Origin of the sequence: Sphingomonas caseinilytica, from assembly GCF_023516455.1 — a bacterium.
In the GTDB taxonomy this organism is placed as follows: domain Bacteria; phylum Pseudomonadota; class Alphaproteobacteria; order Sphingomonadales; family Sphingomonadaceae; genus Sphingomicrobium; species Sphingomicrobium caseinilyticum.
On record NZ_JAMGBA010000001.1, the window covers coordinates 55,461 to 110,795 of the forward strand.

Sequence of the window (55,335 nt, forward strand, 5' to 3'; positions counted from 1 at the left end):
GGATCGCCGCTGATCCGCATCTCCGGCGTCTGCACCATGCTGATCGAATCCTGGCCGCCGGCGGCGACGATATCCATGCGGTCGACGATAACCTGCTTTGCCGCCGTGGCGATGGCCATCAGGCCCGATGCGCACTGGCGGTCGATCGTCTGCGCGCTGATCGTAACCGGGCAGCCGGCGCGGAGCGCGACCTGGCGGCCGATGTTGCCGGCCTGGGTGCCCTGGGTGAGGACGCAGCCCCAGACCACGTCGTCGATCTCGCCCGCGTCAATCCCCGCGCGTTCGATGGCGGGAGCGAGCGATAATGCGCCAAGCGTGGCGCCGGGCGTGGCGTTGAACGCGCCCTTGTAGGCGCGGCCGATCGGTGTGCGGGCGGTTGAGACGATGACGGCGTCGCGGACGGACATGGATATTCTCCTAGGTGAAGATGAGGCCAAGCCATTGGGCGGTGAGGGCGGGCTTGTCCTCGCCCTCGATCTCGACCGTGACCTGGTGTTTGAGAAGGAGCTGGCCGGGCGCCTTTTCGTCGGCGCTTTCCAGCGTGAAATGGCCGCGCACACGCTTGCCGGCCTTGACCGGTGCCAGGAAACGCACGCGATCGAGCCCGTAGTTGACGGCCATCCGGGTGGTGTCGGGGATCAGCATGGCGTCGGCGGCCATCCGGCTCAGCAGCGACAGGGTCAGGAAACCATGGGCGATCGTCCCGCCGAATCCGGCGGCCGCGGCGGCCACGGGATCGACGTGGATGAACTGATGGTCGTCGGTCGCGTCGGCGAATGCGCTGATGCGGTCCTGCGGCACTTCGATCCAATCGGAAACGCCGATGGCCGAGCCAACTTTTGCGCGGATTTCGTCAAGAGGAGCGACTGGCATCGCGCTCTCCTAGGCCTGCCGGATCGCGGCTGGCAAGAGCGCCGGAAATGACGCTACGGCAAGCTTATTTCGTGGGTTGCGGCGGTGCCCACGGCATCACCAGCGTGCCGTCCGGAGCGGCGGTGTAGGTCGTCTGCGTCGGGTAGGCGAACTCGATCTTCTCGGCCGCGAAAGCCCGGGCGATGCCGATAATGATGTCCGACTTGTGCTGCGCCAGCGTATCCGGGCTGATGGTGCGGTCGTCATAGACCAGTTCGCAATCGATCGAACTTGGCGCGAAGGCGGTGGCAACGCAGCGGACCAGTTTCGCGGTCTTCACGCCCTTCAGCACTTCTTCGGCAATCGCCGGCAGCCGCTCGAGCGTTTCCGGCGATGTCTTGTAGGTGAGGTTGAAGGGGAGGGTGACGCGCCGGACCTTGGCCTCGGCGAGGTTGCGCACCTCCTGCTCCAGCAGCTTTGTATTGGCCATGATGACCTGTTCGCCGGTGACACTTCTGAGGCGGGTGGTCTTGAGGCCGATCCGCTCGACCGTGCCTACCGTCGTGTCGGTGCCGGTCCCGTAGCGGACGGTGTCGCCGCGGCGGAACGGCTTGTCGAACACGATTGAAAGGGCGGCGAACAGGTCCGAGAAAATGCCCTGTGCGGCAAGGCCGATGGCGATGCCGCCGATACCGAGGCCGGCGACCAGCGCGGTGACGTTGACGCCCAGATTGTCGAGGATGACGACCAGCGCGATGGCGAACACCACGACGTTCACCAGCACGCGGATCAGCGCCATGGCGTTACCGAGGGTCGAAGCGCCCGGGTCCTCGCCGACGCGGCTACGGATCACGCCGACAATGATTTCCCGCGCCCAGATCGCGACCTGCAGCGAGGCGGCGATGATGAAGAAAATATCGGCTAGGTGCGCCAGCTTTGCCGGGACGGCGGCGTAGCTGACGACGATGTCGATGGCCGCGGCGACCATGAAGAAGATGCTGGTCTTGGCGAGGACCCGGCCAATGATGCCGCGCCAGCCCCATGATTCCGGCTCATTGGCCAGCAGGCGATGGCCGATCCACCGCAAGCCCAGCATGATGGCGACAATCGCCGCCGCAACCATCCCGCCGATCAGCAGCCGGTCCAGATTGGCGAGAATCCAGTCGAAGACGCCGTCGATCTCACGCGTTGCGGGGACGTTGAGCTGTTTCATGAACGCGCTTGTGGCGGCGGACAGGGCAAGGTTCAAGTCGAGGACTTCCGCCTGCCGACCCGACGGCCCTTGCGGAGATAGGCCAGGAAGCCGGTTTCCGCGACCGAGAGGCGTCGGCGGGCGCGGGGCCGGTCCATGCCGTTCAGCGGGTCGCGGGGATTGTCCTGCAAGGCTTCGATCAACCTGGGATGGACATAGCTTTTGCGGCTGATGGCCGGGGTGTTGCCGAGCGCTTCCGCGACAGGCTCCAGCGCTGTCTTGAGGCTCAGGCGGCGTTCTTCCTCCGCCTCCAGCATCTGTTCGAAGAAGATGACGCTCGCGCCCCAGGTCCGGAAATGCTTGGCGGTGCAGTCCGAACCACTTGCTTCACGGATGTAGTCGTTCACGTCGGCGGAGGTGACCGGCTGGGGCACGCCGTCGCCATTCACATATTGGAACAGCATCTGGCCCGGCAGTTCCTGGCACTTGCCGACGATCCGTTTCAGGTTGCGGTCCGTGATCGTCACTTCCCGGACGATCCCGTGCTTGGCCTTGAAGCGCATCTGAAGCTTGTTGCCGTGATGGCGGAGGTGGTGGGCGCGAAGTGTCGTGGCGCCGAAGCTCTTGTTGCTCCGCGCATATTCCTCATTGCCGACGCGCATATATTCGGTGTCGAGAAGGCGGACGACCGCGGCGAGGACTGTGTCGCGATCGAGCTTGCGCTTCCTCAAATCCTTTTCGACGCGGGCGCGGAGTTTGGGCAATGCCTCTCCGAACGCGATGCAGTCCGCATATTTGGACTTGTCACGGCGCTTCCGAAAGTCCGGATGGTAGCGATATTGCTTGCGCCCCCGGGCATCGCGGCCCGTGGCCTGCAGATGTCCTTCGGGATCCTTGCAGAACCAGGCATCGGTGTAGGCGGGTGGAAGCGCGACCGTGTTAAGCCGGTCGATCTCACGGCGATCGGTGATGCGATCGCCATCCTCGTCGTAATAGGCCCATGCGCGTCCAATTTTTTTGCGGCTATAGCCCGGCTCCTCATCGGAGCTATGACGCAGCATCCTTTTGCGGGCCTCCATCGTTGGTCGAGGCATAAAGGATGGAAGGCGCCGCAGTTCCACGGCCCCGGACAAGGAGAGCGGAATGCCGCCGATCAATGAAGCTCATGTCCTGATCATGGCGACGAACCGGTTCGAGGAGAGCGAGTTGTTCGGGCCGCGCGAGATATTGCTCGGAAAGGGCGCGAAAGTGACCATCGCGTCGCTCAGTCTCGATGAGATTTTGGGAACGGTGCACGACGAGCCGGGCAAGTCGATCAAGCCTGACGTGCTGATCAAGGATACGACCGCGGCCGATTATGACGCGCTGTTGCTCCCCGGCGGGGTTGGCAATCCCGACCAGCTTCGGATGCACGACGATGCGATCGGCCTGATCCGCGAGTTCGCCAATACCGAAAAGCCGGTCGCTGCGATCTGCCACGGTCCCTGGCTGCTGGTGGAAGCGGACCTGCTCAGGGGAAAACAGGCGACGAGTTGGCCGTCGATCCGCACCGATCTCAAGAATGCAGGCGCCAATGTGGTGGACGAGGCAGCGGTCACGGACGGCAACATCATTACGAGCCGCAAGCCCGATGATGTGCCGCAATTCACCGAGGCATTGATCGAGGCGATCGAAGCGAGGGCCTGAACCCCTTAAACCGGTTGGCAAGCAATTTAGCCTATGACGCGGCTGATGAAGACCGCGCAAAAGCAGCATGTCCTTGAAACAGCTGTCGAATGGGTTGCGCCCATATTGCTGGCTGCTGCCCTAGGCTGGGCCGGATTTCGGCTAGGTGCGCCGCTGGCGGGTATCGTCGCGGCGGCTATCGTCGCTTTTGCCGGCGGCCTCGGGATCATGCGAAGGACGGATCATGCCGCACCGGCGGCCATCGCGCCGTTCGAGGCGGCGGCGATAGAGCCTGTCGAACCGGATGAGCTTCTGCTGACGGCCGAGGACGAGGTACTGATCCTGGACGATCCGCTGGTCGAGCCGCCGTCGGACTCCCGGGTCGTGCGGCTATTCGAGCGGCAGGAGCCTACTCCCGGCGAACTGGTCGATCGGATCACGGATTTTCTTGGAGGCACCCGCCAACCGGTGCTCGTCCCGCAGCGCCCGGTTGAGGATCAGTTCAGCGCCGACGCGAGCGCCGCGCTCCATGCAGCGCTGGCCAATATCAAGGCATCGCTGCGCTAAGAAGGCATACGGCGCGGTTCACTCCGCAATGGTAAGCGCTTCAAGGTGAAGGGTTGTCGACCCGTCCGCATTGGCTGTCGCCGGTTTTTGCATCGAAATGTCGGCGACGATCTGCCCGGGAATGGAAAATTCCGCTTCCGTCAGGCCCTCGGTCAGCCGGGCCGCGAGGGATGAGGAGTCGGGTCCGGGAATCCTGAACTCGATTTCGTGTCGTTCGCCGACGAAGGTCAGCGATTGCCAGTCAAACGATTGGTAGGCGCTAAGCAAAATCCTATCGCGGTCGACGCCCGCACGGGCGAGCAGTGCTCTTAGCAATCCTGCGGCAGCAGGAGAAAGCCCAAGTTTCATCATTGTTTTGCCTCCAGAAAGGCGCGGATTCTTTCGACGGTTCGGGCCCGTGGCTCGCGCCCTTTGCGAAGATCGAAAACAAAACGCGGATCCTTCACTGCCTCCCGTCCAAACTTGGCGGCAGGCATGCTGCTGTTCTTCAGAAATTTTTCCACGTCACGAAGTATATGCACGATAAATGTCCCCATTTGATTGGCGACTCGGCCTTCGCTTCATTTCCAATGCATTTCCTACTTGTCTAGGAAAAATCCTAGGGTTAATTTGGCGATCATGGATTCCACACCACGGCAGGTGCTCGAGCGGCTTTGTTCGGAAAGGGGCGAGAACTTCGCTTCGCTTTCGCGGCTGGTCGGCCGCAACGAAGCCTATATCCAGCAGTATCTGCGCAAAGGCACGCCGCGACAGCTGCGGGAGCAGGAGAGGCGGACGCTTGCCCGCTATTTCCAGATTCCTGAGTCGATGCTTGGCGGGATGCCAGAGGACGAGCGCGCTCAGCTTGGGGATCTGATCCCGATTATGCGTGCGCCCGTCAGCGCATCCGCGGGCCCGGGCGCGATTCCGGGTGACGAGGCGACGCGGCCTTATCTCGCGTTCGATCCTCGCTGGCTGAAAGGCCTGACTCCAACGTCCGCCGCAAAGCTTTCGGTCATTCGGGTGGAAGGGGATTCCATGGCGCCCACGCTTTGCGCCGGTGACGATATTTTGGTCGACCGTGGCGACGCATCCAAGCGGCTGCGGGACGGCATCTACGTGCTTCGGGTCGATGGAACGCTTCTGGTGAAGCGCCTTCTTATCCACCCGATCGGACGGCGGGTCACGATCCAGTCGGACAATCCCGCTTACGCCGATCTGCCGGACTGCGCGCTGGACGAAATCGACTGCGTCGGAAGGGTTATCTGGACGGGACGAAGAGTCGCATGACGATCATCCGCCGCCTGGGCCGCGCGGACGTCGCGTTAATGCAGGCTGCCAACCGGCTGTTCGCAGAAGTGTTCGGCGAGGAGGGCTATCATGGCCCGCCCGCCGGTCCGGCCCATCTGGAAAAGCTGCTCAGCGACGACAAGTTCATTGCCCTTGCCGCCTATGTGGATGGCGAGATGGTGGGTGCGCTTGCGGCTTATGAGCTGGTGAAGTTCGAAGCCGAACGGAGCGAGATCTACATCTACGACCTCGCGGTGATCGAACGGTTTCGGCGTCAGGGAGTGGCGACGGCGTTGATCGAGGCATTGAAACCGATTGCCCTTGGTCGCGGTGCCTGGGTCATCTTCGTCCAGGCGGACCCGCCGGATGAGCCGGCCGTCGCGCTTTACGACAAGTTGGGCACCCGCGAAGAGGTGCTCCATTTCGACTTCAGCGTTTCCGGCGATCGATAAGCCAAATGACGAGTGCGAGCGCTGCCCCGACACCAAAGCCGAGCAGCATGCCCAGGATCGGCTCGCCTCGATTGATCCCGATCAGGGCGCCGACGACGGGGCCAAGGAACAGGAAAATTCCGCCTGAGGCGCTGAAACGGCGTTCGTTCATGCCGCCGACTTGGCAGATCGGATCGCAGGGCGCCACTTAAACATGGTTGATGCGCCGTTCACCTTGTCTGTGTCCGGAACGGAAAGGTGGTGTGGATTACAGGGCAGGCATGGACACGCCCTACATTAACGGCCGAGCGGCCCTTGCCGATGCTGCATTGCTTCTGGAGACCTATGGCGACGACGCCGGGTTCGAAGCGGCGGCGCGCGCAGAGGCCAGCCGCGACAACGGCAATGTCCTGAAATTCTGTCATTGGCGGCAGATCGAGCGGGTGATCGTCACCCTGTCCAACAAGGAAGTGCGCGGCACGGTGCACTGATCGCGCGGCGGTACGCGTGATTCCCGCGCCAGCCCGCGTGCGCGCGGGAGGTGGCGTCTCACCGCTCTCATGCTAGGCTCCTACCGATGGGTGAGCGTGGGGCCATTCGGGCGATCGCACTTCAATGGCTATTGGGCGGTGTTGGGCTAGCGCTTGCCGCAGCGCCGCTGTGCGCGCAGGAGCCTTCACCCAATCCCGGTGAGCTTGATCCATCGGCGCCGCTCGATCCGATGCCGGATCTCGGAGTCGAATGGCCGGACATGAACCAGCCAGAGCCTGCCCCACCGCCCGAGGTCGAAGGAGTCACGCCCGAAGCCGCGCAGCAGTCGACAGAGGAAACCGCGGAGCGGGTCGAGGATATCGCGGCCACGCGGCCTTACCGTTGGACGATCACCGGCATTGAGAGCCTGCCTGATGCAGAGGCTATCCAGGCAGGTTTCGACGCCCGGTCAGCGCTGGAAGGGGACAATGACAAGGCTGCCAACGCGGCGCAGATCGATCGCCGCGCCCGGGCCGACGCCGAACTGCTGGCCGAGTTGTTGCGGGCGCAGGGATATTATGATGCGCTGGTCGAGCCGACCATCGAGGTGGCGGGCACGGCGCTAACCGTCCAGCTTACCGCCACCCCTGGACCCATCTATCGGTTCGAAAGCGTCGAGCTTCCGGGACTGGAGGAAGCGGCAGGTGGTGAAGCGGGCGCTTTGCGCGAGGCCTTCGCGGTCAAGGCGGGCGATCCGGTCGTTGCGCAGAATGTGATCGGCGCGGGCGTTGGCCTGCAGGTCGCGCTTGGCGAGCGGGGATTTGCGACCGCCAAGGTCGGCGAGCAGGATATCGTCATAGACCATGAAGCGCAGACCGCGCGGCTGGTCCTGCCCGTCACGCCCGGGCCGATCGCCGTGTTCGGCCAGATCAGCGTCAGCGGCGAACCGGCCTTTTCATCAAAGCATGTTCAGCTCATCGCGCGCTTCAAACCGGGGGACAGGTACGAAGCCGATGAAGTAATGGACCTGAAGAGGGCCCTCATCGCGACCGGGCTGGTCGCGTTCGGTGAGGTCCGGCAGGTTCCCCGCGACGGGGGCAAGGTGATCGACCTTGCCGTGAAGCTGGAACCGGCGCCGATGCGTACGATCGCCGGAGAGCTGGGTTACGGCACGGGTGAGGGCATAAGGGCAGAGGCCAGTTGGCAGCATCGCAACCTGTTCAATCCTGAAGGCGCTCTGACGGTTCGCGGCGTATTGGGTACCCAGGAGCAGCTCGGCGCGGTGACATTCCGGCGCAACAACTGGCTTCGCCGCGACCAGGTGCTGAACGCACAGGCCTTGGCTGCCCACATCGACCGCGATGCCTATGAGGCCAAGACGCTGTCCTTGTCGGCCGGGTTCGAGCGGCAGAGCAATTTCATCTGGCAGAAGCGCTGGACCTGGAGCCTTGGGGCGGAGCTGGTCGCGACCGACGAAGAAGATACGATCGAGGCGACGGGCGAGCCGCGCCGGCGTACCTTCTTCATCGCCGCCATTCCCGGAAGCCTTGGCCTCGACGAGACGGACGACCTGCTCGATCCGACGAAAGGGTTCCGGCTGCTGGGCCGGTTGAGCCCGGAAATCAGCTTCCAGGGCGGTACCTTCCCCTATGCGCGCACCCAGATCGACGCGAGCACCTATCACCGGGTGTCACAGTCGGTCGTGGCAGCGGGGCGGGTGCGGGTCGGGAGCATCCTTGGCGCGAACCGCGACGATATCGCGCCATCGCGGCGCTTCTATTCCGGCGGCGGGGGATCGGTTCGCGGCTACGGTTATCAGCGGATCGGCCCACGCGACGTCGACAATGATCCGATCGGCGGCCGCAGCCTCGCGGAATTCAGCCTGGAGGCGCGGGTAAGGCTGAAGGCGTTCGGCGGCAATTTCGGGGTAGTGCCGTTCATCGACGGAGGCACCTTGTCGACCGAAGCGCTGCCGGACTTCAAGGACTGGCAGATCGGCGTCGGCATCGGAGCGCGATACTATTCGAGCTTCGGCCCGATCCGCCTCGACATCGGCACGCCGCTCAACCGCCAGAAGGGTGATGGCCGGATCGCCGTGGTCGTCGGCCTTGGGCAGGCCTTCTGATGGTCGAGACCGCCGTCACCGCGCCCGGAGGCGGCGAAGAGCTGATCATCCTTTCTCGCCGCAAGCATTGGGGCAAGCGGCTGGCGACCGAACTGGCGGTACTGCTGCTCGTCCTGCTTTCGCTAGCGGTCGGCGGGCTCATCCTGCTCGATACGGCGCCGGGCCACCGGTTCATCGTCGACCGCCTGGCCAAGGTGGAAACCGCGACGGGCCTCAAGATCCGTGTCGGACGGATCGAGGGATCGATCTACGGCAAGGCGCGGCTGAGGGGCGTTGCGGTCAGCGATCCTCAAGGCGTGTTCCTGACCAGCCCGTTGATCGTCATCGACTGGGCGCCCGGAGCATGGCTCTACAACGACCTCCACATCGACGAGCTGGAATCGCCCTTGGTGCGGCTGGAGCGGTTGCCGAAGCTACGCAAGACGGGGCGCAAGGGACCGATCCTTCCTAATTTCGACATTCATATCGGACGGCTGAAGATCGACCGGCTGGAGGTTGCGCGAGGTGTCGCCGGAGCGGCCCGGACGGGTAGCCTGTTGGGCGAAGCGGATATTCGCGCCGGGCGGGCGATGGTTGGGCTGAAGCTGGCGATGCTGGACGGCGACAAGCTGGCGGCCCGGCTCGATGCGGAGCCGGACCGCGACCGTTTCGACCTGGATGTCAGGGCGATAGCTCCGCGTGACGGGTTAATTCCGGCCATCGTCGGTATTCGCCGGCCGATCGACCTGACCATAAATGGCGATGGAAGCTGGACCCGCTGGAGAGGGTCGGCTCGCCTGTTGGTCGAGAACCGGGAGTCCGCGAATCTCGCACTGGCGGTGGATAGCGGTCGATACCGGCTAAACGGAATGGTCGCGCCCGCGCCGTTCCTGAAGGGGCGATTGCAACGGCTGACCGCTCCGCAAATCCGGGTCTCGGGCAACGGAACATTCGTTGACCGGGTGCTTGACGGGCAGCTCGCCATGATTTCCCCGGCGCTGCGGGCGGTCGTCAAGGGCGGCCTCGATCTCGCCGATGGCCGCTACGACAAGCTCAGCCTCGGCGTAGACCTGCTTCGGCCGCCCGCGCTGTTCGACAATATGACCGGACAGAATGTGCGGTTGTTGTGGACGCTCGACGGTCCACGCGAAAGCGCGAATTTCGCCTATCGCCTGACCAGCCCGCGCGTCGCTTTCGACAAGACCGGCTTCGTCGATGTGAAGGCCGAGGGACGCGGCAAGATTACGCCCTGGCCGATGCGAGTACCGCTGCTGCTGAAAGCGCGATCGATCACGGGAGTGGGCGATATCGCGGGCGGAATCCTCGCCAATCTCAGTCTTGAAGGCATGTTGTCGGTAACCCCGCAGCATATTCGAGGGGACAAGCTCAAACTCAGCAGCGCGAAGGTGAATGGGACCCTGTCCCTGCTGATCGACCTCAAGACCGGCAGGTTCGACATCGCCATTTCCGGCGGGATGAAGCGCTACCTGATCCCTGGCATCGGCATCGTCGATATCGAAACGCAGCTCCAGGTCGTGCCAGGTCCAAACGGCAAAGGATCGCGCGTCGTCGGCAAGGCGCAGGCCTGGGTCCGAAGGCTCGACAACAGCTTCTTCGCATCGCTGACGGGAGGACTGCCGCGTCTTACTACGGACCTTGAGCGGGGGCAGGATGGCATCCTGCATCTTCGCAACCTCCAGCTTTATTCGCCCAAGCTGAGGCTGTCGGGGAACGGGATAAGGCGAAAGGATGGCACCTTCCTCATCGAGGCGCGGGGCCGGCAGGAGCAATATGGAACGCTTCGGCTGCGCCTGGATGGGCCGATCGAGCGGCCGAAAGTGGAGTTGTTCTTCGACAGTCCGAACGAAGCGCTTGGGATCCATGACATGCGGCTGTTCCTCGATCCCAATGCGCAAGGATTCGCCTATCGGGCCAACGGCCAGTCGCGGCTTGGGCCGTTCACTTCGAACGGTCAGATATTGCTGCCGAAGGGCCGGCCGACGGTTATCGATATTGCCGCGCTCGAAGTGGCGGGTTCGACGGCGCGCGGGCAGCTTCGGGCCGACCCGGGTGGCTTTACCGGCCAGCTTCGTCTTGCCGGCGGGCCGATCGAAGGGACGCTCGATTTTGCTCCGGTCAGCGGCAACCAGAAGATCGAGGCGCATCTGGCCGCGACCAACCTGACGGTTGCGGGGCCGCCGGAACTGAGCCTGCGGTCCGGCCGCGTTGATGGAACGATCATTCTGGCTGAGGGCCAGACAACGCTCGACGGGGTCCTGACAGCTCGAGGTCTGACGACCAGCGGTATTACGCTGGCGCGGCTCACGGCCAATGCCCGGCTAGTCAACGGGAGCGGCGAAGTCCGGGCGGCGCTGGCCGGAACGCGCGGAACCGCCTTCCAGATGGTGACGGTAGCGCAGGTCAGCCCCGATCGGATCAGCATCAGCGGGCGCGGTGAACTGGCCAAGCGGCCGCTCACCCTCGACAGCCCGGCAGTGTTCACCCGGGTGGCGGGCGGTTGGGAGATCGCGCCAACGCGGATCCGGTTCGGTGGCGGGCGTGGCACCTTGTCCGGGCGAACCGGTGACGAGCCGGAAATCCACGCCAACATCGAAGCGATGCCGCTGCAACTGCTCGACATCGTCTGGCCGAAGGCCGGGCTTGGCGGCACTGCCAGCGGCCGCCTTGACTATCGCTGGGCAGGGCAGCCGTCCGGAAGTGCAAATCTGCGCGTGCGGGGCCTAAGCCGGGCAGGGCTTGTCCTGGCATCCAAACCCATCGACGTCGGGCTGAACGCGGTGTTGAACGGCGGCAATGCGGCAATGCGAGCTGTGGCGGTCAGCGACGGCAAGACCATTGGCCGGGCCCAGGCGCGATTTTCGCCGCTCGGGCGTGGGCCGATCGTCGCCGAGCTGATGAATGCGCCGATGCTGTTCCAGCTGCGCTACGCCGGGCCGGCGGATACGCTATGGCGGCTTTCCGGTGTCGAGGTGTTCGACCTGTCCGGCCCGATCGCGGTGGGCGCAGACGTCAGCGGCCGGCTCGTCGATCCGCAGATACGCGGCTCGTTGAAAGCCGACGGCGCACGGCTGGAAAGCGCGGTGACGGGCACGGTTATCGAGCAACTGAAAGCGCAAGGTCGCTTCGCGGGTCCAAGGCTGGTGCTGGGCGGGATTAGCGGGTCCACGCCGGGCGGCGGTTCGATCGCGGGTAGCGGGACGGTCGACTTCTCCGGCGGCAAGGCGGCGTTGGACCTGAAGTTCGACGCAACTCGAGCGCGCCTGCTTGCCCGCGATGACATCGCCGCGACGGTGACCGGACCGCTAGCAATACGTTCGAGCGGCGAGGGAGGTACGATCAGCGGCAATTTGAGGCTCAATAGCGGGCGATTCACGCTGGGCCGGGCAAGCGCGGCCGCATCTGTCCCGCAATTGCAGGTCCGCAATGTCGGGCAGGACGCCGACTTGGCAATCGAGATCGAGCAGCTTCAGCCCTGGAAACTCGACATCGACTTGGCCGGCGATGATCTGACGGTGCGTGGACTGGGCATCGACAGCCTTTGGCGGACGGACGTCAAAATTGGCGGTTCCGTCGACGCGCCGCGCTTTACGGGCAGGGCCGATCTTGATCGCGGCGAGTATGAATTCGCAGGCCGGAGTTTCCGGCTTGCCCATGGCGTCATTCGTTTCCGTGGCGAGAGCCCGCCCGATCCGCTCCTCGACATTCGTGCCGAAGCGCAGGTGCAGGGGCTGGATGCCAGCATCCTTGTCACCGGAACTGGGTTAAAACCGGAAATCCGCTTCGCTTCCGTGCCGCAGCTTCCGCAGGATGAATTGCTGTCGCGCCTGCTGTTCGGAACCTCGATCACCAACCTGTCGGCGCCCGAAGCGCTTCAGCTCGCTTCGGCGGTCGCCGCGCTCCAGTCGGGATCGGGCAATCTCGATCCGATCAACGCGGTCCGCCGCGCCGTCGGGCTCGATCGATTGCGGATTATTCCAGCGGACATCGCTACGGGACAGAAGACCGCGATATCGGCCGGCAAATATCTCGGCCGGAAGCTTTTTGTGGAAGTCATCACCGACGGGCAGGGCTATTCCGCCACGCGGGTGGAATATCAGGTCACGCGCTGGCTTTCGATCCTGTCCTCGGTTTCGACAATCGGGCGGACCAGCGCCAACGTTCGGGTGTCGAAGGATTATTGAGGGTCGAGTAGGACCGTGCCACACAGGCGTCGCCCCAGCGGAGGCTGGGGCCCATGTCGTCGGGCATGGCGAGTTCGCAAAGACATGGATGCCAGCCTTCGCTGGCACGACAGGGGGAGGAAAGCCGGGTGAAGAACTGGAACGTCCGCAAGGCGATTGTCGCGCGCGAGGATATGCCGGAGCATCACCGGCTGGCCCAATCGCTTAGCTGGCCGCACCTCATTGCCCTTGGCGTCGGCGCCATCGTTGGAACGGGCATCCTCACCCTGATCGGCGTCGGAGCAGGCAAAGCCGGGCCCGCCGTCATCCTCTCCTTCGCAATCGCCGGCGTCATCTGCGCCTGCGCATCGCTGGCCTATGCCGAAGTCGCGACGATGATCCCCGCTTCGGGCAGCGCTTATACCTATTCCTACACCGTATTTGGCGAGCTGATCGCCTGGATGGTCGGGGTGGCGTTGATCCTGGAATATACGCTGGTGGTCAGCGCCGTCGCGGTGGGCTGGTCAGGCTATGCTGCAGGCTTCCTGAATTCCATCGGAATGGGGTTGCCATTGGCACTGGTCAACGGACCCGAACTTGGCGGGATCATCAACCTGCCGGCGATCTTCATCATCGTCGTCGTTGCCGGCCTGCTCATTGCAGGGACGCGGGAGAGCGCCACGCTCAACGCGTTCCTGGTGATCGTGAAGCTGCTGGCACTGGCATTGTTCATCGCCGTCGCCCTGCCGGTGTTCGATGCGTCGCACTTCCAGCCGTTCATGCCCTACGGGTTCGGTAAGTCGGGAGAGTCCGGCGCCGAAGTCGGAGTCATGGCGGCTGCCGCGATCATCTTCTTCGCTTTCTATGGATTCGACGCGATCGCCACCGCTGCCGAGGAAGCCAAGAACCCGAGCCGCGACCTTGCGATCGGAATCGTCGGATCGATGCTGCTGTGCGTGCTGATCTACATGGCTGTTGCGGCGGCGGCGATCGGCGCCCTTGCAACAACCCACTTCGCCAACAGCCCTGAACCGCTGGCGTTGATCCTGCGTGAAATCGGTCAGGGCTGGGCGGCCAAGATCCTCGGCGCGTCGGCGGTGATCGCTCTGCCCACGGTCATCCTTGCCTTCTTCTACGGACAGAGCCGCATCTTCTTCACCGTCGCTCGTGACGGCCTTCTTCCGGCGTTTTTGGCCCGGGTGTCCAGCCGGGGCACGCCGGTGCGGATCACCATTTTCACGGCGATCGTCACGTCCGTCTTTGCAGGACTGATCCCGCTCGACGCGATCGCGGCCCTTGCGAACGCCGGCACGCTGGCGGCGTTCGTGGCGGTTTGCGCTGCGATGCTCGTCTTGCGAGTCCGTGAGCCGAACCGTGAGCGCAAATTCCGTGCTCCGGCGGCCTGGCTGGTCGGGATCGTCGGTATCCTCGGCTGCCTGTACTTGTTCATAAGCTTACCGCAGCGGACGCAGATCTTCTTCGTCGCCGCGCAGGTTATCGGACTGGTGCTTTACGCAATCTACGGCCATCGCGCGGCGGAGAAGGCGAGGGCGGCGTCCTGACCACGCCCCACACCGCGAGGCAGCGTCTAACGAACATTGTCGGGGGCTCGGCGGGCAATCTCGTCGAGTGGTTCGACTGGTATGTGTACGCTGCCTTCGCGCTCTACTTCGCGCCGAGCTTCTTCCCAAAGGGCGACCAGACCGCACAGTTGATGTCGACCGCCGCGGTGTTCGCGGTTGGCTTCGTCATGCGGCCGATCGGCGCCTGGATCATGGGCATTTACGCCGATAATCGCGGGCGGAAGGCGGGCCTGACGCTGTCGGTCAGCCTGATGTGCCTTGGATCGCTCGCGATCGCGGCGGCGCCAACCTATGCGCAGGTCGGTCTCCTGTCGCCGGCGGTCCTGGTCATTGCGCGAATGGTCCAGGGGCTCAGCCTTGGCGGCGAATATGGGTCCAGTGCGACCTATCTCAGTGAGATGGCCGGGTCGGAGCGGCGCGGATTCTGGTCCAGCTTTCAATACGTCACCCTGATCGCCGGACAGTTGCTGGCGTTGGCGCTGTTGCTGCTGTTGCAGGGGATTATGGGCGAGGCGGAGCTCGAAAGCTGGGGCTGGCGCATCGCATTCGCGCTGGGCGCGGTGCTGGCGATCGTGGTGTTCGTCATCCGCCGGCGGCTGACGGAAACATCGCATTTTCAACAGGTTGCGGCGCAGGGCGCTGAACGTCAGAAATCGAGTGGTTTGAACCTCATCAAGCACCATCCGCGCGAAGCGTTGCTGGTGGTAGCGCTGACGGCGGGCGGCACGCTCGCCTTCTATGCCTACACGACCTACATGCAGAAATATCTTGCGAATACAGTAGGTTTCGACCGGGAAATGGCATCGCGCATCATGACTGCTGCGCTTGCGCTGTTCATGCTGCTTCAGCCTTTGGCGGGGTTGCTCAGCGACCGGATCGGGAGAAAGCCGGTGATGATCTTCTTCGGCGTTGCCGGGATGGTGCTGACCTGGCCCATTTTCACGACCCTGGAGACCACCCGCGATCCGCTGACCGCGTTCGGACTGGTGATGGCCGCGCTGGTCATCGTCACGGGCTACACATCGATCAACGCGGTGGTGAAGGCAGAGCTCTTCCCCGGCCACATTCGGGCATTAGGCGTGGCGTTGCCCTATGCCATCGCCAACACGCTGTTCGGCGGAACGGCCGAATATGTCGCGCTGGCGCTCAAGGACGCCGGGCATGAGCGGTGGTTCTATATCTATGTGAGTGTGGTGATCGGCTTCAGCCTGATCACTTATGCGACAATGCGGGATACCAAGCGAACAAGTCTTATCGAGGACTAGCGGGCGCAGCTCGTGCTGGTTAGCGCTTGAGATAGCCTTCAAGGTCGTCGCGGAGCTCTTCCAGCGACTGTCGCTTCCATTCTTCGGCCCATGGATTGTCCTGATCGACCGAAACCCTGCCGGAAGGGCCGGGCCGGGTCATCAGTTGAGGCGCCAGCTCGGGCTTGGAACCGACCAACACCCTCAGGTTGAAAAGATTGTTGAACTTGAGGCCGAATTTGTCGCCACAAGCCCAACTTACCGTCGCGAAATGCTGGCCGGCGTCACCAAGGTCGAGCAGGAGCTCGACGCCAAGCGGATATTGGACCGGGCTTTCGATCAGCGCGCCATGCTCGGATATGTTGCGTAGGCGCACCTTCTCATTGTTGTGCGCGAAATAGACTTCGCCCATCCACACCAGCGGATGGCGCCGTTCGGTGCGGCGGCTATTGGCGATCGCGTCGTCGCCATCGTCGTGCGGTTCCGCTGCATTGATGGGCCGCGAAGCTGCATCTTCGTCGCGCTTCTGCAGGGCGACGTCCGGGAAGCTGCGATGAATGACGTCGAGAAGTAGCGCATCCCGCGCCTCCGGGGCGCAATCGATACGCGTCTCATGCGCAAATTCCAGCCCGACGCGATCCTCGCGAATCCACCGGACGGCGCATTCGATTTCCGCGCCTTCCGCGAAAATCAGGTCGACACGTTCCCAGAGGCGAGGCGTGAAGTCGCAGCGGATCATCGCGCCGCCGCCTGACAGGTTGATCACATCGACTTCGTGGACTTCGCCATCGAAGCGGGCAGAGGCATGTTCGTGCTCCAGCCGGTGGCGGTCGTCGTCGCGTTGGTTGCGGGTCCGGATCTCGCTTCGTGGGACATTGACGGTCGAAAGATCGTCTTCGGCAGCGCCGCGCTTCTTTTTCTGGCGAACCAACGGGTCGCCCGAGTGCAGGCCCTTCCCCGAAAGGATAGCCGAACGGAAGCTGTTCATTGAAACGACCTCGCATGCCATGGCACGATGACCTTGGCATGCGAAGTGTTACGATCTGGTAACTTTCGTCGGAAAATTAAGACGAATAATACATGTCGAATTCGACCGGGGACGGGGTCATTTCCCAGCGGAGGACCTCTTCCCACTTAAGGTCGATGTAGGCGTCGATCTGGTCGTCGCTGAACACGTCGCCCTTGGTCAGGAACGCCCGGTCGTTGGCCAGCGCGACCAGTGCTTCGCGGAGCGAACCGCAGACGGTGGGCACGTTGACGAGTTCGGCCGGGGGCAGGTCGTATAGGTTCTTGTCCATCGCCTCGCCCGGGTGGATGCGGTTCTGGATGCCGTCGAGGCCAGCCATCAGCAGCGCCGCATAGGCAAGGTAGGGGTTGGCCATCGCGTCAGGGAAGCGGAACTCGACCCGCTTCGCCTTCTCGCCGGCGCCGTAGGGGATACGGCACGATGCCGAGCGGTTGCGGCTCGAATAAGCGAGCAGCACCGGCGCCTCGAAGCCCGGAACCAGCCGCTTGTAGCTGTTGGTCGCCGGGTTGGTGAAGGCGTTGAGGGCGCGGGCGTGCTTGATGACGCCGCCGATGAAGTAGAGCGCCATCTCGCTGAGGCCGGCATAGCCGTTACCGGCGAACAGCGGCTTGCCGTCCTTCCAGATCGACATGTGGGTGTGCATGCCGCTGCCATTATCCTTGGCGATGGGCTTCGGCATGAAGGTCGCGGTCTTGCCGTAGGCATGGGCGACCATGTGCACGACATATTTGTAGACCTGCATGCGGTCGGCGGTTTCGACCAGCTTGCCGTAGGTGAGGCCTAGTTCATGCTGGGCGGCCGCCACCTCATGGTGATGCTTGTCGCACGGAAGGCCCATTTCGAGCATGGTCGAGACCATCTCGCCGCGGATGTCGCCGGCGCTGTCGACCGGGGCGACCGGGAAATAACCGCCCTTGGCGCGCGGCCGGTGGGCGAGATTGCCGCCTTCATATTCGCGGCCGGTGTTGGTCGGCAGCTCGATGTCGTCGAGCTTGTAATAGCTGACGTTATAGCCGTCCTCGAAGCGGACGTCGTCGAACATGAAGAATTCGGCTTCCGGACCGACATAGACTGTGTCGCCGATGCCGGTCGCCTTGAGATAGGCCTCTGCCCGGGTCGCGGTCGAACGCGGGTCGCGGGCGTAGAGCTCGCCGGTCGACGGTTCGACGATGTTGCAGACCAGGATCAGCGTGGGCGTGGCCGAGAAGGGGTCGACGTAGGTTGCGTCGAGGTCCGGCATCAGGATCATGTCGCTTTCGTTGATCGCCTTCCAGCCGGCGATGGACGAGCCGTCGAACATGAAGCCGTCGGTCAGCATATCCTCGTCGATGACCGAGGCGACCATGGTCAGGTGCTGCCACTTGCCCTTGGGATCGGTGAATCGAAGGTCGACATATTCGACCTCGTTTTCCTCGATCATTTTCAACACTTTTGCCGCGGCGTTCGCCATGATGGACCTCTTGTCGATGGTTAGAATCGCGCCCGGTGGATTGATCCGGGCCTTGATTCACGGATTCCAGTACCGCGCGACGGAGTCACGGGGCCCGTGAACTTTTCACCCGTTGGAAGCTAAAAGGCGCGCCGCTGTGCCTGAAGCAGCATCCGGAGGAGCATTGCGACCGGGCGGGGCACGCCGACCTTGCCTTCCAGCCACAGGCTGACGGCCGAGCGGCTGACGCCGATCGCGTTGGCGAGGTCGTTTTGGGTCCGATAGCCCAGCGCCCGCATATGGCTTTGCAGCTCGTCCGGGGACATGGAGGCGAGGCGAGGGTCCTGGGTCATGACGGCAAGGCGAGCCTAGATGGCGTCCGCACCCCTGTCACCGGTGCGAATCCGGATTGCCTGGTCGACCGGGAGGACGAAAATCTTCCCGTCACCGATGCGGCCCGTGCGGGCGGCGTTCTCGATGGCTTCGACGGTCCGATCGGCCAGATCGTCCTCGACGACCACTTCGACCTTCACCTTGGGGAGGAAGTCGACCACATATTCGGCGCCACGATAAAGCTCCGTGTGGCCCTTTTGCCGGCCAAAACCCTTTACCTCGGTAACGGTGATGCCGGATACCCCCACTTCATGAAGGGCATCCTTCACATCGTCGAGCTTGAATGGCTTGATGATGGCTTCGATCTTCTTCACGGCCCGGTCCTTGTCGTCGCGTCCGTTACCTTATGCATGAGACGCCGAAAAGCGCCATGGCCTGATGCTGCGCTGCGGTGAATGTAAAATTTTCGCCAAACCTATGCCGCATTTTGCAGGCAAATCGTCTGACAATATGAAGAAAGCCATCATTCTTTCGGCCGGACAGGGCTCTCGATTGGGTCATCTGACGGACGACAGGCCCAAGTGCCTGATCGAGTTCAACGGCCGCACGCTGCTGGACCGGCAGCTGGACGCGCTCGCCGCCAATGGCGTCGAGGAGGCGGTCGTCGTGACCGGTTTCCGCGACGACCAGATCGAAGCGGCGCTGAAGCGGCGCGGCGATATCGGGCCGCGCGTGCGCACGGTCTACAATCCCTTCTACAAGGTGGCGGACAACCTCGGTTCGCTGTTCGTGGCGCGCGACGAGATCGCGGGTGACGTACTTGTCTGGAACGGCGACACGCTGGTCAGCGAAGATCTGATGGCGCGCGTTGTCGGCAATCAGGCCCAGGAGGGTATTTGCGTCACCATCGACCGCAAGGAAGGCTATGACGAGGACGACATGAAGGTCGTCGTCGACGATGCCGGCCGGCTCCGCGCCATCGGCAAGCGGCTGAACCTTGCCGACGTCAACGCGGAATCGATCGGCCTTCTCGCCTTCCGCGGTGCGGGTGCGCAAACCTTCCGCCATGCGATCGAGCGTGCCATCAGGAGCAGCGAAGGGACCACCATCTGGTACCTGCGCGTCATCCACCAGATCGCCCAGGAAGCGCCGGTCTGGACGCTCGATATCAAGGGTCATGAGTGGGGCGAGGTTGACTTCCCGGAAGACGTCGAAAGCGCCCAGGCGCTCACCGAGCGCTGGGACGCCAAGCGGGAAGCTCAGGCGGCGTAACCGGCGCGAAGTAAATTCGCGCCGTCGGTCCTGTCGCCCAAGGGGCGCAGGCCGTCCGAATTTCACCGGCTCTACGCGCTGCTAACGATTGCTCCGCAATCGCTTCGCTGCGCTCGGCGGCTCAATATGGCGGGTTGTCCAAGCCCGTCGGGCTTTTGGTGAAGATCTCGCAGCCGGTTTCGGTAATCCCGATCGAATGTTCGAACTGGGCCGATAGCGAGCGGTCGCGGGTGACGGCCGTCCAGCCATCGTCGAGCAGCTTCACGTCGGCGCGGCCGATGTTGATCATCGGCTCCACGGTGAAGAACATGCCGGGCTTCAGCTCCGGACCAGTGCCGGGCCGGCCGGCGTGGATCACCTCCGGGCTGTCGTGGAACAGCCGGCCCAAGCCATGGCCGCAGAAATCACGAACCACGCCGTAGCGGTGCTTTTCCGCATGGCTCTGGATCGCATGGCTGATGTCGCCAAGGCGATTGCCCGGCTTGGCCTGATCAAGGCCGAGCATCAGGCATTCATAGGTGACGTCGACCAGCTTCTTGGCTTTCAACGCCACATCGCCGACCAGGAACATGCGGCTCGTGTCACCGTGCCAGCCGTCGAGGATCGGCGTCACGTCGATGTTGACGATGTCGCCGTCCTTCAGCGCCTTGTCGCCCGGAATTCCGTGGCAGACGACATGGTTGATCGAGGTGCAGCAGCTCTTGGTGTAGCCGCGATAGCCGAGCGTCGCGGGGACGCCTCCGGCCTCCAGCGTCATGCGGCGTACAATCTCGTCGATCTCCCCGGTTGTCACGCCGGGAACCACATGCGGTACCAGCGCGTCGAGGATCGAAGCCGCTAGCCGGCCCGCGCGCCGCATCCCCTCGAACCCTTCCGGTCCGTGGAGCTTGATCACATGGCTGCGCGGTTCGGCCCGATCTTCGGGGCCGACGTGGATATATTCCGTCATATGCCTAAGATAGGGAGGCACGGTCGGAATGTCGAATGGAGAGCGTGACTTGCAGCGAATCTGGACGGCGGGGCTAATCGTAATCGGGGACGAGATCCTTTCCGGACGAACCCAGGATCGGAACATCGCTCAGATCGCGACCTGGCTGAACGTCCAGGGAATCCGCCTCGCCGAGGTCCGCGTCGTGCCCGACATCGAGGAGCGGATCATCGAAGCAATCGGCGCGCTCCGTTCGGCCAACGATTATTGCTTCACGACCGGCGGGATCGGGCCGACCCACGACGACATTACGGTCGATGCGGTCGCCAAGGCGCTGGGAGTGCCTGTCGCCGTCCATCCCGCCGCGCGAGCGATCCTTGAACGCTATTATGCCGACAAGGGGGGGCTCAACGAAGGCCGTTTGCGGATGGCGCGGGTGCCCGAGGGCGCCGAACTGATCGAAAACAAGATGTCGGGAGCACCGGGAATCCGGATCGGCAATCTGTTCCTGATGGCCGGAGTGCCGCACATCACGGCGGGAATGCTCGATGCGCTGAGCGGGACGCTGCAGGGCGGACGGCCACTGGTTTCGGTGACTGTCGGCGCTTTTGCGCCGGAGAGCGAGGTGGCGGAAATCCTCCGCGAAGCCGAGCAAGCGGTCGATGGCATTTCGATCGGTAGCTATCCCTTCTTCAAGGAAGGCCGGGTCGGATCCAATTTCGTCATTCGTTCGGAGGACAGCGCAAAGGCGAACGCAGTCGCCGAGGAGCTTGCCGGCAAGCTGGCTGAAGTCGGCTACGCTACGGTGGCCGGAGGTATCTAGCGGTCGCCGGTGTCGATCCGCGCGACGACCGACATGCCCGGCCTGATGCGGTCCGCGAGCGGCTGGTCCGGGTCGATCCGAATACGCACCGCGATCCGCTGGGCGACCTTGACGAAATTGCCGGTCGCATTGTCCGGTCGAAGCACCGCAAATTCCGACCCGGCGGCTGGCGCCAGGCTTTCGACATGGCCCTTCAAACGGGTTTTGCCGAGTGCATCGACGGTGAAGGATGCCGGCTGGCCAACCCGCATGTTGCGCGTCTGAGCTTCCTTGAAGTTGGCGGTGACCCAGAGCTTTCTGGGGACCAGGAACATGAGCTGCGTGCCGGAGGTCACATATTGGCCGCGACGGACGCCGACTTCACTCAGCTGGCCGTCCTGCGGAGCCCGGATCACGGTATGATCTAGGTCGACTTCGGCCAAGCGGACCTGGGCCTTTGCCGATTCGACATTGGCGTTGAGGCCGGCGCGACCGACGATCACCGTGCGAACATCCTGCCGCCCGATCTCGCGAGCAGCGCGCGCCTGCCTTAGCTGGGCTTCGGCGGCACGAAGTGCGGCTATTTGCTGGTCGTGATCGCGGGTGGTTACCCAGCCGTTGCCGACCAGGGCGTCAATTCGACGCATGTCGGCCTGGGCCTTGATTAGCTGAGCCTGAGCATTTGCGATGGCCGCATCCTCCGCCAGCTCATTGGCCTCCCGCGAACGCTGCGCCTGTGTCGAATTGTCGAGGCTTGCCGCTTGCGACAGGACATTCGCCCGGGCCTGTGCGACCTTGGCGCTGTAAATGCGGTCTTCGATACGGACCAGGACGTCGCCTGCCTTGACCTGTTGAAAGTCCTGCACGGGCACTTCGGAAACATAGCCCGATACCTGCGGGCTGATGATCGTCGTCTGGCCTCGCACATAGGCATTATCGGTCTGCTCGTAGCGGCCGCCGAAGGGAGGGAGTTGCCATGCGTATAGAATGAATATGACCGCAGCGACGACCAACAGAATGGCCGTCACCGTGGTGAGGTTCGACCGGGCCTGGGGGTTCCATCGCGATGGCGGGGGAGGGTCGATGGCTGCACCTTCGGAAGGGGCCGCAGCAGGCGCCGGACCATCGGTTGTGGACGATGCGCCACTGGAGTCAGTCTGCAATCGGGTTTCCACGTCAGCCGATCTCATGACTTTTGTCCTTCAACGGGCCGGGCAGGCGCCATGGCTGCCATACGCTGTGCCAGTAGCACGATTGGGGAAATTTCGCCTCGCCGTCGCATCCGAAGCTCGATCGACACGCCCCAAAGGAAAAGCAGGCACGCCAATATTCCGATCACCAGGAACACATCGTTGTAGGCGAGGATATTGGCTTCGCGCGTGACCTGCCGGCCGAGCAGGATAGCGCCTTCCGCCGAACGAAGCGTCGGATCGGCGACCACGCCGTTCACCTGCTGCGCGCTGCCAGACAGGCGGGATGCCACATTGGGGTTGGTGAGCAGCACCTGTTCAACCAGATTGTGGGAGTGGAATTTCTCTCGCACCGTCTGGAACGTCCCGAACAACGCCGGCCCGATCAAACCGCCCAGGTTTTGCGTGGCGCTGAACAGGACGATCCAGCTGATGAAGTTCTGTGGGCCCGCCAGCAACGTACGTGAAATGCCGATCGCCATCGCCGGCCCCACGAACAGCAGTGCGCCGAAGCCGATCAGCGCCTGGCTGAAGTAGATATTCTCCGGGCGCGTCAGGTTGGTTGCACCGGCATCAAGGAAGGCGCCGGCGGCAATCATCAGGCAGGCTATCTGGATCAGGCGGGCGGGTGATTGCGGCTGGAATGCCCAGATCGCCGCGACAAGGCCCGCTAGCGAAGCCAGGGTGACAAAGATGTATAATGTCTGGAACTGGTCGACCCCCATGCCGAGCGTGGTCAACAGTCCGACGGACCCGAATGTCTGCTCCGACAATAGGATGCGGATGAACATCGCTACCAGGGCGATGCGGATGATGACCCATTGGCTGAGCCACCGCGTCGTCAGAAGCGGCTTGGCCCGCCGATGTTCGATCATGATCCCCGCGGTGATCAGGATGACCGCCCCGATCAGCGCCCAGCCGATCCACGGTTCCTCCGTCCACCAAAGGGTGCGGCCGAGGCCGAGGGCGGCGCAGAGCAAGCCGATGCCCGGAAAGAGCAGTCCGATCGTAAGGAAATCCGTCTTCTCAAACACCTTCTCCCGCTCGCTCGGCGGCAAGGGCAGGATCAGCACCGCAGCCAGAGTCAGCAGCGCCAGTCCCAGTTCGAAGAAATAGGTCATTCGCCAGTCGCCCCATTCGAGCAGTGCCGGCGCGAGCGCCCGCGCCAATGGCGTTGAGACCTGCGGAATGCTGATGCCGATGAGGATGGCGTAGAGGCGCTTGGGCCCCGGCATCGCCTGGAACATCGCCAGGATGCACAATGTGACCAGGCCGGATGCGGCGATGCCGCTCGCGGCGCGGATCAATAGCGCCGACCAGAAGCCGTGCACGAATAAATGTATCAGCGCCGTCAATGCATAGCCGACCAGGACCAGCCGGATGAAGAGCGCCAGTCCGAACTGCTGGCGGAATTTCACCAGGACCAGGTTCGCGCAGACATTGGTCATGACATAGGCCGGCGGGATCCATGCTGCTTCTTCGGCGGTCAGGCCCAAGGTGCCCTGGAAGAAGGCAAGGTTGGCCGTCACCAGCGCGTTGCCAAGGCCGCCGGTGATGCCGGCAAGGACGCCGATCGCGCCATAGGCGCACATTCGATATGACGGATGATCGGGATTGAAGGGCGACCCGGGGATGATCGGGCGCTCATGCGGCTTGAACTGGTAAGGCTGTGTCATGGCCAGCCGCCTGCTCTTGAACAATGGGAGCCCTAGTCCAGTTAGTGTCGAATACAAGGCGATTGATAAGTTGCACTTTGCAACGTTCAAGGCCGGTTGACCTTCGACATCGGCACGTGGCAATCGCGCCAGGCTTACCCAGAGCGGGTATGATGTAATGGCAGCCTGTCAGCTTCCCAAGCTGAACGCGCGGGTTCGATTCCCGCTACCCGCTCCACAATTCAACCATGCGGGGCATGGCTGAATTCTGGAGCGCGCAGAGCGCTAGCGAAGCGGCGACAAAGCTAAATGCGGCATGGCTGAATTCTGGAGCGCGCAGAGCGCTAGCGAAGCGGCGACAAAGCTAAATGCGGCATGGCTCTATTTTGGAGCGCCCTGAGCATTGCGAAGGGGCGTAGCGCGCAGAGTGTCGGGGCGACAATCTTCGAGACTCAAGAAGAGAGCGGGCGCAAATGCCTGACGCCTGCGCCCGCTCTTCCACCGGCAGCATGAGTGCGGACACTAGAGGCACTCAGACCATGTGCGAAAAGGAGGCCAATCGCACAGCCTTCAAACGCATTGCTCTCCGCGAAGTTTCGCGGAAATCCGCCAATCTATGTTAGCATCTAGCTGAAAACAGAAAGGCCGCCACCCCAACGAAGGGGCGACGGCCGAATCCGTCAGTCGATCAATCGGCTTGGACTTACCAGCCGATGTTGAACGTAACGCTGAGCGTGCGCGGAGCGCCAATCTGCACGAACGGCGGGTTGTTGTACTGCGTGCTGGCCGTGTTCAACGACTGAGCAAGTCCGCCGCCGAAGCCGCCGACGTAGAAGGTGTCGAACAGGTTGTAGACGTTCAGCTGGATGTAGGTCTTGTCCAGTTCCTGCGAGAAGTAGCCAAGGTTGAACCGCGCATCGAGGTTCACCAGCCAGTAGGCATCCGCCACCTTGTCATAGATCACCGCCGGATCGTTGGCCGGGTTGGCATCGTTCAGGTTGGTGAGGTTGATGCCGTTGTTGAACATCTGGGCGTTGTTGTCGAAGACATAGCGCTCGCCGGTCCGCTTGGCGGTAATGCCAAGATCGACCGGTCCGAGCGTGCCCGTGGCCGAGAGGCCATAGGTGTACTTCGGCTGGCCGGACTCGCGGTTGCCCGCGGTCAGTGCGCAGCTCCGGATGATGTCCGACGGCAGCGCCGCGGCTGGGATGTTGTCGCAATCCTCGACGAGGCCGAACTGGCCGAGCTGAATGTTGTCCTTGATCTCGGACTGCATCCACGAACCGAACGCATAAACGGTCAGTTCCTTCATCGGCGAATAAGCTACCGAGCCGTCGATGCCCCACTTGGTTACCTTGCCGAGGTTCCGATAAACGGTGGCGTCCAGCTCGGGATCATAGGCCGAAGCCAGGCGGTTATTGAACTTGGTGTACCAAGTCGCAACCTGAGCCTGGATCTTCGAGCTGCGATAACGCACGCCGAGATCGAAGGAGTCAGTGGTTTCCGGATCCGGCTTCGCCTCGTCGGTGCCCTCCGGGAAGAAGAAGGCGTTGTAGAGGTTATCGGTGCTGGGGACGGAGATATTCTTCGTATAGCTGCCGAAAGCCGAGATCTGCGGGGTGAAATCGTAGATCGCGCCGAGAGTCGGCAAGAACTTCGAATACTTGAGCACGCGGTGATCGGGCTGCGAATACGTCGGGTTGAATTCTCCGATGTCCTCATTGACGGCGTCATCGCCACCAGCGCACTCAACGAAACCGCCAGCCGATGAGGTGTAGCAGAAGTTTTCAAGGTCGCGCTTGAAGAAGGGCATACGGGCGCCGACGTTGACGGTCAGGTCGCCGAATTCGCCACGATATTCCGCAGCAACTTGGTTCAGGATGGCGTAGGATTGGCGATCACGCTTCTGCAGATCGAATCCGGCTGCGGTCTGGATCGGATCGTTGACCGGGAAGACATCCTCGGGCTCACCATCATTTTCGAGTAGGCCGACCTGGCCGGTCTGCCGATGGTTCGAATAGTCATGAGTGAAGGTCGCGCGGACAGAATTGCTGTCGTCGATGTCATAGCGCAGACCGGCAATGACGGCGTAGCGACGCGTGCGGGTCTGGCTGGGTGCGAGAACAGTAACCTGGTCCAGAACATCGCCATCTCCGTTGAGGTCGACGCCGTTCAGATAGGGGCTGCCACCGAAATAGCCGCCCACGCAGGTGATGTTGACGTTCGGCGCGGCGGTCGAGCAGTTCGAACGCGCGGTCCCGCTGACAGGAGCCGGGTTGATGTCGTAGCCGAATTCGCGAGCTGTCGCAGTGCCGCCGCCGTTGGCCTTGGTGTACTGGTAGCTCGGGTCGACCGTCAGCACGAGGCCGTCGGCCAGCGTGAAGCGCGAATTGCCGCGAACGTTGACACTGTTCGATGGGTTGTAGCGGCGATCGAATTCGGTGCCGCAAGTGTTCGCCGTATCAGGAGCGCCTGCCTGCGGCGCGTCGAGCGTGCAGGGGATGGCGATGTCATACTCGCGCTCGTCATTGTTGTCCGGGAAGCGGTTGCCCGTGCCCGAGCCGACGGTGCGGTTCGGATCGAGGCGCAGCGGAAGCGAGCCGAAGAAATTGTTGCGGTCCTGGTTATAGCGGCCGGCAACCGAGACGAAGTCGCCGTTGTTGCCGATCGGCTGATAGATGCGACCGTTATACTGCTGCCGCTTCAGCTTACCGTAGTTGTTGTAGGGATTGTCGTACTTGGAGGTGCTGGCCGACAGGAACGCGCGGGTGCCATACGAAGTGAACTCGCCGGTATCGATCATGCCGAAGTAGCGGCGATAATCGAACTCGCCGAACGAAGCGCTGACGCGCCCACCGAAGTCGTTACCGGGAATCCGCGTGCGCTGGTTGATCGTGCCGCCAACTGCCGATGCCGTCGGCGAGTCGACATCGGTTGAACCGAGGTTGACGTTGACCTGTTCGATCAGTTCCGGGTCGATCGAGAAGTTCGAATAGATATTGTAGTTGCCGCTGTCGTTCAGCTGAATGCCGTCGAGCGTGTAGCTGACGCGCGTTGAATCGAAGCCGCGAACGGTAAGCGTGCCGCCGGCGTTGCCGTAAGCGTCATTGTTCTGAAAGCTGACGCCGGGAACGATATTGATCGTATCAAGGACCGTCTGTCCCGGGCCACTGCGCGAGATCATTTCCTGCGTGACAACTGCCTTTGCCTTCGGCGCGTCTGGCGTCTGAATGCCGCCTACGTCTTGCGTACGGGCGCCGGTGACCACGATGGTTTCTTTTTCGAAGTCGACCGATCCGGTCGATTGAGCAAAGGCGGCAGTCGGCGCGAAAATTGCGGCCGCCGAGCAAAGCAGCGTGAACTTTTTCATGTTACTAGACACCCCAATAATGAGAAATTTTGTACCCAGACTTCTGGCACGCAGGGCTGCTAGTTTTGCATTGAGACAATCGGGTGACTGGCCCGCTCGGCCGTCACTTTCATCGTCATGCGTTGCAGAAAAATCCCACCCCGGCGTACGCCCCGCCCGCGTGACTAGAGCTTAGAAATGCCAATTTCTACAGTTTTGTGACAGCGCCGCAATCACGTTGGGAAGTGATGCGATTCCGCAACTCTTTGCGTTAAGTTTACGCGTCGAGGCGGCGGCCGAGGCCGACCATGAGGTAGATGAGCGGCGGCACCAGCACGACCGAAAGCACGACCTTTGCCAGCATCTGGCCGAGCAGCAGTTCGCCAATCGGAAAGACACCGTAGAAGGCGACGGAAATGAAGATCAGCGTATCGACAATCTGGCTTAGCCCGCTTGCGACGGCGGAACGGAACCAGAGCAGCCTGGAGCCTTCGCGGCCCTTCAACCTGCTGAAGATCGACACGTTCAATAGGGTCGAGATGCCGTAGGCAAGAATGCCGCCCAGCCAGATCCTTGGTGTCCCGCTCATCATCGTTTCGAACGAGGTGAGGCGAGCGGGGTCCATGTCATGCGCTGCGGGCAGGCCGAGCACGGCGAGGGTCAGAAGCAGTGATGCGATCAGCGGTACGAAGCCGATCAGTATCAGCCGGTTGGCCATCTCGCGGCTGTGCAGTTCCGCAATCGCGCTCGAGGTGACCACCAGCAGCAAAAAGGCGAAGATGCCTGCCTCGACCGCGAGCGGGCCAAGCGCGACCTGCTTGTTGCCGAGCACACCTGCGATGCACACCATGCCGCCATAGAAAATGGCGAATGCAAACAGTGATGGGGAGATTGCGGGCTTGGCGGCTGCTTGATCGGTCATGCGCGATGGGTAGCGGCTGCGGCGCGGCCCGCAAGCCATTTCCGTTTGACGCTTTTTGAACGGATGGGCTAGGCGGCGCCCGATTTCCTTCAGACTATAAGGACCTTGCGACCAAGCCATGGCCGACGCCGCTCTCGACATCGTTGCCATGGGAGACGCCATCGTCGACGTCATCGCCGATTGCGACGACGAATTCATTCGGCGGCACAATCTTCCCAAGGGCTCGATGCAGCTGCTGAGCGCCGAAGAAGCCGACACGCTTTACGCGGCGATGGGCATGGCGCGCGAGATGTCCGGCGGATCAGCGGCCAACAGCATGGCCGGAGTCGCGGCGATGGGCGGGAAGGCGGCCTTCGTCGGCCAGATCGCCGAAGACCAGCTCGGCCTCATCTTCGAACATGACATGCATGCGCTGGGCGTCAGGTTCGACACGCCGGCACTGATCGGAGGGCCGCCGACGGGACGCTGCCTCATCCTGGTCACGCCGGATGCGCAGCGGACGATGAACACCTGCCCGGGGGCCAGCCATGAACTGTCGGCCGACACGATCAGCCCGGCTCTCATCGCGTCGGCGTCGATCCTCTATCTCGAAGGCTATTTGTTCGGACCGGAAAAGCCCCGTGCGGCAATGATGAAGGCGGTCGACATCGCCCATGCGGCGGGGCGGAAAGTCGCCTTCACGCTCAGCGAAAGCGTATGCATCGCTGGGCGCAAGGAAGGCTTCGGCAAGATGATCGACAGCGGCGGCGTCGACCTTCTGTTCGCCAATGAGGATGAAGCCCTGCAGCTTACCGGGCGGACGGACCTTGAGTCCGCGCTCGACGAGCTGAAGGCCAAGGTACCGACATTGGTCATCACGCGGGGCCCGGAAGGCGCCATCGCCATCGAAAAGGATGAGCGGATTTCGATCCCTGCCGCCCCGGTCAGCGCCGTAGTCGATACGACCGGCGCAGGCGACCTGTTCGCGGCCGGGTTCCTCACCGCTCGCTGCAAGGGAGCAAGTCTTGAGCGTTGCCTTTGGACAGGGGCCATTGCGGCGGGCGAAGTGATCCAGCATTACGGCGCGCGGCCAATGACCGACCTGAAGAAGCTCGTGCAACTATGACCATCAAGCGGCTTGCGGTTTACTGCGGTTCTGCGCCGGGAACGGATCCGGCGTTTGCCGACATGGCTCGGGCGCTGGTCAGGGAGATGGCCGGTCGCGGAATCGATATGGTCTACGGCGGCGGCCGGCTGGGCCTCATGGGCATTATCGCGGACGAGATGCTGGAGGCGGGCGGCAAGGTTTACGGCGTCATTCCCCAGGCACTGGTCGATCATGAAGTGGCGCACCGCGGCTGCACCGAACTTCATACGGTCGCCAACATGCATGAGCGCAAAGCCAAGATGACCGAGCTGTGCGACGGCTTCGTCGCGCTGCCGGGCGGAATCGGCACGCTGGACGAACTGTTCGAGGCATGGACCTGGAACGCGCTCGGCTATCACGCCAAGCCCTTCTGCCTGCTCAATGTCCATGGGTTCTGGAACGATCTGGCCGATTTCATGGACCATGTCCGCGACAGCGGTTTCCTGAGCCAGGCGCGCCGTCTGCAGATGCTGAAGGCCGAAACTCCGGCCGAGGCGCTGGACCTACTGGACGAAGCGGCCAAAAACGCGGAACAAGGCGTCACCTGGTAAGCGGTTGGAATGACCCGGGGAGGGGTCGCGTTTCATGAATCAATATTTGCTCGGGTTGGCAGGAATTGCCGCCATCATCCTGATTGCGGTCGCTTTCTCGTCCAACCGCAAGGCGATCAACTTGCGGGTCGTGGGGGCTGCCTTCGCGCTCCAGGCCGCGCTCGCCTTCCTCGTCATCAAGACGCCGTGGGGCCGCGCAGTCATCCAGGGCATGTCCGATGGCGTCGCCGAGCTGCTCAGCTACGCGACCAAGGGCACCGAATTCCTCTTTGGCCCGAGCGCTTCCAATCCACTGGCGCACACATTCGCGATCGCTGCCCTACCGGTGATCGTCTTCTTCGCGTCGCTGGTTGCGATCCTCTACCATCTCGGGATCATGCAAAAGGTCGTGAAGTGGGTTGGCGGCGCGATCGGATGGGTGACCGGCGTCAGCCGGGTCGAATCGCTCGGCGCGGCCGCAAACATCTTCGTCGGCCAGTCGGAAAGCCCGCTTGTCGTGAGGCCCTACCTCCAGGCTTTGCCACCCAGCCACCTGTTCACCCTGATGAGCGTCGGCATGGCGGGCGTCGCGGGAACGATCCTCGCTGCCTATGCCGGCCTGCTGGGCGAGCGCTATCTGCCCTACCTCCTCGCGGCGGCGTTCATGTCGGCGCCGGGCGGTATCCTGATGGCCAAGCTTATCATGCCGGACGAACCGGCCGGCTCGGACGAGCTTGAACTGAAGGGCGGAGCCGCGAGCAGTGCGCCGGAGGATGACATCGACATCCACACCTTCGAGGACGGCGAGCGTCCGGCCAACATCATCATGGCGGCCGCGCAAGGCGCGCAGACCGGCGTCAAGCTGGCGGTCGCGGTCGGCGCGATGGTGCTGGCCTTCGTCGCCCTGGTGGCGCTTGCGAACGGCATTTTGGGCGGCATCGGCGGTTGGTTCGGCCGGCCCGACCTGTCGTTCCAGGCGATCGTCGGCACGCTGTTTTCGCCGGTCATGTTCCTGATCGGCGTTCCGTGGAACGAGGCGGGCGTTGCCGGCGGCCTGTTCGGCACCAAGATCGTCCTCAATGAGTTCGTTGCCTTCATCGATCTCGGCAATGCGGCCGGACCCGCGGCGGCGCTGACCGAGCGTAGCCGGGCGATCGTTACCTTTGCGCTGTGCGGCTTCGCCAACTTCTCGTCGATCGCGATCCAGATGGCGGTGACGGGCAATCTGGCGCCTAACCAACGGCCAATGATTGCCAAGCTGGGCCTCCGCGCCCTTCTGGCGGGTTCGCTCGCCAACCTGATGAGCGCGGCGCTGGCAGGATTAATGATTGGATAGGTGTCATTGCGAGGAGCACAGCGACGCGGCAATCCAGTCTGGATTGCTTCGCTTCGCTCGCAATGACGAGTATAGGCGCACCGTATGACCGACGTAATTACCAGCGATAATGTTGCCTCTGTTTCCTTGAAGGACGCGGACAAGGATCCGCAAGGCTTCGCCCAGGAACTGGGCACCAGCTTCGTCGAATATGGCTTCGCCATCATTCGCGACCATGGCATCCCCGACGACCTGATCCACCGTGCCGAGGAAAAGGCGAAGCAATTCTTCGCTTTGTCCGAGGACGTTAAGAATGGATATTTTATCGAGGGGCAGGGCGGTGCGCGCGGCTACACGCCGTTCGGCATTGAAACCGCCAAAGGCTTCAAAGCGCACGATCTCAAGGAATTCTGGCACGTCGGCCGTGAGTTGCCGGAGGGACATAAGTTTCGGGACGTGATGGCCGACAATATCTGGCCCGCCGAAGTCCAGGATTTCCGCAACACCTTCACCGAGCTTTACGCCGCGTTCGACGAGGCTGGGGTCAAGGTGCTGCGCGCCATCGCCCGCTTCCTCAAGGTCGACGAGGATTATTTCACCGACACGGTGCGCGACGGCAATTCGGTGATGCGCTTGCTCCACTATCCGGCGCAGTCCGAGCCGACGGGAGAGCACATCCGCGCGGCGGCCCATGAGGACATCAACACCATCACCTTGCTGCTCGGCGCCGAAGAAGCCGGGCTGGAGCTGAAGACGAAGGATGGCCGCTGGATCCCGGTGTCACCCAAGCCGGGTGAGCTGGTCATCAATATCGGCGACATGCTGCAGCGGCTGACCAATGGCGTGTTGCGCTCGACGTCGCACAGGGTGGTCAATCCGGCGCCGGACCGCGCCAGCCATGCGCGCTATTCGATGCCGTTCTTCCTGCATTTCCGTCCGGATTTCGTGATCGAAGCGCTGCCTGGGACGGTTCCGGCAGGCGAGCAACCGAAGTGGCCGCCGATCAGCAGCCATGAATATCTGCTAGAGCGGCTTCGGGAAATTAAGCTGACCTAGTACGGGCGGCGTCAGACGGTCGGCACGATCGCCATGATGATGTCGCCCTGCTCAAGATTCTGCACCTGCGGACGCCAGAAGCCGTAGGGCGTCCCGTCGCGGATAATCCGTAACCCGAGACCGTCTGTAATATCCTTGAGCGGAGTACCGATCTCTTCCGGCGCAACGCCGCGTTCGACGAGCTGGACACGTCCGCCCTTGGTCGCCAGGTCGGCGAGATAGTCGGCGATGTGATGGCCTGAATGCGTTGTCGCCAGTAGCAGCCCGGCGAAATCGAGCGGATTGACGACCACATCCGCGCCGGCCCGGCGTGCCGGGATCTCATTGTCCTGCTGGTTGACCGCAAGGCTGATATGGACATTTGGCGCGAGGTGCCTGGTCGTCAGGCAAATCAGGATCGACGTGTCGTCGCGGCCCGCCGAGATGATCACGAGCTTGGCGCGATCGACATGCACTGCCCTGAGCGTCGCATCGCGGGTGGCATCGGCCTTTAGAACGGTGCAGCCAACGGCCTTCGCGACTTGCAACCGGTCCTCATTATTGTCGATCACGACGATCGTATCCGGCTCGGCGCCCAACTCGATCATTTCCTGGACGGCCCGGCTGTTTTTGGTGCCGTAACCGACAACCACGATATGATCGCGCAAGCTGCGCTGGATGCGTCGCATGATGAACTTCTCCCAGGTGCGCCTGGCAACGAACAAATAGGCGGACCCGATAAAGACCAACAGGAAGAGGATTCGGATTGGCGTAACGACCAGCGCGTCGAACATTCGCGTCTTTTCCGTGACGGGAACGATGTCGCCGTAGCCGGTCGTCGTGGCGCTGATCATGGTGAAATAGATGACGTCCAGAAAGCTGACGTGGCCGTCATGAGTATCCTTGAGCCCGCCACGTTCCAGCCAGTGGAACAGGATCAATATGCCGATCAGCGCAATGACTGCCGCAATGCGCCAGCCAAGTCCGAACCAACCGGTTATTCGGGATTTGCGCCGAAGCGTGAGCAGTTCTTCATACTCGGGCGCCATGGTCGATTTGTAACTTCAGAATTGCCTATGCGCCAGCACGCGCGAATTAGACCGCATCTTCAAGGTTTGCAGGCCCAAAGCCGTGTGGGATTAGGGTCGAGATACTGTGCCTTTCGACAGTCGCGCCATCGCCTGACGAACATATGATTTCGATGTCACGGGCGGAGAGGCAATATGCTTCGTAGATCGCCTGACGGCAGCCACCACAGGGCGTGCACACAATTGCGCCAGCCAAGCTGTCCGCCGAGCCGTCGCCGCCGGCAACCGCGATCCGCGCAACTTTGGCGAGCCCAAAGGCGAGATGGGCAGCGGAAAGCGCACTTTGCTCCGCGCAGACGCCTAGGCGGTAGCAGGCGTTCTCGACATTGACGCCGGTGGCCACTTCCCCGTCGACACTCTCGATCGCGCAGCCGACCGAAAATCCCGAGTAAGGCGCATAGGCCTTCAATGCGGCTTGGCGGGCGGCGGCGATCAACTGTTCCTCGTTCATGGATTTGACTTTAAGCGACAGCAAAGGCTCGAAACAAGGAATTGAGGAGTTCGGTGTTGCTTAAACTTCGTCATTCCCGCGAAAGCGGGAACCTAGGCCGGCATTTCTGGGTCCCCGCTTTCGCGGGGATGACGATATTGGCGGGGTGCGCGACCACATCGCGCCAATCTGCTGAGCCGCAAGGGCCGGTCGAAGTGCAGATCCTCGCCATCAACGACTTCCACGGCAATCTGGAGCCGCCGAAACTGACGGTTCCTGCCGCGGACGGCGCGGTGCCGGCCGGTGGTGTCGCCTATCTCGCGAGCGCTTTGAAGCAGCTTCGGACCGCCAACAGCGTGACGGTAGCCGCCGGCGACCTGATCGGCGCCACGCCGATCAGCTCGGCGCTGTTCCTGGACGAGCCCTCGATCAAGGCGCTGAGCATGGCCGGGCTGGAGCTGGCGTCCGTCGGCAACCATGAGTTCGACAAGGGTGCGGCCGAGCTGTTGAGGATGCAGAAGGGCGGCTGCGAGAAATTTACCAACCGCAAGCCATGTGCGGTCGAACCATTTGCAGGGGCAGGCTTCGGCTACCTCGCGGCCAATGTGCAGCGCGCTGACGGCACGACGCTTTTGCCAGGGACGGCCATCAAGGAAGTGGGCGGCCTCAAGATCGGCTTCATCGGCATGACCTTGAAGGAAACGTCGACGCTGGTGAGCCCGTCGGGCGTTGCTGGCCTCACCTTTGCCGACGAAGTCGCCACCGCCAATTCGCTGATTCCGGGGCTGAAGGCCGCGGGCGCAAACTCGATTGTGCTGCTGATCCACCAGGGCGCGTCCATCACCGGGCGCTATGACGATCCGGCTTGCCCGGGTCTTGCCGGCGACATCATGCCGATCATGGCCAGGCTGGATCCGGCGATCCAGCTCGTAGTCTCAGGCCACACGCACAATGCCTACATCTGCCGCGTGCCAGTGCCAGGGGGCGGGAGCCGCCTGCTTACCAGCGCCGGTCGCTATGGTACGCTGGTCACCGATATCCGGCTGACATTCGACCGGCCGGGCGGCTCGCTAACCGGTGACAAGGGCGAGTTCGTGATCGTTCAAGGCGAAGCGATCCAGAGTGCGCGGCTTACAGCGCCGCTCGTGCAATCCCACAAGGTTTACCCGGCTGATCCCGAGGTTGCTTCGCTGGTAGCCCGCTATCGCGAAGCCGCAGCCGGCGCTGCCAACCGGCCGATCGGGCGCCTCGGGGGCAGTTTGCTTAAAGGGCTCGACAATACGGAGAGCCAGGCAGCCGGCTTCATTGCGGACGGCCAGCTCTTCGTCGCTAGCGATCCGGCGCGCGGCAATGCCGACTTCGGGCTAATGAACAATGGCGGCGCGCGGACCGACCTGATGCCGGAAGCGGACGGTACGGTTCGCTTCGGCCAGATCTTCGCGATGCAGCCCTTCGCCAACAATGTCGTGACGAAGAGCTATACGGGAGCGGAGATCAAGGCGGTTCTCGAACAGCAATTCTCGAGCGGCACGAACAGCGCCGCACGACCCAATTTGCTGACACCGTCGAACAATTTCCATTTCAGCTACGACCGGTCACGGCACGCTGGCCAGCGGATCGTCGCGATGACACTGAATGGAAAGCCGGTCGACCCGGCCAAGACATATCGGGTGACGATCAACAATTTCCTGGCGTCCGGCGGCGACAATTTCACGTTGCTTGCGGTAGGGCGTGACCCGGTCGATGGCGGCCTCGATCTCGATGCGACGGAAGCCTATCTCGCGACCAACCCGGCGGCGCCGGCCTTGGGCCGGCTTACCGATTTGACGCCGAAGGATTGGGTGCCGCCCGCTTCCTAACGAAGCGGCGGCTCGTCGAAACTGCGCAGCTTGCGGCTGTGCAGGCCGTCGCCCTCATTGCGCAGGATATCGAGTGTTTCGATGCCAATCCGCAAATGCTGGCTGATCGCCCGCTCGTAAAAGGCATTGGCCTGGCCGGGCAGCTTCAGTTCGCCGTGCAAGGGCTTGTCCGACACACATAGCAGCGTTCCATAGGGCACGCGGAAGCGGTAGCCCTGCGCCGCGACAGTCGCCGATTCCATGTCGATCGCCACCGCCCGGCTCTGGTTGAACCGAAGCGCGGACAATGTGTAGCGAAGCTCCCAGTTACGGTCGTCGGTGGTGACGACCGTGCCGGTGCGAAGCCGCTTCTTGACGCTGTCCTCATCCTCGCCGGTAACCGTCAGCGCCGCATTGTAGAGCGCAGTCTGAACCTCCGCGATCGCGGGGATCGGCACCTCGACCGGAAGGACATCGTCCAGCACATGGTCGTCGCGCAGATAAGCGTGGGCGAGCACATAATCGCCGATCGTCTGGCTAGGGCGGAGTCCGCCGCAATGGCCGATCATCAGCCAGGCCTCGGGGCGGATGACCGCGATGTGGTCGCAGATGGTCTTGGCGTTCGAAGGCCCGACACCGATGTTGACCAATGTGATGCCGTCGCCATCCGGCGTGATCAGGTGATAGGCGGGCATCTGGTGCCGCCGCCACACGCCCGCTGCGATCTGTTCTTCGGCATCGGCGAGGTCGCCATGTTCGAATGTGCCGCCCGGAACCGACAATGAGGTGAAGCGGCTGTTCGGATCGCGCAGTGCGCCGACCGCGAAGCGCACGAACTCATCGACGTAGCGGACATAGTTGGTGAACAGGACGTAGCGCTGGAAATGCTCGGCCGGGGTGCCGGTATAGTGCTTGAGGCGCGCAAGGCTGAAGTCCGTGCGGAGGGCATCGAACAGCGCCAGTGGCCGTGTCGGATCGAGCGTGACGTCCCAGGCGCCATCCGCGACTTCGTCTCCGATGTGAACGAGGTCGGTGGAGGGAAACCAGCGGCTTAGCTCGGCCGTCCCGATGCCCTGAAGGTCGAGCTCTCCACCGTCCAGCACATAAGGATAGGGGATCTCGCTGGCCGATGTGCCGACGGTCACCTTGACCGGATAGTCGCGCACCAGATGCTCCAATTGCTCGCGCAGATATTCGCGGAACAGGGCAGGGCGAGCGATCGATGTCGTGTAAATGCCGGGCTGGTTCAGCCGGGCGAAGGCGCGGTCCGGCGTCGGCGGCGGAATTTCGGGATCATATTCGATCCGCAGTTCGGGATAGGCGAAGGCGCCGTCATCACGCTCGTCCGGATCGGGGCGGACCCCATTCTCGGCATATTGGGCCAAGGCTTTTCGAAGGCGGGCTACCGAGGCTTCGTAGCGGGTTTCAAGTTCGTCGAGGATATCTTCGATATTGTTCTTTTTTGTCATGAGGCACCGGATTGGCCGCAGATTGTGGCGCTGGCAAGACAGTTGAATTACTAAGCATGCTTATTATATGCAGGCTCTATGAAAGAGCTTGCCTGGGAATTGGCCGAAACGAGTCGGACGTTGCGGCGCCATTTCGACCGCCGCGCTTCGGCGCTTGGCGTGACGACGGCACAATGGCGCGCATTGGCATGGTTAGGCCATGAGCCGGGCTTGAAGCAGGTGGAGCTCGCCGAAAGACTGGACGTCGAACCGATTACCGCCGGGCGCATTGTCGACCGGTTGGAAGAGGCCAAGCTCGTACTTCGCCAACCCGATCCGGTCGATCGACGCGTGTGGCGCCTGTTCCTGACCGATGAGGCCAAACCGATCCACATGCGACTGGCAGCGCTCGCCGAAGAAATGGCCGAACAGGTGTTCGACGGGCTGGGCAATGATGAAATTGAAGCGATGAGGGCGAAACTTGCGCTCATCCGGGAAAATGTCGGTCGCGTTGAGGCCGAGCAGAGGAAGTCCGCGTGAACAAGATGACAGCAGTTGCAGCCGTCGCCCAAGATGTGAACGAGAGCGTTGCCGAGCCGAAAGGTAAGCGTCGGCTCGTCGTCATGCTGTCCGTCCCGCTGATGATCGCGGCTGTCGGCCTTTATTTCTGGCTGGTGAGCGGCGCCACCGTTTCGACCGACAATGCCTATGTGAAGCAGGACGTCACCGCCATTTCGACGCAGGTAAACGGCCCGGTTTCTGCCGTCTATGTCCGCGAGAACCAGCATGTGAACCGGGGCGATATCCTTTATCGTATCGACCCGGCGCCCTTCGAGGCCGCGCTTCACGCCGCGCAGGCACAGCTGGCGGCGGCTCGTCTCCAGACCAACCAGCTTGAAGTTCAGGCGGCCGGTACAACCGCCGATATTCGCGGTTCAGAGGCCAATCTGGCGATCATGCGCCGCGCCTATGAGCGCCAGGCGGCACTGATGAAGGACGGCTTCACTACCAAGGCTGCCTATGACGATGCGCTCAACGATATGACCGAAGCGCAGACGGACCTGGCAAATGCGCGCGCCAAGTCGAACAATGCGTCGGCGGCGATCGCGCCTGCCGGCAATCAGCCACAGATCGCCGCTGCCCTGGCGGCCGTCGAGAAGGCGCGGCTGGACCTGCAGCATACCGTGGTTCGGGCGCCGACCAGCGGAATCGTCGCGCAGTCGGATCGCCTGCTGGTAGGACAGGCCGCGCTTGTCGGCGTGTCGATGTTGTCGATCGTCGGGGACCAGCAGGCCTGGATCGAGGCGAATTTCAAGGAAGGCGACCTCGCCAGGATGACTCGGGGCCAGTCGGCCGAGATCGAATTCGACGCTTATCCTGATCTGAAGATCAAGGGCCACGTTGCATCGATCGGTTCCGGAACCGGGAGCGAATTCTCGGTTCTTCCGGCACAGAATGCCAACGGCAATTGGGTCAAGGTAACCCAGCGGGTTCCGGTCCGGATCGCCTTCGACAAGACTCCGCCGCGCGAAATGATCGCAGGATTGAGCTCGACCGTTACCGTCCGCGTCCGCGGCGGAAACTAGGTTCGCATTATGACCATCGAGCATTCGCTCGATCCCGGAAAGCGCCTGCTCGTCACCATTGCGGTGATGCTGGCAGTGCTGATCCAGGTGCTGGATACGACCATCGCCAACGTCGCGCTGCCGCATATGCAGGCAAGCCTTGGGGCGACACAGGAAAGCATCAACTGGGTCCTGACCAGCTACATCGTCGCGTCGGCAATCGCTCTCCCAATCTCCGGCTGGCTCGCGGACAAGGTAGGGCGGAAACGACTGCTCTTCTGGTCTGTCGTGGGTTTCACGGCGGCGTCATTCCTCTGCGCCATCGCCCAATCGCTTCCCGAGATGGTGGCGTTTCGCGTGTTGCAGGGGGTAACCGGCGCATTTCTCGTGCCGCTTTCCCAGGCCACCCTATTCGACATCAACCCGCGCGAGCGCCACGCCCGGGCAATGGCTCTGTTCGGCGGCGGCATCATGATCGGGCCGATCCTGGGGCCGGTTCTCGGCGGCTGGCTGACCGACAGTTTCAACTGGCGCTGGGTGTTCCTGGTGAACATCCCGATCGGGACGCTGGCGGCGTTGATGCTGCTTCGTTTCATGCCGAAGAGCCCGAAATCATCTCATCGTTTCGATCTCATGGGTTTTGCCCTGCTCGGCCTGGCGCTCGGCGCTCTGCAGTTGATGCTCGACCGTGGCCAGCACGAAGACTGGTTCCAGAGCATGGAAATCTGGATCGAGGCCGGCGTGTTCGCCGCCGCCGGATGGATGTTCGTCGTGCATACGGTGACAGCGAAGAAGCCGCTGTTCGATCGATCGCTCTTCGCTGACCGTAACTTCGCGATCGGCCTCATGTTCATGATGGTGACCGGCGTGCTGTTGCTTGCGGGGCTGGCGCTGCTGCCGCCATTGCTCCAGCAGCTTTATGGCTACTCCGTTCTGCAATCAGGCATGATGACGGCGCCACGAGGCGTTGGCACGCTGATTTCTATGTTGGTCGCTGGACGGCTGGTCGACAGGGTCGACTTGCGCATCCTTGTCGCGGCCGGACTGGGCCTAATGGGTTGGTCGCTTCACATGATGACGGGTTTCGCCATCGAAATGGGCTCCGGTCCTGTCGTCTGGTCCGGCCTGGTCCAGGGGCTCGGGCTCGGCCTGGTGTTCGTGACGATGCAAAGCCTGGCCTTCGCAACATTGGCGCCGGCAATGCGGACGCACGCCGCTAGCCTCCTCAACCTGTCGCGCAACATCGGCGGTTCCATCGGGATCAGCCTTGTGACCAGCCTGCTGGCCCGCAACATGCAATCAGCCCACGCCGACATGGCCGGCCATGTGACGGAGCAGGTGCTACCCGGCATCAGTCAAGGCCTCGCCACCCAGTTCGGATTGCCGGTCCAGAGCGCGCTGGCGATCGCCAATGCCGAGATTACCCGGCAGGCGGCGTTCATCGCCTATATCGACGACTTCTGGATCATGATGTGGCTGACCTTCGCCGCCATTCCGCTGGTCTTGCTGCTACGCCCGGCAAAGCCCCCGGCGCCCGGCGAGCCGCAGGTAGCGATGGCGGACTAATCAGGCCGCGATGAAGCCGCCGTCGGCCATGTAAATCGAACCGTTGCAATAGGAGGACGCGTCGCTCGCCAGGAAGGCGATCAATTGCGCAACCTCCTCGTTGGTGCCGTAGCGGCCCATCGCAATGCTTGCCTCCAGCTGGCTTCGTACGGCTGCCGGATCGTCAGGCGACAGCTGATGTTCCAGGGATGCCATCATCTGGTTGTCGATCGGCCCGGGTCCGACGGCGTTTACCCGGATACCATATGGACCAAGTTCCAGCGCGGCGGTCTTAACGAGGCCGTAGACGGCATGCTTGCTGGCCGCATAGGCCGAGATTGCGGGAAATCCGATGCATCCCGCAACTGACGACAAGGCAATGATCGAACCGGCGCCTCGTGCTTTCATCGGTTCGACGCAATGCTTCATCGACAGCCAGATGCCGATGACGTTTGTCCGGATCGTCGCTTCAAATTCGGCGACACTCAGCAATTCAACCGGCTTCGCCGTGCCCACGGTGCCGGCGTTGGCGACCATGATGTCCAGGCCGCCGAACTGCTCGATTGTTGTTGCAGCCGCCGCCGCAATGCTCTGCTCGTCGGCGGCCTCCGCGATGCTTCCGCCGACTTCGCCAAGGGGTGTCAGTCGTTCGAGTGTCGCTGTGAGTTTTTCGCCTTCGATATCCACCAGCATCACTTTGGCGCCGAGCTGCAGGAAGAGTTTGGCCGTTGCCTCTCCAATGCCGCCGGTTGCACCGGTCACAATGGCGACTTTACCGTCGAGCCTTTGCCTGTTGATCTCGTCGGTCACATCGTCTCTCCAACCGAGAGGTGTTTGACGGCGCATACAGCGGGGTCCGCATAGCACAGGAGGCGGGAAAGGACGCGATGAATTCGGAACGCAACCGTAACATCATCGGAATTCGAGTGACTCCACGCTCTGCCAAGCCGGGGATCGGAGACTGGAAGATCGATCCAGGCGGTCGGCCATACCTGGAAGTGCGCGTTGCTGCCGCGCCGACCGATGGCGCAGCCAATGACGAAGTCATCAAGCTGCTTGCGAAGGCGCTCGACCTGCCCAAGTCCAGCCTGGCCATCGTCAGCGGACATTCTGCCCGGCTGAAACGGATCGAATTGCCGCTTGGTGAGGACGAAGTCCGCGCCCGGATCAGTCGCTGAGCAGGCTCATGCAGGTGCCGCCGGCTTCGGCCTTCTGAAGCTCCGACAAGTCGATCACATCGACCTTGAAATTGCAGTGGCGCAGCAGCGCTGTTGTGCGGGGATTGCCCGCTGCCATGATGATCCGCTCGCCCGCGCGCACGACATTGGCCGCGAACGGCTCCTCGTCGGGGACGTAGAGAAACTCGACGCCGCTGAAATAGCCGGGATCTACCCAGTCGTCGTTGATGACCACGGTGGGGACGCCCTCATCGTCCAGTCCGGCGAAGGTCGCCGCCGTCTTGAGGTGGAGGCAGCGTTCCATCTCGACCGGGACGACCCAATAGCCGAGCGGGTTGACGATCGATTCCAGGGCCTGCGTTCCAGCGGCGTCCGTCCGGCTGGATTGCCCGACATAAAGGGTGTTCTCGATCCGCAGGACGTCGCCGCCGTCCAATGTGCCGGTCGGCAGGTAATGGACCTTGAAATGCGGCGTCAGGCCAACGGCGGTCGAGTAGATTTCATTGGCGCGCGATGCTGTGCCCGGCTTTGTAATGATGGCGTTGTCGCCGAGGATCAGCGCCGTGTCCTCGACGAAAACCGCATCCGGGTCGTCGGCGAGTTCCGGCAATCGTATGATATCGTACCCGGCCTTCTTGAGCGCTTTTTCATAGGCCGCATGTTGAGAAGCAGCGAGATCGGGATCGATCTTCTGGCGATCGAGATGGGTCAGCGCGCATTCGACAATGCGCGGGCTGACGGCGCGGGTGAAAGCAATCGGCATTGCGCGGTGGTAGCTGACGTTATGCAAAAGAAAAGGGCGGCTGGGATTGTCCCTGCCGCCCGATCCATTTCGTCATTGCGAGCAAAGCGAATCAATCCATTTGGATCGCCACGGCGCTGCGCGCCTCGCGATGACGACTAACGCTTGCTGAACTGGAAGCTGCGGCGAGCCTTGGCCCGGCCGTACTTCTTACGCTCGACCACGCGGCTGTCGCGGGTCAGGAAGCCTTCGCGCTTCACCGCGGTACGGAGCGTCGGCTCGTAGCGCGACAGCGCCTGGGCGATGCCGTGCTTGACCGCACCGGCCTGGCCCGAAAGACCGCCGCCCTTGACGGTCGCGACAACGTCGTACTGGCCGACGCGATCGGTGACGTCGAACGGCTGGTTGATCACCAGGCGCAAGGTCGGACGAGCGAAATAGATCGACTGATCGCGGCCATTGACCTCGATCTTGCCGGTGCCCGGCTTCAGCCAGACGCGCGCAACGGCGTCCTTGCGGCGGCCGGTCGCATAAGCGCGGCCATATTTGTCGAGCTGCTGCTCGCGAAGCGGCGTCTCGGCCTGGGTGACGACCGGAGCAGCCGGAGCTTCAGCTTCGGCGGCCTCAGCCGCGGGAGCTTCGACGGTTTCGGTTTCCGCTGCCGGAGTTTCGGCGACTGCCGGAGCCTCGGGCTCCTGACCGGTCAGCGCGCCGAGGTCGGAAAGGGACTTCTTGCCAGCCATGTTATGCGCCCACCTTGTTCTTGCGGTTCATCGACGCGACGTCGAGAAGTTCGGGGTTCTGGCCGCCGTGCGGGTGCTCGGTGCCGTTGTAGAGGTGCAGGGCGCGCATCTGGTCGCGGCCGAGCGGGCCACGCGGGATCATGCGCTCCACGGCCTTTTCAAGGACGCGCTCGGGGAAACGGCCCTCGAGGACCTTGTCGGCGCGGACTTCCTTCAGGCCGCCGGCATAGCCGGTGTGCTTGTAGTAAAGCTTCTGCTGCAGCTTGCGGCCGGTGAAGCGCACCTTGTCCGCGTTGATGACGACGACATGGTCGCCGCAATCGACGTGCGGGGTGAAGCTCGGCTTATGCTTGCCGCGCAGGATGTTGGCGATGATCGTCGCGACGCGGCCAACCACCAGATTCTCGGCATCGATCAGATGCCACTTCTTTTCCACCTCGGCCGGCTTTACCGACTTGGTGGTCTTCATCAGCGCCTTCATGGGCTGCGACCTCTTCTTGAAACAGGAAAACGCCACCCCAGGGCAGCGCTTGTGAGCGCGCTAATCGCGATGGTGGGGCAAAAAGTCAAGCAAAAGCGGGCTCTTCTCGACGGGTAAAATATTACCGGACGTTGTCTTCCACCCAGTCGGCGAAGTCCGCCGACAGCCGTTCGATGGGCCAGACGACGATCGCAGGGATGTCGTAGCTGTGCAGCTCCTTGATCCGCGCGATCAGCGCGTCAGCCTTATCAAGAGTGGTCTTGAACAGGGCGGGGGTCTCGGTCGCGGACTGCACCTCGCCTTGCCAGCGGTAGATGGAGCGGCACGGCTGCAGGATGTTGACGCAAGCTGCCAGTCGCTCCTCGACGACCGTTTGACCGATCGTCTGTGCCTGTCCGGCATAGGTGAAGGTAGCGTAGACGGTGACGACGCTCACGACTTTTCCCTCCCGTCGACATTGGCACCCCAGGTGTATGCCGCGACCACCAGCGCCCCGACCGCCTGATGCAGCACGGCGAGCACAATGTTCATGCCGGTCATGACGGTTGCGATGCCGAGCAGGATCTGGGTGCCGAAAGCATTGTGGATCGCTTTCGAGGCGCGACGGTCAACTGGCTTCACCCGGCGCGCGAAAATGACCAGCGCGGCCACGACGACCCAGGCCCACCAGCGATGCAGGAAATGGAGCAAATAAGGGTCGTAGGTGAAGGCGTGGAGTACACCCTGGCTCCAGTCGACGCCCTCCGGATAGAGATGGCCCTGCATCATCGGCCAGTCGCTCGCGACATAGCCCGCGTTGAGGCCGGCGACCCAGGCGCCGAGCAGCAGCTGGATGAACAGGATCACCGCAGTGAACATTCCGGCGCGGGTCAGGCGGGAAGGGCGGTTCTCGCCGGTCTTGGCCAATTGGCGCAGGTCCAGCGCGGTCCAGATCAGGGCAGCCATGATGAACAGCGCCAGCAGCAGGTGCGCGGAAAGGCGGAAGTGGCTGACATCGGTCCGCTCGACGAGGCCGGACTGGACCATGAACCAGCCCAACGCCCCCTGCGAGCCGCCCAGGATGAGCAGGGCAACGAGCTTCCAGCCGTAGCCCTGCGGAATCGCCCGCTTCCAAGCAAACCAGAGCAAAGGCAGGGCGAATACCAGGCCGATCAGGCGACCGATCAGGCGGTGGACCCACTCCCAGAAGAAGATGAACTTGAACTGGGCCAGGCCCATGCCCGCCGGGCCGTTGATCTCGCGGTACTCGGGCGTCGCCTTGTAGAGGTCGAAGGCGTGCTGCCACTGGTCGTGGGTCAGCGGCGGGATTGCTCCGGTGATCGGCTTCCACTCCGTGATGGAAAGGCCGCTTTCCGTCAGGCGAGTGATGCCGCCAACGACGACCATCAGGAATACCATACCGGCTACGGCGAGCAGCCAGTTGGCAATGGCGAGCGGGCGGCGCGTCGGATCGGCTAGCGTCCGCGGAGTTTCCAATGTCGATTCCATGCAGGGCCGCGATATGGCCGGATCGCGGCGCCTTGCCAACATGTCAGAAAATTGAGCCATGTGATATTGTCACGTTAGTCAAGCGACGTTATATCCTTCGCCATGTCGCCCGTCGCGATTCCCACCCATCGGCTCGACCGGATGGCCATCGGCCTGTCGGGGCTGTGCGTCGTGCACTGCCTTGCGACGACGGTTATGCTTGCCTTGGTGTCGGCCGCTGGCGGCGTACTCGGTGCACCGATCGTCCACGAAATCGGGCTTGGCCTGGCGATGATCATGGGCGCAATTTCGCTTGGCCGCGGTATCATGGAGCATGGCTATTCCATGCCTAGCGCGGTCGGTGGTCTAGGCCTCGGCGTCATGGCCGGTGCGATGACCATGCCGCATGACGGCAGCGAGGCGCTCTACACGGTGGTTGGCGTCGCGATCCTCGCGCTCGGACACCGTCTGAATTTCATCGCCGCTGAATAGCCCTTTGGGTTGCGAGCGCCCCTCGCAAAGCTTATCTTTCCACTATGTCCGGACACGCCCACCAGCTTCACCAAGGCGCATCATTGCGCGACGCAGCCGCTCGCAGGATCGTCGAGCGTGGGGAGCAATGGACCGACATGCGTGCCTCGGTGTTCGATGCGCTGGCGAGCTTCGACCGGCCGGCGAGCGCCTATGACGTTGCCGAAGCTGTGTCGAAGGCGCGCGGCAAGCGGGTCGCGGCCAACAGCGTCTATCGGATCCTCGACCTGTTCGTCGGGACCAACCTTGCGCGCCGGGTAGAGAGCGCCAACGCTTACATCGCCAACCAGCATCCCGGCTGCCTCCACGACTGCATCTTCCTGATTTGCGATACCTGTGGCCAGGCCACGCACATCGACGACGACAAGCTGTCCGAAGGCGTTCGCGCTGCGGCTGAACATGCCGGTTTTGCCGAGGTTCGACCCGTGATCGAGGTAAGGGGCCGCTGCGAAGACTGCAGCTAAGAAATGAGGCGCCGCGGATGAACCGCGACGCCTCAATTGCCTGCTAAACAGGTTAGAGCTTGGAACCGCCCGAAGCGTCGATCACCTGGCCGGTAACCCAGCCGCTGTCCGGTCCGGCGAGGAAGCCGGCGACACGCGCAATATCCTCAGCCTGGCCGATGCGCTTCAGTGCCTGCATCGACGTCACCTGGCTCTTGCCTTCGTCCGTGCCGATGAAACCGGCAGCCATGTCCGTTTCGATCGCCCCTGGCGCGATGGCGTTCACTCGAATGCCTCGTTCGCCAAGATTGACGGCCAGATAGCGGGTCAAGGTGTCGATCGCGCCTTTGGTGAGAGCGTAGACGGCTCCTCCTACGACAGTCTTTGCGACGATGGAGCTGGTAAAGATGATGCGCGCATCGTCGGAAAGGGAGCCAGCCAGTCCGGAAGTCAGCTGATAGGGTGCGCGCACGTTGACGGCGAGTAACCGATCGAGCGCCGCTACATCCGGCTCACCCAGGCTGTGACTTTCGAGGATTCCGGCATTGTTGACGAGGATATCGAGCTTTCGGCCGACAAGCTTCGACTTGGCGTCGGCGATCAGCTGATCGACCGATTCCACCTTTTCGAGGTTGGCGCCAATCGCTTCGGCGGAGCCTCCGGCTTGCTTGATTTCTGTGACCAATTGATCGGCTTCGCCCGAGGACCGGTTGTAGTGGACGAAGACATGGGCCCCGTCGTCGGCAAGGCGGCGGGCGATTGCCCGGCCGATCCCGCGCGATGCGCCGGTGACAAGGGCAGTCTGGTTCGAAAGTGGCTTAGACATGGAAAACTCCTGTTGATGTCCAACCCAAATGGGAGGGCTTTCCAATAGTTCAAGATATCCGAACAACGGAATATTGGAATTTTCGAATTCCTCCTTACATTAGCGCCATGGCCCGTTTCATTCACCCCGACCTGAAGGACGTCCCGCTGGAGAGCATGCTCCACGCCTTGTCCGATCCCTCGCGTCTGGCGATCGTTCGGTGCCTGAATAGGAATTTGGCCGACGGAGGTGCAGGTCTTGCCTGCAATGCTGCGGTGACCGAGGAACTTCCACGCGCCACCATGTCAAACCACTTCACGCTGCTACGTGGTGCTGGCCTGATCGAGAGCCGGAAGAAAGGAGTGTCGGTAATCAATCGCCTTCGCCGCGATGAAGTCGACGCGCGTTTCCCCGGGCTGCTCGATGCGGTTCTCGGTGCAACCGGGCAAGGCCTCTGAGCATTTCGTGAGCAATTGCTGAAATCACATGGTCATTGGTGACATGGCCGAAGTGAAGAGATAAGTGCACCGCCATGTCTGATCGTCCCGACACGCCATTGCTCGATAAGGTCAATTTCCCAGCCGATCTCCGTACCTTGGAGAAGGAAGAGCTGCCGCAGCTATCCGACGAGCTTCGAGCCGAGATGATCTCGGCCGTATCCCAGTCCGGCGGACATTTGGGATCGGGTCTCGGCGTCGTCGAGCTGACCGTCGCGATCCATTATGTGTTCGATACGCCCAACGACATATTGATCTGGGACGTCGGCCACCAATGCTATCCGCACAAGATCATCACCGGCCGCCGCGACCGCATCCGGTCGATGCGGCAAGGCGGGGGGCTCAGCGGCTTCACCAAGCGGACGGAAAGCGAGTTCGACCCGTTTGGTGCGGCCCATAGCTCGACCAGCATTTCGGCCGCGCTTGGCTTCGCGATTGCCAACAAGCTCAATGACAAACCGGGCCGGGCGATTGCCGTTATCGGCGACGGCGCGATGAGCGCGGGCATGGCTTATGAGGCGATGAACAATGCCCATGAGGCGGGCAACCGGCTGATCGTCATTTTGAACGACAATGACATGTCGATCGCGCCGCCAGTCGGGTCGCTTCGCAACAGCCTCGCCAGGCTCGTTTCCTCCAGCAAATATCTGGGTCCTCGCCGCGTCGCGCAGAAGCTTGCGCGTGCCATGCCTGATCCGCTGCATCGCGCGGCCCGCAAGATGGAGGAGTTCACGCGCGGCTGGGTCACCGGCGGCACGCTGTTCGAGGAGCTGGGCTTTTATTATGTCGGCCCGGTCGACGGTCACAATGTCGAGGCCCTGGTCGAAATCCTCGAGAATGTGCGCGATGCCGAGGAAGGTCCGATCCTTGTCCATGTGGTGACCAAGAAGGGCAAGGGTTACGGACCGGCCGAGAGTGCGGCCGACAAATATCATGGCGTGGTCAAGTTCGACATCGTCTCGGGCAAGCAGGACAAGGGCCCCGGCGGCGGCCCGCCGGCCTATACGGCGGTGTTCGCGGAGGCGCTAAAGAATGAGATGGCGCGCGACGAGAAGGTCGTCGCCATCACCGCAGCAATGCCGTCCGGCACTGGCCTCGACAAAGTCGAAGCGGCGTACCCCGACCGGACGTTCGACGTCGGCATTGCCGAGCAGCACGCGGTGACCTTTGCCGCTGGGCTTGCGGCACAGGGCCACCGCCCATTCTGCGCCATTTATTCGACCTTTCTTCAGCGCGCTTACGACCAGGTCGTCCACGATGTGGCGATCCAGAACCTGCCGGTGCGATTCGCGATGGACCGCGCCGGGCTGGTGGGCGCCGATGGATGTACTCACGCCGGCAGCTTCGATCTCGCCTATCTCTGCACGCTGCCAAATCTTGTCGTGATGGCCGCCGCCGACGAGGCTGAGCTGGTTCACATGGTCCACACCATGGCCGTGCACGATAGTGGGCCGATCGCGGTCCGCTATCCGCGCGGAAATGGCCGTGGGATCGCGCTTCCCGAGAATCCGCAGGCTCTCCAGATCGGCAAGGGCCGCATCGTCCGCGAGGGCAAGACCGTTGCCATCCTGTCGCTTGGAACGCGCCTGGAGGAAGCGGAGAAGGCCGCGGACCTGCTCGAGGCCAAGGGCCTGTCCACGACGGTCGCCGATCTGCGCTTCGCCAAGCCGCTCGACGAGGATCTGATCCGCAAGCTGCTGACCACCCACGAAGTGGCGGTGACCATCGAGGAGGCAGCGATCGGCGGCCTGGGCGCCCATGTGCTCACCATGGCCAGCGACGAGGGGCTCATCGATTCCGGCCTGAAGCTTCGGACCATGCGCCTTCCTGACATTTTCCAGGACCAGGAAGCGCCGCAAAAGCAGTATGACGAAGCAGGGCTCAATGCGCCGCACATCGTCGAGACCGTGCTGAAAGCACTTCGCCGCAACGACGTCGCCGCCGATACGGGAGCGATCGCCTGACCCTCGATTGGTGGTTCGTTTTCGGGATCCTGGGCCTGCTCGGCCTGTTCTTCCTGACCATGCCGATGTCACGCCGCCGTCACCACTGGCTGGCTCGCCGGCGGGGCCGGGTGGATGCCGAGCGGTTCGAGCGGGCCATGGCACGCGCATTCGTCTCAAGGACGACAATCCACTTCCTGTGGCGTGAACTGGCGCCGCACTATCATGCGCCGCTGAGACCACTTCCCGACGACCGGCTGGAAAGCCAGATCATGATCGACCGGCCGGAAATCGAAGGGCTGATCATCCATTTCTGGCGGTCAATGCGAGGCTCCGATCCCATTCCAGCATTTTCCTCGATCGGGCCCGATCCGACCGTCGCGGAACTTGGCCGGCACCTCGACCTGATGGCGGGCTGGACAGTGCAGAGCGTCGCGTGAGCCGAGTGCGCCAATGGGGCAGGGCGGCGCTCGTCGCCTTCGTAGTCGCGCTGATCGTCGTTTCCTTCCTCCCAATCTGGTGGACCGATCACTGGTGGGTGCGGATGTGGGACTTCCCCCGGCTCCAGGTTGCGGCGTTACTGGTCATTGTCTGCGTGGGCCTGGGGTTCGTTTCCGTGGGCCGGTGGCGCTGGCCCTTGTTGGCGGGCACTGCGGCCGCACTCGCGTGGCAGGTCAGCCATTTCGTCGCCTATTTCCGGCCATATCCAAGGCAGGTTGCGAGCATCGAAAATTGCCCGGCGGGCAGGCAGATTTCGCTGTTGAACGCCAATGTGCTGATGACCAACAAGGACTATGGCCGGCTCATCGATCTGGTCGAGCAGAGGAAGCCGGACGTCCTCCTGCTACTGGAACCCGGATTCGAATGGGAAGCGGCGATAAAGCCGCTCCTCGCCGAATATCCCTTCCGACTTTCGGAGCCACTTCCAAATACTTATGGGATGATCCTGTTATCCAGATTGCCGATGGACGGGCGCATCCAGCATCTGCTCCAGCCAGCCGTGCCGTCCGCTCACGTCAGGCTTCGATTGGCCGGCGGCGAGCAGGTTGACCTTCACGCGGTCCATCCCGAGCCGCCATTGCCCGGCGACGATAGCGGCGAGCGCGATGCAGAGCTTGTAACCGTCGGGAAGCGCGTTCGCGATGTGGGCCGGGCGGCGATCGTCATCGGCGATCTCAACGACGTCGCCTGGTCGCGAACGTCGGACCTCTTCAGAAGGGCGGGAGGCATGCTCGATCCGCGCGTCGGGCGCGGCTTCTACCCCACCTTCAACGCCAATTATCCGCTGCTGCGCTGGCCGCTCGACCATCTGTTCGTCTCGCCGCACTTCAAGGTAATGAAGCTCGACCTGCTCCCGGATATTGGGTCCGACCATTTGCCGATTTTCTTCCAGCTTTGCCTGACCGAGAATGGGTCTGAGCGAAAGGTGTTGCCGGAAGCGTCTCCGTCGACCGAAGCCGAAGCGGCGCATGAGGTTCAGGCCGGCGTGGCCGAGCGGCAGGAAGAGCAGAATGGGCAGTAAGATCCGCGCCGACCAGTTGCTGGTGCAACTTGGCCTGGCGGAAAGCCGGACCCGGGCCCAGGCGCTCATCCTTTCCGGCAATGTGTTTGTGGGCGATCGGCGCGTTGCGAAGGCAGGCGACATGCTGGCCGACGATGTGGAGCTGACGGTCAAGGGCCGCGACCATCCCTGGGTCTCGCGCGGGGGGATCAAGCTGGAGCATGGGCTCAAGCATTTCGAATTTGACGTGACCGGTGCAGTGGGGCTCGACGTCGGAAGTTCGACGGGCGGCTTTACCGACGTGCTCCTGAGCCACGGCGCGGCAAAGGTCTATGCCGTAGATGTCGGAACCAACCAGCTGGCCTGGAAGCTGCGCAGCGATCCGAGAGTGATCGTGCACGAGCAGACCAATGCTCGCGACCTCACTGGCCAAATCATTCCGGAAGCGGTCGATATCGTGGTCTGCGACGCGAGTTTCATTAGCCTGGCGAAGGTGCTGGATGCCGCGCTCGGCCTTGCGAAGCCCGGCGCCAGGCTCGTCGCGCTCGTGAAGCCGCAATTCGAGGCGGGCCGCGAGGAAGTCGGCAAGGGCGGGGTCATTCGGGACCCGGCGGTCCACCAGAGAGTTTGCGATGAAGCGGCCGAATGGGTCCGCTCAAAGGGCTGGCGAGTTCTGGGGATCGAGCAGAGCCCGATCACCGGACCCGAAGGCAATGTCGAATTCCTGCTTGGGGCGATAAAGGAGGATTGATGGCAAGCGTTGAGCGTGACGATCGAGGGATCTGGGGCAAGGCGGCCATTGCGATACCGGCGATCGTGCTTTGCGGAATCGCCGCCGGCTGGCTGTCCAACAGCGGCGTTGAGAACGACTGGTACGCCAAGCTCATAAGGCCCGGGATCCAGCCGCCGTCCTGGCTGTTCGGGCCGATCTGGGCGGCGCTCTACGCGCTGATGGGCCTGGCCGTGGCCGTGGTATGGAACGAGCCGCCGTCACGCGAGAGGGCGAACGCGCTGCGGCTGTTTTTCGCGCAGCTTGTCCTCAACTATGCCTGGTCGCCGGTATTCTTCGGCGGGCATTTCATCGAAACCGCGCTTGTGCTTTTGATCGTCATTCTTGTGTTGGCTCTGGCCACTGCAAAGACGTTCAAGAACATTCGGTCGATGGCGGGCTGGCTGTTGCTTCCCTATCTTCTGTGGTTGTGCCTTGCCGTGGTGCTCAACTATGAGACGGGTAGGCTAAACCCCGGCGCCGATGCTGCGCCGCTTGGCCTGATTGGAGCGTGAACTAATGCAATCGCAGAACCGGATGTTCGACGATTTGGTCAAGATGATGAACGGCGTAGCCGGCACCATGGCTGGAGTGGGCCGCGAAGCCGAATCGTCGATGCGCGAGAAGATGCGCGAATGGGTCGGCGGAATGGATTTCGTCGCCCGCGACGAGTTCGAAGCGGTGAAGGCGATGGCGATCGCCGCGCGCGAGGAGAATGAGGCGCTGAAGGCACGGATCGAAGCGCTCGAAGCGACGGCGAGTCCCGCTGCCGCCAAGCCCAAGGCCGCGCCCAAGCCGCGGAAGGGAGCCAACCCCTGACCGACGTTTCCGAAACCGACGAGCGCGACGACGGCGCTCCGATCGAGATGCTGGAGCAATATTTCGAGGCTCGCGGGTGGGCCTGCGAGCGTGCGGGCGATGGCGAGATCATCGCGTCGGCAACCGGTAGCTGGGCGCAATATGAGCTTCGCGGCGTGTGGCGGCATGAAGACCAGGTGCTGCAGTTCCTGGCGTTCCCCGACATAAAGGTCGCCGCCGAAAAGCGTTCGGCAATCTATGAATCCCTGGGCCTCATCAACGAGCAGCTCTGGCTCGGCCATTTCGAGCTGTGGTCGGGATCCGGCCTGATCGTGTTCCGCCACGCCGCTCTGGTCGGCGAAGGTGAAACGATGAGTTTCGAGCATGCCGAAGCGATCAGCGAAGCAGCGCTTGAAGAGTGCGAGCGCTTCTATCCCGTGTTCCAGTTCGTGCTGTGGGGCGGAAAGTCCCCGACCGAGGCGATCTCGGCTGCGTTGATCGACACGGCCGGAGAAGCCTGACGTCATGACGCCGGCTTTCCCGGCGCCGGCCTGGCTGGTCGGATGCGGCAATATGGCCGGGGCAATGGTTGCAGGCTGGCGGCTGGCGGGCATCGATTTTTCCGGCGTTACGGTGATCCGTCCAAGCGGAAAGCCGGTCGACGGGGTAACCACCGTCACCGACTATCCGGAGGAACAGCCTCAATTCGTCATGCTTGGCTTCAAGCCGCAGAAGCTGGACGAGGTCGCCCCAGAGCTGGCGCCGCATGTCGGTGCCCAATGCATCGTAGTATCGATGTTGGCGGGGGTGTCTGCTGAAACGCTGAGGGAGCGGTTCCCCGAGGCACGGTCGGTTGTTCGTGTCATGCCCAACTTGCCCGTGGCGCAGGGGCAGGGGATGACAGCGATTTACTCCCCGGATGGAGGTCGGGAGCAGCTAGCCGACATTGACCAGCTCATGGCGTCGCTCGGCGCGATCTCCTGGTGCGAAAAGGAAGAGGAGTTGGGCGTGATCGGCGCGATCGCGTCGGCCGGAATTGCCTATGTCGCGCGCTTTGCCGCGGCACTGGCGAAGAGCGGGGAGGCGCTGGGCATGCAGCCCGGCACGGCCGAACAGGTGGCGGTCCAGACATTGGTCGGAACGGCTGCCTATGTCGCCGACACTGGCGCCTCGATGAGCGAAATCGCAAAGCGGGTCGCAAGCCCCAAGGGAACGACGGAACAGGGGCTCGCGGTCCTCGACGCAGAAGAGGGCCTACAGCAGCTGGTCGATCGCACGATCCAGGCTGCCGTCCAACGCTCCAGGGAACTGGCCGACGAAGCCGCCCGACGCAATTGACGGTAGGCACCTGCTCGCTTAGGCGCGTCGCCAATAATCGAGAGGGTGAAAATGGCCGACACGCGCAGCTACGACGACCGGGATGGGTGGATATGGATCGATGGGAAGCTTGTTCCCTGGCGCGAGGCGAACGTCCACATCCTGACCCATGCGATGCACTATGCCTCGTCTGTGTTCGAAGGGCAGCGGGCCTATGGCGGGGTCATCTTCAAGCTCAGCGAGCATAGCGCGAGGCTGCGGAAATCGGCCGAGCTGCTGGGCTTCGAGCTCCCCTGGTCGGTCGAAGAAATCAATGCGGCCTGTGACGAGGTGGTGAAGGCGAACGACCTGACCGACGCCTATGTTCGGCCAGTCGCCTGGCGCGGTTCGGAAAATATGGGTGTCAGCCCCAAGAACACTAAGCCGCATATGGCGATCGCCGCGTGGAACTGGGGCAAATATTTCCCGCCGGAGATTGCGGACCGCGGCCTTCGGCTGGACATTGCCCCGTGGCGTCGCCCGGCGCCCTATACCGCGCCGGTGCACAGCAAGGCGGCCGGCCTCTACATGATCGCCAGCCTCTCCAAGAAGCATGCCGACGAGCGCGGCTACGACGATGCGCTGATGTTCGACTGGCGCGGGCAGGTTGCGGAAGCAACCGGAGCAAACGCCTTCTTCATCAAGGAAGGCAAGCTATTCACTCCGACACCGGACTGCTTCCTCAACGGCATTACGCGGCAGACGGTGATGGATCTCGCTCGCCGACGTGGGATCGAAGTCGAAGAGCGGGCCATTTGGCCGGACGAGCTGGAGAGCTTCGAACAGATGTTCATCACCGGGTCCGCGGCCGAAGTTACGTTCATCCGCTCCGCCGGCCCGTGGAACTTCGAAATCGGCGACCTGTCGCGCCAGCTGCAGCGCGACTACGACGATTTGGTCAACCGGCGCCTCAACTATTGAGCTTCCGCCTCCGAAGATTCATGGTTTCTTCGCACTCTACTGGCTAAGCGTAGCGTTGCCGGATCATTGGGAGGTTGGCGGAACGGCTTCGCGTGGGGGAACAGGAAACCAGTCTGGAGCAAAATAGCCGTCCCGGTTCACGCCGGTTGCGGTGTTCCGACCTGCTCTCGCTAAAGACGCCGCGCGACCGCATCGGGAAGGCCGTGCGCCAGGCGCAGATCGATGCCCTGGTCCGTCTCGTCCCGGCAACGGTTGCGATCCAGGTCCTGACTGCCGCGGTGATGGTGGTCGGCCTTCGGGACACGACCGACAATTTCCAGATCGGGCTGTGGTTTGGCGCTGCCTTGTTGCTGTGCCTGATGCGCGGCGCACGTGCGGTCCGGCTCCGTCACGATCCGGAATATGCTGAGCAATATCCGGCCAAGACCGGCACTATCTGCCTGCTAATCGCGATGCTGGCCTCGATGTGGCTGGTGCCGCCGCTGTTCTGGTTCGAAACAGCCGGGCCGAGCCAAAAGATATTCATGTGCGTCGTCATGGCCGCGCTGGTGAGCGCCGGCAGCATCACGCTCGTCTCGCTTCCGCAGGCCGCCATTCTTTACGTCGGAATCCTGACGATCGGCTGCGTTTCCTTGACCTTGAGGCTTGGAAGTCCGCCGATGTTCGGACTGGTCATTGTTTATTCCGGTGTGTTGATCGTCAATGTGGTCAGCACCGCGCGCCAGTTCATCGCCCATAGCCGCGATCGGATAGAGCTGCGCGAGCAGGGCGAGA

The 55,335-nt window shown here is 62.7% G+C and carries 58 protein-coding genes and 1 tRNA gene (2 of these 59 running past the window's edge); 34 read left to right on the plus strand and 25 right to left on the minus strand.

The window, feature by feature from the left end; genetic code table 11:
- From LZ496_RS00305 to LZ496_RS00320, 4 genes are all read right to left on the minus strand, one after another.
- A protein-coding gene (locus LZ496_RS00305) for an acetyl-CoA C-acyltransferase (protein WP_249902614.1) crosses the window boundary here: on the minus strand, nt 1–407 show its start. Its footprint begins 778 nt before the window's first position; 407 of the gene's 1,185 nt are visible here — the first part of the coding sequence; its start codon is at nt 405–407; its stop codon lies beyond the left edge, outside the window.
- A gap of 10 nt (nt 408–417) precedes the next feature.
- Complete coding sequence (locus tag LZ496_RS00310; protein WP_249902615.1) at nt 418–873, minus strand: MaoC family dehydratase; 456 nt, start codon at nt 871–873, stop codon at nt 418–420.
- 64 nt (nt 874–937) lie between these two features.
- Complete coding sequence (locus tag LZ496_RS00315) at nt 938–2,065, minus strand: mechanosensitive ion channel family protein (protein WP_249902616.1); 1,128 nt, start codon at nt 2,063–2,065, stop codon at nt 938–940.
- Between the two features lie 32 nt (nt 2,066–2,097).
- Nucleotides 2,098–3,105: a DNA topoisomerase IB gene (locus LZ496_RS00320; protein ID WP_249902617.1), complete on the minus strand. Its 1,008-nt coding sequence runs from the start codon at nt 3,103–3,105 to the stop codon at nt 2,098–2,100.
- An 82-nt stretch (nt 3,106–3,187) separates the two neighbouring features.
- On the opposite strand from LZ496_RS00320, the gene LZ496_RS00325 reads away from it, so the two are divergent.
- Complete coding sequence (locus LZ496_RS00325) at nt 3,188–3,730, plus strand: type 1 glutamine amidotransferase domain-containing protein (RefSeq protein WP_249902618.1); 543 nt, start codon at nt 3,188–3,190, stop codon at nt 3,728–3,730.
- Between the two features lie 45 nt (nt 3,731–3,775).
- Nucleotides 3,776–4,276: a hypothetical protein gene (locus LZ496_RS00330; protein WP_249902619.1), complete on the plus strand. Its 501-nt coding sequence runs from the start codon at nt 3,776–3,778 to the stop codon at nt 4,274–4,276.
- Nucleotides 4,277–4,294: 18 nt separating this feature from the next.
- Here the strand turns inward: LZ496_RS00330 and LZ496_RS00335 are convergent, their stop codons facing one another.
- Complete coding sequence (locus LZ496_RS00335) at nt 4,295–4,627, minus strand: hypothetical protein (RefSeq protein ID WP_249902620.1); 333 nt, start codon at nt 4,625–4,627, stop codon at nt 4,295–4,297.
- Nucleotides 4,628–4,894: 267 nt separating this feature from the next.
- Here LZ496_RS00335 and LZ496_RS00345 point away from each other — a divergent pair, with 267 nt between their 5' ends.
- Nucleotides 4,895–5,545 carry a S24 family peptidase gene (locus LZ496_RS00345; protein ID WP_249902622.1) on the plus strand — a complete coding sequence of 217 codons (651 nt, stop codon included), beginning with the start codon at nt 4,895–4,897 and terminating at the stop codon, nt 5,543–5,545.
- Nucleotides 5,542–5,997 (plus strand): GNAT family N-acetyltransferase, encoded by a 456-nt coding sequence (locus tag LZ496_RS00350; protein WP_249902623.1) that lies wholly within the window; start codon nt 5,542–5,544, stop codon nt 5,995–5,997. The genes LZ496_RS00345 and LZ496_RS00350 overlap by 4 nt, the downstream gene beginning before the upstream one ends.
- On the opposite strand, the gene LZ496_RS00355 is transcribed toward LZ496_RS00350, so the two are convergent.
- Nucleotides 5,975–6,148, minus strand: coding sequence for a hypothetical protein (locus tag LZ496_RS00355; RefSeq protein WP_249902624.1), 174 nt, complete (start codon nt 6,146–6,148; stop codon nt 5,975–5,977). The two genes, LZ496_RS00350 and LZ496_RS00355, sit on opposite strands and share 23 nt — an antisense overlap.
- Nucleotides 6,149–6,257: 109 nt before the next feature.
- Here LZ496_RS00355 and LZ496_RS00360 point away from each other — a divergent pair, with 109 nt between their 5' ends.
- From LZ496_RS00360 to LZ496_RS00380, 5 genes are all read left to right on the plus strand, one after another.
- Complete coding sequence (locus LZ496_RS00360; RefSeq protein ID WP_249902625.1) at nt 6,258–6,467, plus strand: hypothetical protein; 210 nt, start codon at nt 6,258–6,260, stop codon at nt 6,465–6,467.
- A gap of 86 nt (nt 6,468–6,553) precedes the next feature.
- Nucleotides 6,554–8,572, plus strand: a complete 2,019-nt coding sequence (locus tag LZ496_RS00365; protein ID WP_249902626.1) for an autotransporter assembly complex protein TamA — start codon at nt 6,554–6,556, stop codon at nt 8,570–8,572.
- Nucleotides 8,572–12,753, plus strand: coding sequence for a translocation/assembly module TamB domain-containing protein (locus tag LZ496_RS00370; protein ID WP_249902627.1), 4,182 nt, complete (start codon nt 8,572–8,574; stop codon nt 12,751–12,753). The genes LZ496_RS00365 and LZ496_RS00370 overlap by 1 nt, the downstream gene beginning before the upstream one ends.
- A gap of 173 nt (nt 12,754–12,926) precedes the next feature.
- Nucleotides 12,927–14,294, plus strand: a complete 1,368-nt coding sequence (locus tag LZ496_RS00375) for an amino acid permease (RefSeq protein WP_249903817.1) — start codon at nt 12,927–12,929, stop codon at nt 14,292–14,294.
- The gene (locus LZ496_RS00380) at nt 14,291–15,580 is read left to right on the plus strand and encodes an MFS transporter (protein ID WP_249903818.1); all 1,290 of its coding nucleotides are present in this window, start codon (nt 14,291–14,293) and stop codon (nt 15,578–15,580) included. Before LZ496_RS00375 ends, LZ496_RS00380 begins: the two co-directional genes overlap by 4 nt.
- Nucleotides 15,581–15,599: 19 nt before the next feature.
- Here LZ496_RS00380 and LZ496_RS00385 read toward each other — a convergent pair whose 3' ends face one another.
- The 4 genes from LZ496_RS00385 to LZ496_RS00400 all read right to left on the minus strand — a co-directional run bounded on the left by LZ496_RS00385 (nt 15,600) and on the right by LZ496_RS00400 (nt 18,722).
- Nucleotides 15,600–16,547, minus strand: a complete 948-nt coding sequence (locus LZ496_RS00385; RefSeq protein ID WP_249902628.1) for a PilZ domain-containing protein — start codon at nt 16,545–16,547, stop codon at nt 15,600–15,602.
- A gap of 76 nt (nt 16,548–16,623) precedes the next feature.
- Nucleotides 16,624–18,036: a type I glutamate--ammonia ligase gene (glnA, locus tag LZ496_RS00390; protein WP_249902629.1), complete on the minus strand. Its 1,413-nt coding sequence runs from the start codon at nt 18,034–18,036 to the stop codon at nt 16,624–16,626.
- A gap of 119 nt (nt 18,037–18,155) precedes the next feature.
- Nucleotides 18,156–18,341, minus strand: a complete 186-nt coding sequence (locus LZ496_RS00395; RefSeq protein WP_249902630.1) for a helix-turn-helix domain-containing protein — start codon at nt 18,339–18,341, stop codon at nt 18,156–18,158.
- A 42-nt stretch (nt 18,342–18,383) separates the two neighbouring features.
- Entirely contained in the window at nt 18,384–18,722 is a 339-nt protein-coding gene (locus LZ496_RS00400) for a P-II family nitrogen regulator (protein WP_249902631.1), read from the minus strand.
- 136 nt (nt 18,723–18,858) lie between these two features.
- On the opposite strand from LZ496_RS00400, the gene LZ496_RS00405 reads away from it, so the two are divergent.
- Complete coding sequence (locus LZ496_RS00405) at nt 18,859–19,620, plus strand: phosphocholine cytidylyltransferase family protein (RefSeq protein WP_249902632.1); 762 nt, start codon at nt 18,859–18,861, stop codon at nt 19,618–19,620.
- A gap of 121 nt (nt 19,621–19,741) precedes the next feature.
- Here LZ496_RS00405 and map read toward each other — a convergent pair whose 3' ends face one another.
- Entirely contained in the window at nt 19,742–20,569 is an 828-nt protein-coding gene (gene map / locus LZ496_RS00410) for a type I methionyl aminopeptidase (protein ID WP_249902633.1), read from the minus strand.
- 28 nt (nt 20,570–20,597) lie between these two features.
- On the opposite strand from map, the gene LZ496_RS00415 reads away from it, so the two are divergent.
- Nucleotides 20,598–21,371, plus strand: a complete 774-nt coding sequence (locus tag LZ496_RS00415; protein ID WP_249902634.1) for a competence/damage-inducible protein A — start codon at nt 20,598–20,600, stop codon at nt 21,369–21,371.
- Here LZ496_RS00415 and LZ496_RS00420 read toward each other — a convergent pair.
- Both LZ496_RS00420 and LZ496_RS00425 read right to left on the minus strand, forming a co-directional pair.
- On the minus strand, nt 21,368–22,540 hold the full coding sequence (locus tag LZ496_RS00420; protein WP_249902635.1) for an HlyD family secretion protein: 1,173 nt from the start codon (nt 22,538–22,540) through the stop codon (nt 21,368–21,370). The genes LZ496_RS00415 and LZ496_RS00420 overlap by 4 nt on opposite strands.
- Complete coding sequence (locus LZ496_RS00425; RefSeq protein WP_249902636.1) at nt 22,537–24,216, minus strand: MFS transporter; 1,680 nt, start codon at nt 24,214–24,216, stop codon at nt 22,537–22,539. The genes LZ496_RS00420 and LZ496_RS00425 overlap by 4 nt, the downstream gene beginning before the upstream one ends.
- 143 nt (nt 24,217–24,359) lie before the next feature.
- Between LZ496_RS00425 and LZ496_RS00430 the strand changes: the two genes are divergently transcribed.
- Nucleotides 24,360–24,433 (plus strand) — tRNA-Gly (locus LZ496_RS00430).
- 465 nt (nt 24,434–24,898) lie between these two features.
- On the opposite strand, the gene LZ496_RS00435 is transcribed toward LZ496_RS00430, so the two are convergent.
- Nucleotides 24,899–27,565, minus strand: coding sequence for a TonB-dependent receptor (locus LZ496_RS00435; RefSeq protein WP_249902637.1), 2,667 nt, complete (start codon nt 27,563–27,565; stop codon nt 24,899–24,901).
- Between the two features lie 256 nt (nt 27,566–27,821).
- Nucleotides 27,822–28,466 carry a queuosine precursor transporter gene (locus LZ496_RS00440; protein ID WP_249902638.1) on the minus strand — a complete coding sequence of 215 codons (645 nt, stop codon included), beginning with the start codon at nt 28,464–28,466 and terminating at the stop codon, nt 27,822–27,824.
- 118 nt (nt 28,467–28,584) lie between these two features.
- Between LZ496_RS00440 and LZ496_RS00445 the strand changes: the two genes are divergently transcribed.
- From LZ496_RS00445 to LZ496_RS00460, 4 genes are all read left to right on the plus strand, one after another.
- Nucleotides 28,585–29,571 (plus strand): adenosine kinase, encoded by a 987-nt coding sequence (locus LZ496_RS00445; RefSeq protein WP_249902639.1) that lies wholly within the window; start codon nt 28,585–28,587, stop codon nt 29,569–29,571.
- Between the two features lie 2 nt (nt 29,572–29,573).
- Nucleotides 29,574–30,143: an LOG family protein gene (locus LZ496_RS00450; RefSeq protein WP_249903819.1), complete on the plus strand. Its 570-nt coding sequence runs from the start codon at nt 29,574–29,576 to the stop codon at nt 30,141–30,143.
- 34 nt (nt 30,144–30,177) lie between these two features.
- Nucleotides 30,178–31,458 (plus strand): NupC/NupG family nucleoside CNT transporter, encoded by a 1,281-nt coding sequence (locus LZ496_RS00455; RefSeq protein ID WP_249902640.1) that lies wholly within the window; start codon nt 30,178–30,180, stop codon nt 31,456–31,458.
- Nucleotides 31,459–31,542: 84 nt separating this feature from the next.
- Nucleotides 31,543–32,493 (plus strand): isopenicillin N synthase family dioxygenase, encoded by a 951-nt coding sequence (locus LZ496_RS00460; protein ID WP_249902641.1) that lies wholly within the window; start codon nt 31,543–31,545, stop codon nt 32,491–32,493.
- 11 nt (nt 32,494–32,504) lie between these two features.
- Here LZ496_RS00460 and LZ496_RS00465 read toward each other — a convergent pair whose 3' ends face one another.
- Nucleotides 32,505–33,521, minus strand: a complete 1,017-nt coding sequence (locus LZ496_RS00465) for a potassium channel family protein (protein ID WP_249902642.1) — start codon at nt 33,519–33,521, stop codon at nt 32,505–32,507.
- Nucleotides 33,522–33,567: 46 nt separating this feature from the next.
- Nucleotides 33,568–34,011 carry a cytidine deaminase gene (locus LZ496_RS00470; protein WP_249902643.1) on the minus strand — a complete coding sequence of 148 codons (444 nt, stop codon included), beginning with the start codon at nt 34,009–34,011 and terminating at the stop codon, nt 33,568–33,570.
- 56 nt (nt 34,012–34,067) lie between these two features.
- Here LZ496_RS00470 and LZ496_RS00475 point away from each other — a divergent pair, with 56 nt between their 5' ends.
- Entirely contained in the window at nt 34,068–35,849 is a 1,782-nt protein-coding gene (locus tag LZ496_RS00475) for a bifunctional metallophosphatase/5'-nucleotidase (protein ID WP_249902644.1), read from the plus strand.
- On the opposite strand, the gene LZ496_RS00480 is transcribed toward LZ496_RS00475, so the two are convergent.
- Nucleotides 35,846–37,297: an AMP nucleosidase gene (locus tag LZ496_RS00480; protein ID WP_249902645.1), complete on the minus strand. Its 1,452-nt coding sequence runs from the start codon at nt 37,295–37,297 to the stop codon at nt 35,846–35,848. The two genes, LZ496_RS00475 and LZ496_RS00480, sit on opposite strands and share 4 nt — an antisense overlap.
- A gap of 78 nt (nt 37,298–37,375) precedes the next feature.
- Between LZ496_RS00480 and LZ496_RS00485 the strand changes: the two genes are divergently transcribed.
- From LZ496_RS00485 to LZ496_RS00495, 3 genes are read left to right on the plus strand one after another with little or no spacing between them, the layout of a single operon-like run.
- A complete protein-coding gene (locus tag LZ496_RS00485) occupies nt 37,376–37,816 on the plus strand; it encodes a MarR family winged helix-turn-helix transcriptional regulator (protein WP_249902646.1) in 441 nt (146 codons plus the stop codon).
- 5 nt (nt 37,817–37,821) lie between these two features.
- A complete protein-coding gene (locus tag LZ496_RS00490; protein ID WP_249903820.1) occupies nt 37,822–38,862 on the plus strand; it encodes an HlyD family secretion protein in 1,041 nt (346 codons plus the stop codon).
- A 9-nt stretch (nt 38,863–38,871) separates the two neighbouring features.
- The gene (locus tag LZ496_RS00495; RefSeq protein ID WP_249902647.1) at nt 38,872–40,407 is read left to right on the plus strand and encodes a DHA2 family efflux MFS transporter permease subunit; all 1,536 of its coding nucleotides are present in this window, start codon (nt 38,872–38,874) and stop codon (nt 40,405–40,407) included.
- Here the strand turns inward: LZ496_RS00495 and LZ496_RS00500 are convergent, their stop codons facing one another.
- Nucleotides 40,408–41,196 carry an SDR family NAD(P)-dependent oxidoreductase gene (locus LZ496_RS00500; protein WP_249902648.1) on the minus strand — a complete coding sequence of 263 codons (789 nt, stop codon included), beginning with the start codon at nt 41,194–41,196 and terminating at the stop codon, nt 40,408–40,410.
- A gap of 20 nt (nt 41,197–41,216) precedes the next feature.
- Here LZ496_RS00500 and LZ496_RS00505 point away from each other — a divergent pair, with 20 nt between their 5' ends.
- Nucleotides 41,217–41,564: a DUF167 domain-containing protein gene (locus tag LZ496_RS00505; protein WP_249902649.1), complete on the plus strand. Its 348-nt coding sequence runs from the start codon at nt 41,217–41,219 to the stop codon at nt 41,562–41,564.
- On the opposite strand, the gene LZ496_RS00510 is transcribed toward LZ496_RS00505, so the two are convergent.
- The 5 genes from LZ496_RS00510 to LZ496_RS00530 all read right to left on the minus strand — a co-directional run bounded on the left by LZ496_RS00510 (nt 41,554) and on the right by LZ496_RS00530 (nt 45,018).
- Nucleotides 41,554–42,327 carry a dimethylarginine dimethylaminohydrolase family protein gene (locus LZ496_RS00510; protein ID WP_249902650.1) on the minus strand — a complete coding sequence of 258 codons (774 nt, stop codon included), beginning with the start codon at nt 42,325–42,327 and terminating at the stop codon, nt 41,554–41,556. The two genes, LZ496_RS00505 and LZ496_RS00510, sit on opposite strands and share 11 nt — an antisense overlap.
- 137 nt (nt 42,328–42,464) lie before the next feature.
- Entirely contained in the window at nt 42,465–43,049 is a 585-nt protein-coding gene (gene rpsI, locus LZ496_RS00515) for a 30S ribosomal protein S9 (protein ID WP_249902651.1), read from the minus strand.
- A gap of 1 nt (nt 43,050) precedes the next feature.
- Entirely contained in the window at nt 43,051–43,530 is a 480-nt protein-coding gene (rplM, locus tag LZ496_RS00520; protein ID WP_249902652.1) for a 50S ribosomal protein L13, read from the minus strand.
- A 121-nt stretch (nt 43,531–43,651) separates the two neighbouring features.
- Nucleotides 43,652–43,966 (minus strand): divalent-cation tolerance protein CutA, encoded by a 315-nt coding sequence (gene cutA, locus LZ496_RS00525; protein ID WP_249902653.1) that lies wholly within the window; start codon nt 43,964–43,966, stop codon nt 43,652–43,654.
- Nucleotides 43,963–45,018, minus strand: coding sequence for a COX15/CtaA family protein (locus LZ496_RS00530; protein ID WP_249902654.1), 1,056 nt, complete (start codon nt 45,016–45,018; stop codon nt 43,963–43,965). Before LZ496_RS00530 ends, cutA begins: the two co-directional genes overlap by 4 nt.
- Before the next feature lie 102 nt (nt 45,019–45,120).
- On the opposite strand from LZ496_RS00530, the gene LZ496_RS00535 reads away from it, so the two are divergent.
- Both LZ496_RS00535 and LZ496_RS00540 read left to right on the plus strand, forming a co-directional pair.
- Entirely contained in the window at nt 45,121–45,489 is a 369-nt protein-coding gene (locus LZ496_RS00535) for a MerC domain-containing protein (protein WP_249902655.1), read from the plus strand.
- A gap of 44 nt (nt 45,490–45,533) precedes the next feature.
- Nucleotides 45,534–45,992, plus strand: a complete 459-nt coding sequence (locus tag LZ496_RS00540) for a Fur family transcriptional regulator (protein WP_249902656.1) — start codon at nt 45,534–45,536, stop codon at nt 45,990–45,992.
- 52 nt (nt 45,993–46,044) lie between these two features.
- On the opposite strand, the gene LZ496_RS00545 is transcribed toward LZ496_RS00540, so the two are convergent.
- On the minus strand, nt 46,045–46,797 hold the full coding sequence (locus LZ496_RS00545; RefSeq protein WP_249902657.1) for an SDR family NAD(P)-dependent oxidoreductase: 753 nt from the start codon (nt 46,795–46,797) through the stop codon (nt 46,045–46,047).
- 107 nt (nt 46,798–46,904) lie between these two features.
- On the opposite strand from LZ496_RS00545, the gene LZ496_RS00550 reads away from it, so the two are divergent.
- The 11 genes from LZ496_RS00550 to LZ496_RS14025 all read left to right on the plus strand — a co-directional run.
- Nucleotides 46,905–47,234: an ArsR/SmtB family transcription factor gene (locus LZ496_RS00550; RefSeq protein WP_249902658.1), complete on the plus strand. Its 330-nt coding sequence runs from the start codon at nt 46,905–46,907 to the stop codon at nt 47,232–47,234.
- Between the two features lie 74 nt (nt 47,235–47,308).
- A complete protein-coding gene (dxs, locus tag LZ496_RS00555) occupies nt 47,309–49,237 on the plus strand; it encodes a 1-deoxy-D-xylulose-5-phosphate synthase (RefSeq protein WP_249902659.1) in 1,929 nt (642 codons plus the stop codon).
- A 65-nt stretch (nt 49,238–49,302) separates the two neighbouring features.
- Nucleotides 49,303–49,656 (plus strand): hypothetical protein, encoded by a 354-nt coding sequence (locus LZ496_RS00560; RefSeq protein WP_249902660.1) that lies wholly within the window; start codon nt 49,303–49,305, stop codon nt 49,654–49,656.
- Nucleotides 49,653–50,738, plus strand: coding sequence for an endonuclease/exonuclease/phosphatase family protein (locus LZ496_RS00565; RefSeq protein WP_249902661.1), 1,086 nt, complete (start codon nt 49,653–49,655; stop codon nt 50,736–50,738). Before LZ496_RS00560 ends, LZ496_RS00565 begins: the two co-directional genes overlap by 4 nt.
- The gene (locus LZ496_RS00570) at nt 50,728–51,468 is read left to right on the plus strand and encodes a TlyA family RNA methyltransferase (protein ID WP_249902662.1); all 741 of its coding nucleotides are present in this window, start codon (nt 50,728–50,730) and stop codon (nt 51,466–51,468) included. The genes LZ496_RS00565 and LZ496_RS00570 overlap by 11 nt, the downstream gene beginning before the upstream one ends.
- Nucleotides 51,468–52,001, plus strand: a complete 534-nt coding sequence (locus LZ496_RS00575; RefSeq protein ID WP_249902663.1) for a TspO/MBR family protein — start codon at nt 51,468–51,470, stop codon at nt 51,999–52,001. The genes LZ496_RS00570 and LZ496_RS00575 overlap by 1 nt, the downstream gene beginning before the upstream one ends.
- A gap of 4 nt (nt 52,002–52,005) precedes the next feature.
- Nucleotides 52,006–52,305 carry an accessory factor UbiK family protein gene (locus tag LZ496_RS00580; RefSeq protein WP_249902664.1) on the plus strand — a complete coding sequence of 100 codons (300 nt, stop codon included), beginning with the start codon at nt 52,006–52,008 and terminating at the stop codon, nt 52,303–52,305.
- Nucleotides 52,306–52,352: 47 nt separating this feature from the next.
- Nucleotides 52,353–52,805, plus strand: a complete 453-nt coding sequence (locus tag LZ496_RS00585) for a type III secretion system chaperone family protein (RefSeq protein ID WP_249902665.1) — start codon at nt 52,353–52,355, stop codon at nt 52,803–52,805.
- Nucleotides 52,806–52,809: 4 nt separating this feature from the next.
- Nucleotides 52,810–53,622 carry a pyrroline-5-carboxylate reductase family protein gene (locus LZ496_RS00590; protein ID WP_249902666.1) on the plus strand — a complete coding sequence of 271 codons (813 nt, stop codon included), beginning with the start codon at nt 52,810–52,812 and terminating at the stop codon, nt 53,620–53,622.
- A gap of 51 nt (nt 53,623–53,673) precedes the next feature.
- On the plus strand, nt 53,674–54,561 hold the full coding sequence (locus tag LZ496_RS00595; RefSeq protein WP_249902667.1) for a branched-chain amino acid aminotransferase: 888 nt from the start codon (nt 53,674–53,676) through the stop codon (nt 54,559–54,561).
- Between the two features lie 92 nt (nt 54,562–54,653).
- Nucleotides 54,654–55,335, plus strand: partial view of a putative bifunctional diguanylate cyclase/phosphodiesterase gene (locus LZ496_RS14025; RefSeq protein ID WP_249902668.1) — the 5' portion only. Its footprint extends 1,673 nt past the window's final position; 682 of the gene's 2,355 nt are visible here — the first part of the coding sequence; the start codon lies at nt 54,654–54,656; its stop codon lies off the right edge, out of view.

Bases quoted from the DNA above. Each gene is read 5' to 3' on its own strand.
- LZ496_RS00310 (WP_249902615.1), bottom strand. From the start codon at position 873: ATGCCAGTCGCTCCTCTTGACGAAATCCGCGCAAAAGTTGGCTCGGCC.
- LZ496_RS00315 (WP_249902616.1), bottom strand. From the start codon at position 2,065: ATGAAACAGCTCAACGTCCCCGCAACGCGTGAGATCGACGGCGTCTTC.
- LZ496_RS00320 (WP_249902617.1), bottom strand. From the start codon at position 3,105: ATGCTGCGTCATAGCTCCGATGAGGAGCCGGGCTATAGCCGCAAAAAA.
- LZ496_RS00325 (WP_249902618.1), top strand. From the start codon at position 3,188: ATGCCGCCGATCAATGAAGCTCATGTCCTGATCATGGCGACGAACCGG.
- LZ496_RS00330 (WP_249902619.1), top strand. From the start codon at position 3,776: ATGAAGACCGCGCAAAAGCAGCATGTCCTTGAAACAGCTGTCGAATGG.
- LZ496_RS00335 (WP_249902620.1), bottom strand. From the start codon at position 4,627: ATGATGAAACTTGGGCTTTCTCCTGCTGCCGCAGGATTGCTAAGAGCA.
- LZ496_RS00345 (WP_249902622.1), top strand. From the start codon at position 4,895: ATGGATTCCACACCACGGCAGGTGCTCGAGCGGCTTTGTTCGGAAAGG.
- LZ496_RS00350 (WP_249902623.1), top strand. From the start codon at position 5,542: ATGACGATCATCCGCCGCCTGGGCCGCGCGGACGTCGCGTTAATGCAG.
- LZ496_RS00355 (WP_249902624.1), bottom strand. From the start codon at position 6,148: ATGAACGAACGCCGTTTCAGCGCCTCAGGCGGAATTTTCCTGTTCCTT.
- LZ496_RS00360 (WP_249902625.1), top strand. From the start codon at position 6,258: ATGGACACGCCCTACATTAACGGCCGAGCGGCCCTTGCCGATGCTGCA.
- LZ496_RS00365 (WP_249902626.1), top strand. From the start codon at position 6,554: ATGGGTGAGCGTGGGGCCATTCGGGCGATCGCACTTCAATGGCTATTG.
- LZ496_RS00370 (WP_249902627.1), top strand. From the start codon at position 8,572: ATGGTCGAGACCGCCGTCACCGCGCCCGGAGGCGGCGAAGAGCTGATC.
- LZ496_RS00375 (WP_249903817.1), top strand. From the start codon at position 12,927: ATGCCGGAGCATCACCGGCTGGCCCAATCGCTTAGCTGGCCGCACCTC.
- LZ496_RS00385 (WP_249902628.1), bottom strand. From the start codon at position 16,547: ATGAACAGCTTCCGTTCGGCTATCCTTTCGGGGAAGGGCCTGCACTCG.
- glnA (WP_249902629.1), bottom strand. From the start codon at position 18,036: ATGGCGAACGCCGCGGCAAAAGTGTTGAAAATGATCGAGGAAAACGAG.
- LZ496_RS00395 (WP_249902630.1), bottom strand. From the start codon at position 18,341: ATGTCCCCGGACGAGCTGCAAAGCCATATGCGGGCGCTGGGCTATCGG.
- LZ496_RS00405 (WP_249902632.1), top strand. From the start codon at position 18,859: ATGAAGAAAGCCATCATTCTTTCGGCCGGACAGGGCTCTCGATTGGGT.
- map (WP_249902633.1), bottom strand. From the start codon at position 20,569: ATGACGGAATATATCCACGTCGGCCCCGAAGATCGGGCCGAACCGCGC.
- LZ496_RS00415 (WP_249902634.1), top strand. From the start codon at position 20,598: ATGTCGAATGGAGAGCGTGACTTGCAGCGAATCTGGACGGCGGGGCTA.
- LZ496_RS00420 (WP_249902635.1), bottom strand. From the start codon at position 22,540: ATGAGATCGGCTGACGTGGAAACCCGATTGCAGACTGACTCCAGTGGC.
- LZ496_RS00425 (WP_249902636.1), bottom strand. From the start codon at position 24,216: ATGACACAGCCTTACCAGTTCAAGCCGCATGAGCGCCCGATCATCCCC.
- LZ496_RS00435 (WP_249902637.1), bottom strand. From the start codon at position 27,565: ATGAAAAAGTTCACGCTGCTTTGCTCGGCGGCCGCAATTTTCGCGCCG.
- LZ496_RS00440 (WP_249902638.1), bottom strand. From the start codon at position 28,466: ATGACCGATCAAGCAGCCGCCAAGCCCGCAATCTCCCCATCACTGTTT.
- LZ496_RS00445 (WP_249902639.1), top strand. From the start codon at position 28,585: ATGGCCGACGCCGCTCTCGACATCGTTGCCATGGGAGACGCCATCGTC.
- LZ496_RS00455 (WP_249902640.1), top strand. From the start codon at position 30,178: ATGAATCAATATTTGCTCGGGTTGGCAGGAATTGCCGCCATCATCCTG.
- LZ496_RS00460 (WP_249902641.1), top strand. From the start codon at position 31,543: ATGACCGACGTAATTACCAGCGATAATGTTGCCTCTGTTTCCTTGAAG.
- LZ496_RS00465 (WP_249902642.1), bottom strand. From the start codon at position 33,521: ATGGCGCCCGAGTATGAAGAACTGCTCACGCTTCGGCGCAAATCCCGA.
- LZ496_RS00470 (WP_249902643.1), bottom strand. From the start codon at position 34,011: ATGAACGAGGAACAGTTGATCGCCGCCGCCCGCCAAGCCGCATTGAAG.
- LZ496_RS00480 (WP_249902645.1), bottom strand. From the start codon at position 37,297: ATGACAAAAAAGAACAATATCGAAGATATCCTCGACGAACTTGAAACC.
- LZ496_RS00485 (WP_249902646.1), top strand. From the start codon at position 37,376: ATGAAAGAGCTTGCCTGGGAATTGGCCGAAACGAGTCGGACGTTGCGG.
- LZ496_RS00490 (WP_249903820.1), top strand. From the start codon at position 37,822: ATGACAGCAGTTGCAGCCGTCGCCCAAGATGTGAACGAGAGCGTTGCC.
- LZ496_RS00495 (WP_249902647.1), top strand. From the start codon at position 38,872: ATGACCATCGAGCATTCGCTCGATCCCGGAAAGCGCCTGCTCGTCACC.
- LZ496_RS00510 (WP_249902650.1), bottom strand. From the start codon at position 42,327: ATGCCGATTGCTTTCACCCGCGCCGTCAGCCCGCGCATTGTCGAATGC.
- rpsI (WP_249902651.1), bottom strand. From the start codon at position 43,049: ATGGCTGGCAAGAAGTCCCTTTCCGACCTCGGCGCGCTGACCGGTCAG.
- rplM (WP_249902652.1), bottom strand. From the start codon at position 43,530: ATGAAGGCGCTGATGAAGACCACCAAGTCGGTAAAGCCGGCCGAGGTG.
- LZ496_RS00530 (WP_249902654.1), bottom strand. From the start codon at position 45,018: ATGGAATCGACATTGGAAACTCCGCGGACGCTAGCCGATCCGACGCGC.
- LZ496_RS00535 (WP_249902655.1), top strand. From the start codon at position 45,121: ATGTCGCCCGTCGCGATTCCCACCCATCGGCTCGACCGGATGGCCATC.
- LZ496_RS00540 (WP_249902656.1), top strand. From the start codon at position 45,534: ATGTCCGGACACGCCCACCAGCTTCACCAAGGCGCATCATTGCGCGAC.
- LZ496_RS00545 (WP_249902657.1), bottom strand. From the start codon at position 46,797: ATGTCTAAGCCACTTTCGAACCAGACTGCCCTTGTCACCGGCGCATCG.
- LZ496_RS00550 (WP_249902658.1), top strand. From the start codon at position 46,905: ATGGCCCGTTTCATTCACCCCGACCTGAAGGACGTCCCGCTGGAGAGC.
- dxs (WP_249902659.1), top strand. From the start codon at position 47,309: ATGTCTGATCGTCCCGACACGCCATTGCTCGATAAGGTCAATTTCCCA.
- LZ496_RS00560 (WP_249902660.1), top strand. From the start codon at position 49,303: ATGTCACGCCGCCGTCACCACTGGCTGGCTCGCCGGCGGGGCCGGGTG.
- LZ496_RS00570 (WP_249902662.1), top strand. From the start codon at position 50,728: ATGGGCAGTAAGATCCGCGCCGACCAGTTGCTGGTGCAACTTGGCCTG.
- LZ496_RS00575 (WP_249902663.1), top strand. From the start codon at position 51,468: ATGGCAAGCGTTGAGCGTGACGATCGAGGGATCTGGGGCAAGGCGGCC.
- LZ496_RS00580 (WP_249902664.1), top strand. From the start codon at position 52,006: ATGCAATCGCAGAACCGGATGTTCGACGATTTGGTCAAGATGATGAAC.
- LZ496_RS00585 (WP_249902665.1), top strand. From the start codon at position 52,353: ATGCTGGAGCAATATTTCGAGGCTCGCGGGTGGGCCTGCGAGCGTGCG.
- LZ496_RS00590 (WP_249902666.1), top strand. From the start codon at position 52,810: ATGACGCCGGCTTTCCCGGCGCCGGCCTGGCTGGTCGGATGCGGCAAT.
- LZ496_RS00595 (WP_249902667.1), top strand. From the start codon at position 53,674: ATGGCCGACACGCGCAGCTACGACGACCGGGATGGGTGGATATGGATC.